We start from the raw sequence: 56256 nt of genomic DNA, 5'->3' as shown, positions 1-56256 counted from the left end.
TTCGTCGATCAGGCGCTCGATGCTGTAGGTCGGGTCCAGGGAGCCGTAGGGGTCCTGGAACACGGGCTGCACCTTGCGGCGGAGCGCCCGGCGCTGGGCGCCGCGCGTGGTCGTGAGGGACTCGCCGTCGATCAGGGCCTGCCCCGACGACGCCGTCTCCAGCCCGAGGATGATGCGCGCCACCGTCGTCTTGCCGGAGCCGGACTCCCCCACGACCGCCGTCGTCGTGCCCCGTGCCACCGCGAAGGAGACGTCGTTCACCGCGCGCACCGTGCTGCCGCGCTGGCCGCGGAGCGCGAACTCCTTGACGAGGTTCTCGACCACGAGGATCGCCGGCGCGGGCACCTCCCCGTCGCCCGGGCCCGCCGGCGGTTGCGTGTCGAGCACCGCCGCCACGGACGGGGCGGCGGCGACGAGCCGCCGGGTGTACTCCTCCTGCGGGTCGAGCAGGATCTGCCGGGGTGTCCCGACCTCGACGATGCGGCCCTCCGACATCACGATGATGCGGTCCGTCCGGTCGGCGGCGAGCCCGAGATCGTGCGTGATGAACAGCAGCGAGGTGCCGCGGGCGTCCACGAGCGACTGCAGGTGGTTGAGGATCTGCCGCTGGACGGTGACGTCCAGCGCGGAGGTCGGCTCGTCCGCGATGAGCAGCTCGGGCTCCCCCGCGAGGGCGATGGCGATGAGGACGCGCTGCCGCATGCCGCCCGAGAACTCGTGGGGGTACTGCCCGTAGCGGCGGTCGGCGTCGGGGATGCCCGCCTCGGACAGGAGGGCGACGGCCCGCCGGCGCACCTCGGCGCGGTCGGGCTTCGCTCCACCGACGACGGTGCGCAGGCTCGCCAGGATCGCGTCGGCGACCTGCGGGCCGATCTTCATGGCCGGGTTCAGGTTGGACATCGGGTCCTGCGGGACCAGCGCCACGCGCTGCCCGCGGATGGTCCGCAGCACGGGCTCGGACGCCGTGGCGAGGTCCTCGACGTCGCCCCGCGTCCGCCCGGCGCCGAGCACGATGGACCCGTGCGCGATGCGTCCGCTGCCGGGCAGCAGGCGCAGGATCGCCCCGATCGCCGTCGACTTGCCGGAGCCCGACTGCCCCACGATGGCCACCCGCTCGCCGCGCCGCATCGAGAAACCGATCCGGTGCAGGACGGGCGTCCCCCCGAACGTCACCTCCAGGTCGGTGACCTCCAGGATGTTCTCAGCGTCCTGCAGCATAGCCCTGTGCTCCTCGCGGGTTGGCGGCGGCCGACAGCACGCCGGTCTCGTGGTCCTTGGAGACGGACGAGAGGCGCCCGAGGGACCAGTCCCCCGCCCGCGTCACGGAGTGGCCCCGGCGTTCGAGGTCCGTGATGACGTCCTCGCCCAGCCGGTCCTCGACGACGGCGCCGCCCGGTTCCCAGGTGCGCGGCCAGAAGGATCCGGGGATGGACGTGGTGTGCAGGGACGGCGCGTCGATCGCCTGCTGCGGCGTGTACCCGCCGACGATCGTGCGGAGGATGTAGAGCAGCTGCCACTGGTCCTGCTGGTCGCCGCCGGGCGAGCCGAGGGCGACGACGGGCTTCCCGTCCCGGAGGATCAGCGTGGGGGTGAGGGTGGTGCGGGGCCGCTTGCCGGGCTGCAGCGTGGACGGCGCGCCCTCCTCCAGCCACGTCATCTGGAGCCGGGAGCCGAGGCAGAAGCCCAGTTCGGGGATGGTCGGCGAGGACTGCAGCCAGCCCCCGCTCGGCGTCGCGGAGACCATGTTGCCGGCCGCGTCGACGACGTCGATGTGGCACGTGTCGCCGCGCGTCTCGCCGCTGCGGGACACCGTGGGTTCTCCCACCCCGGCGAAGCCGCCGGAGCCGACCAGGGCGGGCGGCGTGTAGTCGGTGCGCAGCGGCGGGATGAAGGGTTCCACGCCGGGGACCGTCCCGGGCCGGAACTCGCGTGACGCGTCGGCGGTGATCAGGGCGCGGCGCTCCGCGGCGTACTCCGCGGAGAGCAGGTACTCCAGGGGTACGTCGGCGTCGCCGTAGTAGGCCTCCCGGTCGGCGATGGCGAGCTTCTGCGCCTCGAGGATGGTGTGCGCGCCGAGGGCGGTGGACGGGTCGAGCCGGTCGTCGTCGAACCCGTCGAGGATGGCGAGGGTCTGCAGCAGGGCGGGGCCCTGCCCCCACGGTCCGGTCTTGGCGATGGTGTGGCCGCGGAACTCGAGGGTGGCGGCCTCCTCGTAGCCGGCCTGGAACCCGGCGAAGTCCTCGACGGTGATCACGCCGGCGTGGTCCAGGCCGGAGGAATGCCGGTGCGGCGTCGCCGCGAACGCGGCGGAGGCCTGCGCGACGAGCCCCGTGCGCCACTCGAGCCGTGCGGCGTCGATCCGCTCGGCGCGGGTCCCGCCGTCGCCGGCAGCGCCGACCAGGGCGCCGAGGACGCGCGCGTAGGCCTCGTTCCGGATCACCTCGCCCTCGCGTGGCGGCCTGCCCTCGGGCATCCAGAGGGCCGCGGACGTGGGCCAGTGCTCGGTGAACAGGTCAGCGACGGCCGCGATGGTCGCCCCCACGCGCCCGACGATCGGGTGCCCGTCCCGCGCGTACCCGATCGCGAACGCCAGGACGTCCTCGAGCTCCCAGGTGCCGTGGTCGCGCAGCAGGAGCAGCCAGGCGTCGACGGCGGCGGGGACGGCCGCAGCGAGAGCACCCGCGCCCGGGACGAGCTCGAGGCCCTCGGCGAGGTAGTGCTCCCGCGTCGCGGCGGCCGGGGCGGGGCCCTGTCCCATGAGCACCACCGGCCGGCCCGGCTCCTCCGCCGTGGCGAAGACGCCGGTCATGTCGCCGCCTGGCCCGTTGAGGTGCGGTTCGACGACGTGCAGGACGAACGCCCCGGCGACGGCGGCGTCGAAGGCGTTGCCGCCGCGCTCCAGGACGGCCTGCGCGGAGGCGGTGGCCAGCCAGTGCGTCGAGGCGCTCATGCCGAAGGTGCCCTGGAGGGTGGGGCGCGTGGTGAAGGAGGGAGGGGGTGTGTACGTCATCGTGGTCACTTCCGGCTGGTGTTCGTCGGGTCGAAGGCGTCGCGCAGGGCGTCCCCGAACAGGTTGAAGGCGAGGCAGATCAGGGCGATCGCGATGCCCGGGAAGATGGCCGCGCTGGGTGCGCGGAAGAGGTACTGCTGGGCGTCGGAGAGCATGATGCCGAGGCTCGGCGTGGGTGGCTGGATGCCGAGCCCGAGGAAGGACAGCAGCGCCTCGCCGATCACCGCGACGGGCATGATCACCGTAGCCTGCACGATGATGGCCGACGTGGCGTTCGGCAGGACGTGCCGCAGCATGATCCACGTCGGCGAGGCGTCCATGGTGCGGGCGCCGAGCACGAAGTCGCTCTCCTTGATGCGCAGCGTCTCACCGCGCACCACCCGGATCATGGTGGGGATCTGCGCGATGCCGAGCGCGATCGCCGCATTGCCGAGGCTCGGGCCGCTGATCGCGGCGAGGCCGACGGCGATGATCAGGAACGGGAACGCGAGCGTGACGTCGGTGAGGCGGGAGATGACGGCGTCGAACCCGCGGGAGTAGCCCGCAAGCAGGCCGAGCGGCGTCCCGATGACGACGGCGAGCAGCACGGAGAGCACGCCGACCTGCAGCGAGGTCTGGATGCCGAACAGCAGGCGCGAGAGGATGTCCCGCCCGAGGTCGTCGGTGCCGAGCGGGAAGCCCTCCGTGAGGGGCCGCTGGAACGGGGTGTCGAAGTGCACCTCCGTGGGCGGATAGGGTGCGAGGACCGGCGCGAGGAGAGCCGCCAGCACGACGACGACGAGCATGATGCCGCCGGTGATGCCGAGCGGGTTCGAGCGCAGGGAGGACAGGATGCGCCCGCGGCCGGAGCCGAGGCCCGACCCGCCCGCTCCCGGGGTCAGTGTTTCGACGGCCATCAGTTGGCTCCTCCGACGCGGATCTTGGGATTGACCACCGAGTACAGGACGTCCACGGCGAGGTTGATGAGGATGTAGCTGACGGTGATGATCAGCACCACCGCCTGGATGACGGGGTAGTCACGCGTGAAGACGGCGTCGAGGGTGAGCTTCCCGAACCCCGGCAGCGCGAAGATGCGCTCCGTCACCACGGCTCCCGAGATGAGCCCGCCGAGCTGCAGGCCCACGATGGTCACGACGACGATCAGCGAGTTCCGCAGCCCGTACCGCATCAGCACGCGGCCGCGGCCGAGGCCCTTCGCGCGGGCCGTCCGGACGTAGTCGGTGCTCATGGTCTCGATCATCGACGCCCGGGTCTGGCGCATGATGACGGCGGCGAGCCCGGTGCCGAGGATCAGGGCCGGCAGCGTGAGGTAGTAGAGGCCCCGGAGCGGATCGGAGAGCACGTCGACGTACCCGGAGGCGGGGAACCACCCGAGGCTGACGGCCAGGTACAGGATCGCGAGGATGCCGAGCCAGAAGTTGGGCACCGAGAGACCGATGAGGGCGAAGGCGTTCGCGACCCACTCGGGCCAGCGTCCCCGGAAACGTTCGGCGATCACGCCGAACAGGATCCCGACGACGATCGCCACCACGATCGCGTACGCGGAGAGCCAGAGCGTGACCGGCAGGGTGGTCGCGATCAGTTCCGTGACCGGGGTGCCCGTCCGGGTGGACTCGCCGAAGTCGCCGCGGAACATGTTGCGCACGAAGGCGAAGTACTGGGCCACGAGAGGCTGGTCGAGGCCCATCTCGGCACGCACGGCGGCGAGCTGTTCGGGGGTCGCCTCCTCCCCCGCCATGGCGAGCGCGGGGTCGCCGGGCAGCTGGCGCACCCCGACGAAGACCACGACGGACGCGAGGATCAGCGTGACGGCCGACTGCCAGAGCTTGGTGAGGAGATAGCGGCCCATGTCAGTTCTCGCTCTCGGAGGACGGCTCGATGAAGGCGGCGTTGCTGAGGTGCACGACACCGTCGGCGAAGGTCTCCACGCCGGCGATGTCCGTGCTGTAGGCGGTGAGGCTCCGCTGCCGGTACAGGTAGATGAGCGGGTTGTCCTGCTGCACGAGCTCCACGGCCCGGCCGTACAGGGCCGCGCGTTCGCCGACGTCATTGATCTGCGCGGCGCCGGTCAGCAGCTCGTCCACCGCGGGGTTGCTGTAGCCGGAGTAGTTGTTGCCGCCGCCGGTCGAGAGGAAGTTGAACATGTTGCCGTGCGGGTCGATCCGCCCGGACCAGCCGAGCTGGAGTGCCTCGAAGTCGCCCTGGGACTGGACGTCGAGGAGGGTCGAGTACTCGACCGGCACCACGGTGAGGTCGAAGCCGCCGTCGGCGACGGCCGCCTGCAGCGCCTGCCCGTAGCGGAGGGTGTCCGGGGTGTTGGTGACCTGCATCCGGACGGGGTACGGCGTCTCGACGCCGGCGTCGGCGAGCAGCTTCTTCGCCCCCTCCGGGTCGTACGGCGGGCAGGCCTCGCTCAGGGCGGAGGAGTACGGGCTGTCGGGTGGGATGGGCGAGCACGCGGGTTCGAACCAGCTGTTGAACACGGTGTTCACGAGGGCCTCGCGGTCGATGGACATGGACAGGGCCATGCGGATCGCCCTCTCCTGCGCGAGCGGCGTGTCGATGGTGCCCGGCGGCTCCCCGACGCCGGCGGTGTTGCCCACGTTCACGGTGAGCCCCTGGTAGCCGAGCGAGCCGACCTGCAGCACACCGACGCCGTCCTCCTGGAGCAGGGCGTCGATGTCCTGCGGCGAGATGGTGTCGGCCACCTGCACGTCCCCGGAGCGGAGGTTCGCGGCCCGGATGTTCGCGTCCGTGATGATCCGGTAGGTGATGGTGTCGAGGTGCACGTCGTCGGCGTCGTAGTAGAGCGGGTCGCGCTCGACCGTGATGGACGTCTGCGGTACGCGGTCCACGAACTTGAACGGCCCCACGCACACCGGGCTGCTGCCGAAGTCGGCACCCTGCTCCGCGATGGCCCTGGGCGAGAGCATCATGCCGGCGCGGTCGGCGAGGGCCGCGGCGAGGGGCGCGAACGGCTTCTCGTAGCTGATCTGCACCCGGTCGGCACCCACCGCGCGGATGTCGCTGATGGGCCCGAGCTCGCTCTTGCGGGTGGAGCCCTCGAGGGTGAGGTGGCGCTCGAGGGTCGCGCGGACCGCCTCCGCGTCGAAGGGCTCGCCGTCCGCGAACACCGCGTCGGTGCGCACGGGGATGGTGACGGTCAGGCCGTCCTCCGAGATCTCCGGCAGGGCCGTGGCCAGCTGCGGGACGAGCCCGCCCTCGGCGTCGATGTCGTAGAGCTTCTGGCACATGGTCTGCATGACGTAGCGCGTGTAGAGGGACGACGACGTCGTCGGGTCGAGGCGGTCCGGCTCGGCGGAGAGCGCCATGACGAGGTCCCCTCCGTCCCGGACGGCCGCGCCCGTCAGGGGCACGCTCGTCACGTCGTCGCGGACCGGCGCGGCCGGCAGCGGCTGGACGGGCTGGCATGCGGTCAGGGCCGTCAGGGCGACGGCGGCGGCGAGCAGGCCCGCCCTGCCGTGCCGGCGGCGGTGCACGGACCTCTGCTGGGGATGCTGCGCGGAGTGCTGCGGGTGGTGCTGCATGGGGTTCCTCACGAACGGGACGGAACTGCTTCTGCATCGCGGTCTGCATTCGATCCGGCATTGAATACAATCACCGATACGACGATAAGCTTCGTATACATTCGTTTCAAGGTTGTTACCGAAGGAAAACATGGTGAAGAAGAATCGGGTGGCCACGGACCGCCTCCATCTGTGGCTCATGCTCGTCCTCACGTTCTCCACGGGCGTGATCGACGCCGTGGGCTATCTCGGCCTCGACCGCGTCTTCACGGGCAACATGACCGGCAACGTGGTCCTCCTCGGCATGGCCTTCGCCGGCGGCGCCGAACTACCCATCCTCCGGCCGGCCCTCGCCCTCGTCTTCTTCATGGTGGGTGCGGCCCTCGCGGGCCGGGTGCTGCGGAAGGGACCCGAGGGATGGTCCGGCCGCACCTCGAGCACCCTCCTCGCGGTGACCGTCGGCCTGACGGCGCTCGCGGTGTACGTCGCGCTGGTCGACGTCCGTGCCGAGGAGGTCCTCGGCAGCATCACGACGTCGGTGCTCGCGACGGTGATGGGCGTCCAGGCCGCGACGGCGAAGCGCCTCAAGGTCGCGGAGATCACGACCGTCGTCGTGACCTCGACGATCACCGGGCTCGCCTCCGACTCCCGCCTCGCCGGCGGCAAGAGCCCGTTCTGGGCACGCCGCGCCTCGGCGATCGTCCTGATCCTGGCCGGCGCCGTGGTGGGGGCCCTGGCCCTCTCCGTGGGCCTCTGGCTCGGCGTGGCGGTCTCCGCGCTGCTCTCCGCCGTCGTCACCCTCCTCGGGCACCTGCGCCACCGCCAGGACCGCGCCGGAAGCGTCGCAGAGAGTACCAAGGAATCCGCACTACGGTAGACCCATGCAACAGGTCGACCCACAGTACGAGTTCCATCGGCTGGCCCTCTCCTGGCCACGGCACCGCTGGTGGAAACCGCTCCTCACGGCGCTGCTCGGTTTCGTGTTCTACGTCGTCTTCATCCTCGTGGTGGTCGTGGGTGGCCTGGGCCTCGCCACCCTCTCGCCCACCGGCGTCGACCCGTACCTGGACGCCCTGACGGTACTGGACCTGAGCAACCCGGTGATGTTCGCCTTCACGCTGGTGTCGCTGATCCTGATGATCCCCGCGCTCGCCCTCGCGGCGCTGATCACGGGGCCGAGGCCCCTCGGCCTGCTCTCCTCCGTGGCCGGCCGGATCCGCTGGACCTGGCTCGCGGTCTGCACGGCCGCCGCCCTGGGCGTCTTCCTCGTGAGCCTCGCGGTCTCGACGGGCATCGGGTTCTTCTTCCCCGAGGACGCCGTCGCCGCGCCCGCGCAGCAGGACACCTCGATCCTCGTCATCATGCTGGCCCTGTCCCTCCTCGCCGTCCCGTTCCAGGCCGCGGCCGAGGAGTACGTCTTCCGGGGCTTCCTCATGCAGGCCATCGGCAGCTGGCTGAAGCACCCGGCCTTCGCGATCCTCCTCCCCGTGCCCCTGTTCGTGCTCGGCCACGGCTACGACCCGCTCGGCCAGGCCGACGTCGCGCTCTTCGCCGTCTTCGCCGGCTGGATCACCTGGCGCACGGGCGGGCTGGAGGCCGCGATCGCGGTCCACGCGATCAACAACATGACCATCTTCGTCCTCGGCGCCTTCGGGCTGGTGGACGTCAACTCCACCGAGGGATCGGTGAGCGGGCTGGTGGTCTCGGCCCTCACCATGGCGGTCACCGCCGTCGTCATCGTGCGCCTCGCGGACCGTCGGGGCATCGCGCGCACGCGCACCGTGCCTCCCCCGCCGGTCTTCCTGCCGGCCGCCGCGTTCCCCGGGCAGCCCTCCGCCGACGGGTACGCCTACCGCCCTCGCGGCGCCCACTCCGCACTCCCTCCGACGGACCCCGCCGTGCCGCCGTGGACGCGGACGCGCACGCGGAAGTCCGAGCCGGTGCAGGACCAGCCCGTCCAGCCTCTCCGCCCTCCCGCGACTCCTCCCGCCGCAGGTCCCGGTCGGCAGCCGGCGGGCCCCGTGGCTCCCGGCGGTCCTGCCGCCGCGTCCACCGCCGCTCCCACTGCTGCCTCCCCTGCTGCCGATCGGGACTACAGCGGCGACCGCCACCCCGCCGGTCCAGCCCACCCCGATGGTCCCGGCCATCCCCCGGGCGTGCCGCATCCCGCGGGGCCGGGCTATCCGGGGGCCGGGACGCCGCGCGAGCCCTGACGGGCCGCTCCCGACCGGGGTCAGCCCTCGACGCGCAGGCCCATGCTGTCGGCGAGGAAGGGCGCCAGCAGCTGCAGCTGGTACTCGTCGATGGTGGCGCCGCGCAGCCCGTCGAGCCCCTGCAGGCCGCGGAAGCTGCTGGTGCGGAGGTCCGTGTCGCGGAGCTGCGCGCCGTCGAGCGTGAGCGTCCCGATGGTGCAGTCCGCCAGGGCGAGCCGTGTCGCCCTGGCCCCCGTGAGGTCCAGCTCACCGATGATGCAGCCGCTGACGAGGACGTCCGTCAGCCGCGCGCTGCGGAGGTTCACGTAGTCGAGCTTCCCGCCGTCCAGGTGGACGCCGTCGAGCCGGCTGTCGTAGAGCTCCGCCGATCCCCACCGCGTGCTGCGCAGCGACGTCTCCCGCCAGCTGCTGCGCGGGGCGCGGAACACCGGGGCGAAGAGGCCCTCGAAGGCGCACTCGATGACGCGTGCGCCGCGCAGGTCGGTGCCGTCGAGCGAGACCCCCTCGAACAGGCACTCCTGCAGCGTGATGCCGGCGAGCTCCGCGCCGTCGAGGTCCAGCCGCTCGTAGTGCTCGCCCTCGCGGTGGTCGCCGTCGAGCAGGTGCGGCGCCTCTACCCGGGCGCCGCGCGGGGCCCGGAGGGACAGGCGTGGGGCGCTCGTCCCGGTGCGCGTGGGTGTGCGTGGCATCGCTGCGTCCGATCGTCGTTCGTGCCGTGGTGCCCTGCGGCCGGACCTCCATTGCATCATGCTGTCCGGAGGCGGCACCGTGCTTTACTAGGGAGCATTCGTCCGTCCAGGGGGAGGAAACCGATGAGCAGCGAGCGCATGCAGTCCACCTACGACCCGCGCTACGAGGGGATCTACCAGCGCGGCGGCGCCACCGAGGCGGTCCCCCGCATGGAGTCCCCCGCACCGCCGGCCCCTGCCCTGCCGCCCGAGCCGGAGCCGTCCGTCGAATCGTCGGCGATCCGCGAGGTGGCACCCGGGGCCCCTCCCCGGCAGGACGAAGCGGCGCCCCGCAACCCGTACGACCGGTGGCTGTGGATCCTCGCGGGAGCCCTCGTGGCGTTCGGGGTGTTCTTCCTGGCGGCGCCGATGCTCTACGAGCAGCAGTACCTGGAGGCCATGACCTCGTCGCAGCCGGGCGCGGGCTACATCAACCCCTGGTACAACCACACGGCGGTGGTGGCGCCCGTGCTCCTGCTGACCGGCGTCGCGACCGCCGTCGCCCAGCTCTTCGTGCTGTCCGTCCGGCACACGCTCGCGACGCGCTGACACCCGACCGCGCACCGACCCCCGACCCCCGACCGCGCGCCGACCACGCGCCGACCACGCGCCCTCGGCCGTCGGACGGGCGCTCCCTGCCCCGTAGGGTGGAGAGCATGGAATCACCGATCGAGAGCTACCTGCGGACCATCCACCGGGAGATCTCGGATCTGCGCGACGGCAAGCCGTACAGCACCATCCCCGCTATGGCGAACGTGGACCCGGACAACTTCGGCATCTGCCTGACCACCGTGGACGGGTACATGTACGAGGTGGGCGACACGCGCGAGGAGTTCACCATCCAGTCCATCTCCAAGCCGTTCACCTACGGCCTGGCGCTCTCGGACCTCGGCATGGACGCCGTCGACGCCAAGGTGGACGTGGAACCGTCGGGTGACTCGTTCAACGAGATCTCCCTCGCACCGGGTACCGGCCGCCCCTCGAACGCGATGATCAACGCCGGCGCGCTGACGGCCACCTCCCTCGTCCAGTCGCGCGGCGGGAACCGGCGCTTCAAGCGCATCCTCAGCACCTACTCGCACTTCGCCGGACGCCAGCTCGGCGTCGACGAGGAGATCTTCAGGTCCGAGCTGGACCACGGCCACCGCAACCGCGCGCTGGCCCACCTGCTGCGGTCGTTCGGCATCATCGAGGACGATCCCACGCCCGTCATCGAGGACTACTTCCGGCAGTGCTCCGTGATGGTCAACTGCATGGACCTCTCCGTCATGGCGGCCACGCTCGCGAACTCGGGACGCAACCCGCTGACCGGGGTCGAGGCCATGGACCTCCTGGCCGTCGAGCGGGTCCTGTCCGTGATGACCACGTGCGGGATGTACGACGACGCCGGATCGTGGATCAGCACCGTGGGCATGCCGGCCAAGAGCGGTGTGGGCGGCGGCACCATCGCCGTCCTGCCCGGACAGGTGGGACTCGCGGTCTACTCGCCCCCGCTCGACGAGCACGGCAGCAGCGTGCGCGGCATGGCCACGAGCCAGCGCATGTCCCGTGACATGGAGCTGCACTTCGTCCGCGCGGCGCGGGCCGGCCGGTCCGCCATCCGCGCCACCTACGACATCCTCGCCGCGCCGTCGGGCATCCGGCGCACGGACGAGGCGATGGACGTGCTGCGCGAGCACGGGAACCAGGCCATGGTGATCGAGCTCAACGGCGACCTCCTGTTCGCGGGCACCGAGTCCATGGTGCGTGAGCTGAGCGGACTCGACGACGACGTCGACTTCGTGATCCTAGACCTGCGCCGCGTGGACGAGGTCGCCGACGTCTCCCTCCGCCTGCTCGGCGAGGTGCGGGAGAACCTCACGAAGGTGGATTGCGACCTCGTGCTGATCGACGGCGAGGGCACCCTCGCCGAGACGTTCCGGGACGTCGACCGGCCCGTCCCCACCTTCGACACCCGCACCGCCGCCGTCGAATGGTGCGAGAACGAGCTCATCACCCGGTACGGCGGGGACCTCCTGCTCCCCTCGGAGGTGGACGTGGCCCAGTGCCCAGCGCTCAACCCGCTCTCCGACGAGGACGTCGAGGCCCTCACCGCGCATATGGAGGACCGCACCTACGAGAAGGGCCACGTGGTGCGGCGCGTCGGCCAGACGTTCGGCGGCGTGTTCTTCATCCTCTCGGGCAAGATCGCCACGTCGGTCCCGGGACCCACCGGCGGGCGCCTCAAGCTGACCACCCTGAGCGCCGGGATGACGTTCGGCGAGCTCGCCCTGGGCAGCGACGACCGCCAGGAGACGACGGTCAAGGCGCTGGAGGACGTGCACGTCAAGGTGCTCACCGCCCAGGCCATCAGGACCGTGGAGAAGGAGGACCCGCGGCTCGCCGTCGAACTCTGGAAGGCCCTGACGCGGGACGCCTACACGCGGGTGGACCTGTACCTGCGGGAGACGGCCGTGCGGATCCGGGACTAGCGGTCCCGCCCGGACGGTCCGGCCTCGGCCGCCGCCTTGAGGTTGCGCAGCGTGCGCCGGATGTTCCCGCGCTGGAACGCCGCGAAGGTGGTCCCGCCGGTCGCGACGAAGTCGAACGCCTGCGCGGCGGCGTCGTGCCAGGGACGGTCGTCGGTCCACGTCTCGGTGACGAGGGTCCCGCCGTCGAGCTCCTCGAAGGTGTACCGCCAGGACGCGATGCGGGCGGGGACCCGTCGCTTCGCGCCGCCGATGGCGTGCACGCGGAAGGCGAACTCCCGGCCGGGCGACCACCGTGCTGTCCGAGACCGAGATGACCCGTCCCATGCGTCCCCCTCGCTGTCGGTCCGGCGCCCGGGCTGCCGGGCGCACCGCGGGCCAGTCTACGTCCGGGACCTGGGCGGACGCCGTCGAGAGGGCAGCGATGCCCGCCCGAACCGCCGATCGGTGGTAGTTTCTGTCCTTTCGACGACGACCGGGAGGAAGAACCCGCCATGACGGTGCTGATAGCGGGCTGCGGGGACCTCGGGACCGAGGTGGGCCTGCGGCTCACCGCCCGCGGCGAGCGGGTGGTCGGCTGGCGCCGGTCCCCCGACCGACTCCCCGCGGGCATCGAGGGCGTGGCCGCGGACCTGACCCGGCACCTGCCGCCGGTCCCGCAGGACACCGACGTCGTCGTCATCGCCACGGCCGCCGGCGAGCGCAGCCATGCCGCCTACCGCAGCGCCTACGTGGACGCCACGGGCAACGTGCTGGACGCCCTCGAACGCGACGGCGTCGCCCCCCGGCGCATCGTCTTCGTGTCCTCCACCGCGGTGTACGGGGATGCCGACGGCGGCCGGGTCACCGAGGAGTCACCGGCGGAGGCCACCGCTCCGACGGCGCGGCTGGTGCGCGAGGCCGAGCAGGTGCTGCTCGGGCGGTCGGACCGCGGGACCGTCCTCCGGCTCTCCGGGATCTACGGGCCGGGCCGCACACGCCTCATCGACCAGGTGAGGGGCGGGGCGGCCGTCCTGCCGGCGGCACCGCAGTGGACCAACCGGATCCACCGCGACGACGCCGCGGCGGCGATCGTGCACCTGGTCACGGCGGTCGCGGATCCCGCCCCGATCTACCTGGGCAGCGACGAGCTGCCCGTGGACCTCGGGGAGGTGCTCCAGTTCCTGGCCGCCGAGCTCGGCCTGCCGGAACCGCCCCGCGGCGAGGTGGCCGCGACCCGCGGCGGCGCGCGCCGGGTGGACAGCGGCCTGCTCCGGTCCACCGGGTTCTCCTTCACCTATCCGACGTACCGCGAGGGCTATCGGGCCGTCCTCGCAGGGCGGGGCGTCAGGCACCCGTAGCCGCGGGGACGCGGGCGCGAGCCGCCAGGCGTCCGAGCCGCACGAGCGACCACACGAAGATGCTGACCACCAGCAGGTTCCTGAGCGTGAGCAGGACGGCGACGGCGGGGTTGAGCTCGTAGCGCAGGGCGTCGTAGAACACGGGGTACACGAGCGTGGTGAGGCCCGCCGTCGCCAGCATCGCGAGGGCCGGGTAACGCCATTCGGCCGCCCGGTCGAGCACGAGCCCGGCGGCGACGACGGCCGCGATCCAGAGCATGAACTGCGGGGAGCCCACCTTGTTGAACACCACGAGGGTGCTCACGAGCGCCAGCGACCCCGCGGCGAGCAGCGGCCCCGTCCCGGCGCCGCGATGCAGCGCGATCGCGAGGAACGCCGCGACCAGGACGACCGTCAGGACGAGCAGCGGTGTCATGAGGTCCCCGACGAGGCCGCTCAGCGCCCCCCGGACCTCCATGGTGTTGATGACCTCGTCCTCGAAGAAGTACGCGCCCGAGGTCCCCGTGATCGCCTGCCACACCCCGGGCGTGCTGAGCGGCGCCTCGAGCTGCATGCCGCGGGCGCCCTGCGCCGTGAGGAAGCCGGTGAGGTTGCGGACGTCCCCGGCCACGGCGACGACGGCGGCGATGCCGGCGGTGAGGGCGATGCCGGCACCGAGGATGCGCAGCCTGCCCGTGCGCACGACGACGAGGGCCGCAAGGACGACGGCGGCCGGCCACACCTTCATCCATGTGGCGGCACTGAGCACGAGGGCCGCGACGAACGGCCGCGCGGCGACCAGGAGCAGCGCGGTGATGACCAGGGGCGCCGTCAGGCCGTCGATCCTGCCGACGGCGACCGGGCCGAGCAGCGCCGTCGCCGTCAGCCACCAGTAGGCGGCGGTCGACGACGCCGCTCCGTGCCGGAGGAGCGCCGCCGTGCCGAGGGCGTTGAGTCCGGCGAAGAGCAGGAACCAGGTCAACTGGTAGAGGTAGGGGCCGAACACCGTGGCGGCCACCATGGGTGCCAGGGCCCCGACGGGATACACCCACGCCGTGTCGATGCCCTGCCACGTCCCGTCGTCCAGGGCGAGGTAGGCCCACTCGCGGTAGAAGCGGATGTCGCTGAGCACTCCCCCGCCGAGGATGAAGGGCAGCAGCCGGGCGAGGAAGCCGAGGTGGATGAGGGCGAAGAACAGCCAGACCGAGCGGGCGCTGTTGCGGGTCTCCGGTCGGGGGAGGCGGATGCGCAAGGAGGGCTCCTGGTCGGCTGGGGTGGCGGCAGCCGCCATCGTCTCACCCGCCGTGTGGCCCGCGCCAATCCCCGACGACCTCGCGGGCGTGGGCGAGATCCTCCGCGAGCGCGTCCCCCTCGGCCGCACCGACGAGGGACTGCGCCCGCGCGAGGGCGGCACGGGCGGGCTCGGGATCCCCCAGCCGGATCAGCAGCTCCACGCGGTACAGCTCGGCCCGCGCCCTGTCTCCGGCGGGGGCGTCGGGATGGCGGGCGAGGCCGCGGTCGAGGACGTCCAGGGCGACGGCGTGGTCCCCGCGCGCGTCCCCCTGGCGTGCGGCGACCTCCAGCACGCGGGCCAGGCCCGTGGCGCGGTCGGGCCCGTCCTCCTCGGTGTCCCCGGCCCGCGAGATGCGCAGCCAGTTGCCGCCGACGTCCACCACGCTGAATCCGCTGGTGGTCCCCTGCTTCCGGCGGGGCCGCAGCAGGCGCGGGATGCCGGCGGACGGGATGCGGCCGCGCGTCCGGCGGAGCCCGTCCGCGAACGTCCGGTACAGGGCATCGGCGTCAGGGACCGTGATGATGACGCTGCCCAGCGAGGCCGCCGGGTCGAACCCGGGTACCGCGGAGAGGTGGATGCCCATGTCCTCGAGCTCGACGACGGCGTGCGGGTTCGGGCGCACCTGCCGGTAGGTGCGCCGGAAGCCGAGGTCCTCGTAGAAGGCGACGGCCTCGTCGAGGTCCGGGACCGTCAGGATCGGGTACATGCGTTCGCCGGCCACGGTTCCATGCTCCACCGTGGCGCGCGCGGCGTCCATCGGTCCGCGCGTGGCGTCCACCGGTGCGGCCCTGTGCCGGCGGCGGACGCGGGCACAGCCGGACTACGCGGTCGAGGGCACGTAGCCGAGCGCCTTGTCGACGACGCCGGGCAGCGGCCGTCCGTCCAGCCACAGCAGGAGGTTCCGCTCGAACTGCGCCGCCAGGTCGTCGAGCCAGCTGTCGGCGTTGCTCGCCATGTGCGGGGTGACGAGCACCGACGGCAGCGACCACAGCGGATGCTCCGGCGGCAGGGGCTCGACGGCGAACGTGTCGAGCACCGCCCCGGCGAGCGTCCCCGCCCGCAGCCGGGCGACGAGGGCGTCCTCGTCGACGAGCCTGCCCCGCCCGGCGTTGATCAGGACAGCGGAGGGCTTCAGCGCGGCGACGACCGCCGCGCTGACGAGGTCCTCCGTGGCGGGCGTCAGCGGCGCCAGGAGGATCACGTAGTCGAACGCGCCGACCACGGCCGCGAGGTCCTCCGCGGCATGCACGCGCCCGAAGTCGTCGTCGTGCTCCCGGGCGGTCCGTCCCGCACCCTCGACGCGCACCCCGACCGCGCGCAGGAGCCGCGCCGTCCGGCGGCCGATGCTGCCCGTCCCCACGACGAGCGCCCTGCTGCCGCCGATGTTGCGGCCCTCGCGCCACGCCCAGCGCGCCTCCCGCTGGGCGTCGCGCGACGGGCCGAAGCCCTTCGCCGCGTGCAGCATGGCACCCAGCACGTACTCCGCCATGGGCTGGTCGAAGATGCCGTGCGCGTTGGTCACGACGACGTCGGAGGCCACGAGGTCCTGGAACAGCAGCTTGTCGACGCCGGCCGCCGCCACGTGCAGCCAGCGCAGGGAGCCCGCGGCATGCCATGCGGCGGGCAGGGCGCCGGAGAAGTAGTCCCACAGGTACAGCACGTCGGCGCCGGCGAGCGCACGGTCGAGGCCTGCCGCCCGGGTGACGCGCACGTCGGCCAGCCCGGCGACGCGCTCGAGCCCCCGGACGGGCCGGTCGCCCTCGAGCACGGCGATGACGGGGCGCCTAGTCACCGGGCTGCTCCGCGCGGTGCCCGACGGGTCCGGTCCCGGGGGGCGTGTCGGCCCCGGTCCCGTCGGCTCCCGTGCCGTGCGCGATGCCGGCCGGCACGGCGTCGGGGTTCCCCGAGGCCACCCCCGTCTCCGGGCGGTTCTCGATCGAGAGGTCGCGCAGGTAGCGGAGGACCACGATCGCCACGGCCGTGGTGGGGACGGCGAGGAAGGCGCCGATGATGCCGAAGAGCGTGCCGCCCGCCGTGACGGACGCCAGGACGACGGCGGGGTGGATCTCGAGGGTGCGGCCCACGAGCAGGGGCTGGATGAAGTTGCTCTCGAGCTGCTGGACGAGGACCACGAGCCCGAGCACGATCAGCGCCGTCACCCAGCCGTACGCGAGGAACGCGACGAGCGTCGCCACGAGCCCGGACACGATCGCGCCGATCACGGGGACGAAGGCGGAGAAGAACACGAGGACGGCCAGCGGGATGGCGAGCGGGATGTCCAGCAGGACGAGCCCCAGCCCGATGAACACGGAGTCGACCAGCGCGACGGTGGCCTGCGCGAGGATGTAGGAGGAGAGCGCCTTCCAGGTCCCGCCGGCGATCATCGAGGCGTGCCCGTAGGCCGCGGAGTTGGTCCAGCGGGACGTCCACGGCATGAAGCGGTCGCCGTCCTTGAGGCAGAAGAACGTGAAGACCAGCGCCAGCAGCACGACGACGGTGCCCGAGGTCACCTCGCCCAGCCCCGCGGTGATGCCCGAGACGATGTTGCCGACGTTCGACTGCACCTGGGCCAGGGCGGTGTCCACGATGCCGTCGAGGTTCGCCGCGTCGAGGTTGAACGGCTCCCGCGCGACGAAGGCGGCGAGGTCGGCGACGTTGTCGCGGGCCAGGCCGGAGAGGTCCGCGATCCCGCCGGCGATGGCGGGGACGGTCATCGCGCCGATGCCGACGACGACGCCGATGAAGCCGAGCAGGGTCACGAGGGCGGCGAGGACCTTGGGGAGGCCCTTCCGCAGGAACCTGTTGACGGGCCAGAGGACCGAGGCGAGGAGCAGGGCGAACAGGGCGGGCAGGACGATCGACCACAGCGCCCGGGTGATGTACCAGAGGATGACGAGGCCTGCGAGGACGATGATGCTCCGGGCCGTCCAGGCCGCGCTCACCCGCAGCCCGTCGGCGAAGGCGTGCGGGCGGAACCGCCGTGCCACCGAGGAGCCGTGGGGTTCCGCGGCCGGGGCCGTCCGGGCGGGCCGTCTCCCGGGTCGGCGCGGGGCTGCTGTCTGGTCGTCCGGGCTTCCGGCTCCTGCGCGTGTCACGTAGCCATCCTGCCCTAGTCTTCAGGGCATGACGCAAGCATTCCGATCCGGCGGAACCTGATGGTGCAGCAGGAGCGCGCGCGGTCCACGCGCGCCGCGATCATCGGCGCCGCCGCGTGCGTCTTCGAGGAGCACGGGTACGGCGGGACCGCCCTCGCGGCCGTCGCGACGCGGGCCGGGGTCACCAAGGGTGCGCTGTACTTCCACTTCCCGTCGAAGGAGGACCTCGCCGTCGCCGTCATCGAGGAGCAGCATGCGATCGCCTCCGCGGACGGCGCGCGCGTGCAGGCCCTGGGACGGCCGGCCCTCGAGACGATGATCCTCGTCTGCCGCGGGTTCGCGGTGCAGCTCGTCCGGCACTCGGTCATGCGGGCCGGCATCCGGCTGACCTTCGAGGCATCGGCCTTCGGGCACGACGTCCGGCAGCCCTACCTCGACTGGGCCGCGCGGTTCGCGGACCTCGCGCGTTCCGCCCGGGACGCCGGTGACCTGCGCCCGGAGGTCGACCCGGAGGCGTTCGCCCTCCTGGTCGTGGGCTCCTACACGGGCGTGCAGATGGTGTCCAACATCCTGACGGGCCGGGAGGACGTGCTCGAGCGCCTCGCCGACCTGTGGCGGATGCTGCTGCCAGGCGTCGTGGCCACCGACCGGCAGGAGCGCGCGCCGTTCCTCGTGGACCTCTTCCTCCACGGCACGCCCTAAACCGGTCGAACGGTTTGTTTTTTCCCGGAGCGCGACTACTGTTGCTCCTGGCATGGTAGGGGCTCCGTGGGGGAACCCCCTGCCCGATCCGCGAGGATCCCGCCCGCGGGCGCCCACGGCAGCGAACGGCTTCGCTGGGCGCCCGCTCCCCCTCCCCGATGTCCTCACAGAAGGCCCTTCGGCGCGGGCACTCCTAGAGTGGGACCCATGCGCTACGTGAAACTCGGCTCCACAGGCCTCGACATCTCCCCCCTCGCCCTCGGCTGCATGAGCTACGGCACCCCGGACCGGGGGAACCACGCATGGACGCTCCCCGAGGAGGAGAGCCGGCCCCTGATCAGGGCCGCCGTCGACGCCGGGATCAACTTCTTCGACACCGCCAACGTCTACTCGGACGGCTCGAGCGAGGAGATCGTGGGGCGCGCCCTGGCCGACTTCACGCGACGCGAGGACACCGTGATCGCCACGAAGGTCCACGGGCGCATGCACGAGGGCCCCAACGGCGCCGGCCTCTCCCGCAAGGCGATCCTCGCCGAACTGGACGCCAGCCTCCGGCGGCTCGGCACGGACTACGTGGACCTGTACCAGATCCACCGCTTCGACCCCGCGACTCCCCTGGAGGAGACGCTCGAGGCGCTGCACGACGTCGTGAAGGCGGGCAAGGTCCGCTATCTCGGCGCGTCCTCCATGTATGCGTGGCAGTTCTCGAAGGCGCTCCACCTCCAGCGCATGAACGGGTGGGCGAGGTTCGTCACCATGCAGGACCACTACAACCTCATCAATCGCGAGGAGGAGCGCGAGATGTACGGCCTGTGTGCCGACCAGGGCATCGGAGTGCTGCCGTGGAGCCCCCTCGCGCGAGGCAAGCTCACCCGGCCGTGGGACGAGACGACGTCGCGCTCCGAGTCCGACCGGTTCGGGAAGACCCTGTACGGCACGGTCGATGCGGACCGCCGCGTCTCCGACGCCGTCGGCGAGGTGGCCGGAGCCCGCGGCGTGGCCCGGGCACAGGTGGCCCTCGCCTGGGTGTCCCGCAATCCCGTGGTGTCCGCGCCGATCGTCGGCGTCGGCAGGCCGCACCACCTCGAGGACGCCCTCGCCTCGCTGGAGCTCGAACTGACCGGGGACGAGGTCGCCGCCCTGGAGGAGCACTACGTGCCGCACGCCGTCGTCGGTTTCTGACGCCGGGGTCCCGCCCTAGCGCCCCGGCCGCCGGGGAGCAAGGGCGTAGGCACTGTCGGTGGTGTGCTGTACGTTGTGAGCACCCTGACCCGGAAGGCACAACGATGACCATTTCCAGACGGCAGATTCTCGGCGGCGCAGGTTTCCTCGCAGCGGCGGCAGCCCTCAACGGCTGCGCCGGATTCTCGGGCGGCGGCAACAGCAGCGACGGCGGTGGCGGCGGCGGGGACGAGAACACCCTCACCTTCACCACGTGGGGCAGCGCGGCCGAGGAGGAGGGCTTCCGGAGCGGCATCGCCGCCTTCGAGGCCGCGAACTCCGGCACGAAGGTGGAGCTCAACCTCGTCCCGTACGAGCAGATCTTCACCAACATCGACGCGCAGCTGCAGGCCGGGACCGCACCCGACCTCTTCCGGGTGGACTACGGGACCCTCGGCGCCTACAGCAGCCAGGACCAGCTCCTCGACCTCAGCAGCTATTTCGACACCGCGGCCGCCGAGGAGTTCCTCCCGGCGATGTGGCAGGCGGTCCAGTTCGACGGGAAGCCCTTCGGCGTCCCGCACCAGACGGACACCTCGGCGCTGGTGTACCGCACCGACCTGTTCGAGCAGGCCGGCATCACCAGCGTGCCGGACAGCCTCGACTCCGCCTGGACCTGGGACGAGTTCCGGCAGGTGGCCGAGCAGCTGCGCGGCTCCATCCCCGACGACCTCTACCCCTTCGTGTACAACTGGCAGCTCGGCGGCTCCACCCGGTGGCTGAGCTGGCTGTTCCAGGCGGGCGGACGCCTCTTCAACGACGACCTCACGGGGTCCGGCATCGAATCGGACGCCGGGCGGAAGGCGCTCGAGTTCACGCAGGGCTTCTTCACCGACAACCTCGTGCCACCGAGCAGCTCCGTGAAGTCCTCGACCTACGCCGACGACGCCTTCTCCGCGGGCACGACGGCGATGGCCTTCGTCGGCAACTTCGTGCTGCCCGGCCTCGAGGAGAACATCAAGGACTTCGAGTGGAGCGCCACCTATCTCCCGCGGGACGAGCGCGGTGCATGCGACCTCGGCGGCAACGCCCTCGTCGCCACCAAGAACGCGCGGAACCCCGAGCTCGCGGCCGAGTTCCTGAAGTTCATGACCCAGCCCGACCAGATGTCCGACTTCTGTGCCCGGGCCATGGAGCTGCCCACGCTGAACATCCTCGTCGGCACCGAGCTGGACTACCAGACGCGGCCCGACATCGCCGGCATCTTCGTGGAGCAGGCCACCACACTGGAGCCGAGCGACGTCGAGCAGCTCACCGCACCGGCCATGGCCACCATCAATCCGAAGCTCCGGGACGAGCTCGAGCTCGCCTTCACGCAGGGCCAGCCGGTCGAGCAGACGCTCGCGAACATCGCCGCTGCCGTCGACGAGGCAGTCGGCTGATGTCCGCCGACACCTCGGCCCGCGAGGAGTCGACCGACAGTACCGATCCGCCGGCTCTGCCGGCCTCGACCTACACCGCCGGGAGGGCCTCGCGGCAGCAGCGCTCCACCGGCGCCGCCGCTGGGTTCCTCGGTCCCAACCTGATCCTGCTCGGCATCTTCCTGTTCCTCCCGCTGGGCTGGGCGTTCCTCATCAGCTTCCAGGAGTCCAACGGCTTCGGAGCCAGCGGGTGGGTCGGCCTCGACAACTACCGGCGCCTCGCCACGGACCCGACGTTCTGGCAGTCGGCGCTCAACACGGCCGTGTTCACGCTGGTCACCGTGCCGCTGAGCCTCGCCCTCGGGCTCGGCCTCGCGGTGCTCATGAACTCCGTGCTGCCCGGCCGGAAGCTGTTCCGCACCCTGATCTACCTGCCCATGGTCATCTCGGGCATCGCGACCGCCCTCATGGGCGTCCTGCTGTTCGACGAGGCGACGGGCATCGTCAACAAGCTGCTGCGGGAGGGCGGGCTCGGTACCGTCCCGTGGCAGTCGCAGGGCTCGGCGGCCTTCGCCTCGATCATCCTGGTGACCCTGTGGATCCGCGTCGGGTTCAACATGGTGATCTACCTCGCCGGGCTGCAGGGCATCTCCCCCGAACTGTACGAGGCGGCGCGGCTGGAGGGGGCGAGTTCGTGGCAGCAGTTCCGCTACCTCACGGTGCCGCTCGTCGGCCCGTCCACGTTCTTCCTCCTGATCATGGACGTCATCTACTCGTTCCAGGTCTTCGACACCATCTTCGTGATGACCGGTGGAGGACCGGGCCGGTCCACCTCGGTGCTGGTGACGTACGCGTACGAGAACGGCTTCGTCACCCGCGACCAGAGCTACGCGGCGGCCATCGGCATCGTGATCTTCGTGGTCACCCTCGTCTTCACGGCCGTCCAGTGGCGCGGCAACCGTTCCCGCGACACCGCCGGATAGGCGCACCGGCACCACCCTCGGCACTCCCCGACCGGCAGAGAAGGACTCCCATGGCTCACCCCCTGACAACCCGGGACGGCGCGGCATCCCGTGCCGGCGGCGGTACCACCGATCCGGGACTCGTGCCGCGCGTGAAGAAGGTCTCGCCGGCGGAGCGCACCTCCGCCATCGCCCGACTGGTGACCGCCGTCGTCGTGGGCCTCGTCATGATGTTCCCGCTGTACTGGATGATCACCATCGCCTTCTCGCCGAGCTCAGACGTCGTCAGCCGTGAGCTGCATGTCTGGCCGTCGGAGTGGACCCTCGACAACTTCCGGACCATCTTCGGCAACTTCCCCACCGTCACCTGGTTCGGCAACTCCGTCGTCATCACGGCGATCGTCACGGTCCTCACGGTCTCGGTGAACCTGCTCGCCGGTTACGCCTTCGCGAAGCTGGACTTCCGCGGCAAGGGCTTCGTCTTCCTGCTGGTGCTGAGCACCATGATGGTGCCCGTCCAGGTGCTGATGGTGGCGCAGTTCCGCCTCGTCACCCAACTCGGGATCTACGGCACCTTCTGGGCCGTCATCTTCCCGTCGGCGGCGTCGGCCTTCGGGATCTTCCTCGCCCGCCAGTTCATCATCGCCATCCCGGACGAACTGATGGAGGCGGCCAAGATGGACGGCGCGGGGACCCTCCGCATCTTCCTGCAGATCATCCTGCCCCTCTGCAAACCGCTCATCGCGGTGCTGGTCCTGCTCACGGTGATGTACCAGTGGAACGACTTCGCGTGGCCGCTGATCGCCCTGAAGGACGCCCAGCTGTTCACCCTGCCCATCGGACTGCTCTACCTGCAGGGCCAGTACGGGGCCGACTACGGTGCCATCATGGCGCTGGCCCTGCTCTCGATCACGCCGATCGTCATCATGTTCCTCGCGTTCCAGAAGTACTTCGTGCAGGGCCTCGCCCGCAGCGGCATCCGCTAGGTCCCCGGCCACGGCGCTAGCCCCAGCGCCGGAAGCCGCCCTCGGTGCTCAGCACCTGGCCCACCATCCAGCGGCCCTCGTCACCCAGCAGCCAGGCGATGAGGCGTGCGGGGTCGTCGGGTTCCCCGAAGCGCCCCGACGGGCAGTGCGCGAGGACGTCCTGCAGGGTGTCGAGCGGCCGGTCCGCCGTGGCGTCGTCGAGGTAGCCCGTGTTGACGGGGCCCGGGTTGACGGTGTTGAGGAGGATGCGCCGGTCCACGAGGTGGTCGGCGACGGAGGCCGTCAGCCCGGCGAGGGCCGCCTTCGACGCCGCATACGCGATCTCGCCCGTCATCGGGCCGGCCACCTGCCCGGACGTCATCCAGATCACGCGCCCGCCTTCCCTGCCGTCGTGCTGCGCGGCGAAGTGCTGCGTGGCGAGGATCGTGGAGCGCGTGTTCACCTGCCAGTGCGCGTCGAGGTCCTCCCAGGAGATCTCGTCGAGCCGCCCGTCACCCCCGCTCCTCGCGTGGTTGCAGACGAGTCCGTCGAGGTGGCCGAGCGCGGAGCGGGCCTGGGAGATGAGCTGCTCGCCGCCGTCGGGCCGTGCGAGGTCGATCTCCGCGTCGGCGAGCGTGGCGCCCTCGCGCAGCCGCTCCCGGAGGGAGGCGACGACGTCGTCCACCCGGTCCGCACCCCAGGGCTGCCCGGCGTCGTGCGGAGCGTAGTGGTGCAGGAAGAGGTTGGCGCCGAGGCCGGCGAGGCGGGCGGCGACGGCGTAACCGATGCCCCTGCGCCGGCTGACGCCGGTGACCACGAACGTGCGGCCCGCGAGGGAGGTGGAGTCCATGGCCCCACCCTAGGATGCCGGGCTTCGCTAGGCTGGGATCCCCACCGTCACCGCCCGCGAGGAGCTCCATGCGCCGCCTGCCGTCCCGTCTCGTGTCGGCCGCCTGGTGCGGCACGGCAGCGCTCGCACTCACGGGGTGCGCCGGTCCCGTGCTCGTCGTGCTGGACACGGAGCAGGCGGAGCAGGACGTCCTGACCATCCGGTCCGACCTCGACGGCATCGACCTCGCCAGCACGCGTTTCCTGGCCGAGCGCGACGGCGTCGAGTACTTCGCCGCGACACCGGTGGACGGGACGGGCGCCGAGGGCACCGTGTGCCTCCTCGCCGAGGAGGGCATCGGGGTGGGGCTGGAGTGCGCGCCCCTCGAACCCGGGAGGACCGGCGCGACGATGCGCGACAGCAGGGCCACCGTGGTGCTGCTGCCGGACGCGTTCGACAGGGACTCGCTGGCCGGGGAGCGTTTCGAACTGCTGCACCCCAATCTCGCACTGCGCCCGGCCGGGGACGGCGCCTAGCATGGGAGACGCAGGAGGACCGAGGAGGAGCCATGGCCATTGCAGAGGATGACGGCGGCGAGCTGATCGTCGGCGACGTGACGAGGACCGGGGGCCGGGCCCTCGCCGTCGGGCTGTCCCACACCGAGGACGGGCAGGGACGCGCCATGGTCAGCATCGGCTGGGTGGAACAGGACCAGCACCTCGAGATCACGGTCGACGAGGCGCAAGCGCTGCGCGACGAGCTGTCCCGCATCATCGAGGACGCCGGCAGCTCCGACGCGTGAGCCCCGGGTGCGCTAGGCCGAGACCTGCGTCTGGCCGACGGTGACCCGGTGGTTCTGCTCGCACTGGAAGACGGCGATCGTGCCGGCGGGGACGGGCCCCTCGGCCGGCCACTGGTCCTCGGTCACTTCGATCAGGGCCGACCCGCAGCTGGGGCATCCGGTGTCCATTCCGTACTTCCTCTCCTCAGGGATCTCCTCGCGGTGCGGGTGCTGGATCCCGCTCCCTCCAGTACACACCGCTCCGGGACGGCCGACCACCCGCCGCCGCCGGCCTTCGGCACTGGACTCGCCGGCGGGCCGCGTTCCGGCCCCGACGCGGCCGCGGGCACTAGTCCGCCTGGCGCTAGTCCGCAAGGCGGGCCCTCCGTCGCACCCCGACGACGACGAGTCCGGCCGCCGCTGAACACACGATCACGGTCCCCCACGGGACGGACGGCTTGCCGGCGACCCGCGTGGAGGGGTCCTCGCCGGACCGCATGACGGGCAGCAGTTCGACGGCGTGCGAGGCCGCTGCGAGCGCCGAGCCGACCCGGTGCAGGGCGGGCACCGCGCCGGCGGGAGCACCGAGGAGGCCACGGTCCACGGCGTCGCGGCACCGGTCGAGGACGGAGAGCGGCAGGGCAGCAACGACGTTGCCGGGCGGCCGGCGCGCGACCACCGGGTGGGCCCGCGTGGGGGCGATGCGGCGCACGAGCTCCCAGAGGACGCCGAGCACCTGCAGCTGGCGGCGCGTGACGCGGGCCTGGAGCCGCGGGAACAGCGCGTCCTCCTCGTCGCGGACGTCGTCGTCGAGCACCTCGGTGAGGCGTGCGAGCAGCTCGGCCCGCTCGGGGGACCCGTCGTCGAGGCCCTCGAGCTTCGTCACGAGCTCGTTGACCTCCTGGTGCTCGCGCTCCACCTCGAGGGTCAGTTCCTCGCCGTCCGGCAGGACCCGGCGCATCACGGGCCACAGCACTGACTCCTCGGCGAACGCGTGCGGGAACACGAGCCGGTAGATGTCGAGCAGGACGGCTGCCTGGTCCTCGCCGGAGGACCCCTCCAGGCACTCCATCAGCCCGGAGAGCCGAACGTGGTCCCGCTTCTGCCGGACGAGGACGCTCAGCGGTCCGCCGAGCTGGTCGGTGGTCTGGTCTGCAACCGAGGTGTACACGGGATCTCCTGGACTGGCGCGGGACGACGGAGGGGCCCTTCCATCTCTACCGGCGCGCCGCCGTCCTCCGACGGCGGGACTTCCGCTGGTACGTCCCGCCCCGGATGCCTATAATCGGGCGTGCTCACAGCCGGAGTGGATCTCGCAGCGGAATCGAAGGGCACGGCCCTCGCGGTACTCGACTGGACCGGTCCCTCCGTGCGGATGGACGTCGGCACGGCAGTGGCCGACGCCGACATCGCCGCCGTCGCGCCGGTGGTCGCCCGCCTGGGCATCGACTGCGCCTTCGGCTGGCCCGACGACTTCGTCTCCTTCCTCACCCGGCACGCGTCGGGCGGGCGCGTGGAGGCGGGCGACGACCGGGGCATGGCGTGGCGGCGCCGCCTGTCCTATCGGGCGACCGACCGCGTCACGCGGGAGCTCACGGGGCGGTGGCCGCTGAGCGTCGCGACCGACCGGCTGGGAGTGACGGCGATGCACTGCGCCGTCCTGCTGGACGCGGTCGGGGATGCACTGGGCGCCCCGGTGGACCGCTCGGGGGGCGGGACCGTCGTCGAGGTCTATCCCGCCGCGGCCCTGCGCGGCTGGGGCTTCGACACCCGCGGGTACAAGAACGACGCCTCGGTGCGCGGTGCCCTCCTGTCCCGTCTCCTCGACCGTGCGCCCTGGCTGGGAGTCGGCGCAGCGGATCGACGGCTCCTCACGGACTCCGACGACGCGTTCGACGCCGTGGTCGCCGCCCTCGCCGCCCGCGCCCACGCGCTCGGCGGCACCCACCCCGTCCCGCCGCAGTACCGGGACCAGGCGCGCCGGGAGGGCTGGATCGCGCTGCCCGTGGGACGGTTGGAGGACCTCGCTCCCCGGTGACGGACCGTGGCGCGGCATCACGGAAGGACACAGCACCCATGGATCTGGTGGAACGGGCCGAGACCCTGTACGCGCTGCCGCTCGACCGGTTCACCGACGCGCGGAACGCCGCCGCGAAGGAGGCCTCGCAGGCGGGCGACAAGGACCTCGCCGCCGCGCTGCGCAAACTGCCGAAGCCGGCCGCGGCGGCCTGGCTCGTCGATCTCCTGGTCACGCGTCGCCGGGACGAGGTGCGGCAGGTCCTGGAACTCGGCGCCTCACTCAGGGAGGCGCAGGACGGTCTCGACCGGGCGCAGCTCCATGCGCTCGGCCAGCAGCGCCAGCGGCTCCTCGCCGCCGTCGCCCGGCAGTCCCTCGAGGCTGCCGCGGAGGCGGGCTACGACGTCGGCCCCGCTGCCCTGCCCGGCGTCGAACAGACCCTCCGCGCCGCCCTCGCCGACCCGGCAGCCGCGGCCGCCGTGCTGACCGGGCGGCTGGTCAGGACCCTCGAGGCGTCCGGCTGGGATCCGGTGGATCTCGAGGGCGCCGTCGGCGGCCCCTTCACCTCCCCCGCGTCGGGTGGCGGGACCGACCGGGACGACGACGCCGCCGGGGACCGACGGGCTCGGAAACCGTCGGCACGGGAACGCAGGGACGCCGAGTCGCGACTCGCCGCGGCACGCGAGGCACACGCGGCCGCCGAGGACGCGGCCACCGCCCTGCAGCGGAGATCACAGCGCCTCGCGGTGCGGCGCGAGGGGGTCGCCGCCTCCATCGAGGATCTCGAGGAACGGCTCGCCGCGCTGCGCCGGGAGCAGTCGGACCTCGACGCGGAGACGGCGGACCTCGAGCGGGCCGCGGGAGAGGCGTACGACTCCCTCGCTGCAGCGCGGGACGCCCTGGAGCACGCCGCGGCGGACCTCGCAACCCTCGGGAACTGAACGGGGGCACGTAGGCCCGGCGTAGACTGCGGAGCGCCATGCCGGGCAGGTCGAGGGACGAGATGTGAACGAGCACCAGGAACTGAGCAGTGTCAGCGACGAGCTGTTCGCCCTGCTGACCGAGACGGACGACATCCAGAAATTCCTCGACGACTTCGCCGTCATGGCCGCGCGCAGGCTGTCGACGACGATCGACGTCTCATGTGCCATCACCCTCGTACGTCACCGGAAGGCGGGCACGCTGGCTGCCAGCGACGAGGTCGCCCGCACCGCCGACGAGTTCCAGAACCGCTTCGGCGACGGCCCGTGCCTGGACGCCGCCGCGACGGGCACATCGGTCTACTGCCCCGACACGGCGGGGGACCCGCGCTGGCCGACCTACCTGCGGCGTCTCGACACCGGGCGGGTCCGGTCGATCCTCGGTGTCCCCATCGCACTCGAAGGCGGCGGGCAGGCAGCACTGAACCTGTACTCCGCCCGGCCCGACGCCTTCACCCCGGCAGGCATCGAGGCGGCCGAGGCGCTCGCCGGGACCGCATCCTCCTCCCTGAGGCTCGCGGTGCTGGCGGCGGCCATGGACGACCAGCAGAAGGACCTGGAGGCCGCCCTGGCGTCCAGGCGGGTCATCAACACGGCCGTCGGCATCATCATGTTCCAGAACACGTGCTCGCAGGCGGAGGCCCTCGCGATCCTGCAGCGGGCGTCCAGCAGCCGGAACGTGAAGCTGAGGCTCGTGGCGGAACGCGTGGTGGCGTCCGCCAACCGGCAGTCCTGACGCAGGAGCTCCGGGGGCGTCCCGTCCTGCCCAGGCGCTTCCGGCGCTCCACGAAAAACAATTTGCCCCCCGTGAGGAGGGCCGCTAGCGTGGAACGGGTCCAGTAGTGGGCGGATACTACTGTCGGCTGTGCCGACTCCTGGATCTTGAAGGCAGAACGTGAACTCCGAGCCCACTCTCAACGACCTCGCCACGGCTTTCGGCCGCGTACGCGGGTTCCTTCTCACCGAGGAGACCGTGCAGCACGCGGTGAACCTCCTCGCCGAAGCGGCGAGGGACCTTATTCCCGGCGCAACCGGAGCAGGCGTCTCCCTCATCGAGCACGGACGACGCACGAGCAGCGGCGCGACCGACCGATCGGTCCTGCGGGCCGATGAACTCCAGTACGAGCTGTCCGAAGGGCCCTGCCTCGACGCCTGGGCCACGAGTACCCCCACACGGACCGACGACACCGCCGCCCCCGGACAGCGCTGGCCTCGCTGGGCCGCGGCCGCCGCCGAGATGTCGGTCCGTTCCTGCCAGAGCGTGCCCCTGATCCAGGGGCAGACCACGATCGGTGCCATGAAGGTCTACTCGACGGAGGCTGGTGCCTTCGACGAGACGACGGAGCGCGCCCTGACGCGCTTCGCGGCCTCCGCGGCAGCCCTGCTCGGCCACGTGCAGACCACGGAGACGCCGAGGCGCATCCAGACCGAACTCTCCACCGCCCTGCAGATGCGCGACCGCATCGGGATGGCCAAGGGGATCCTGATGGCGCAGCGCGGGATCGACGACCGCGAGGCCTTCCGCGTGCTCGTCGCCCGGGCACAGGACGGTCGGCGCACGGTGGCCGACGTCGCCCTGGAACTGACCGGCGGAGCGGGCTCCGCCAAGGCCTAGGTCCCCTGCGCGGTCAGCGCAGGCCGGCCGCGGGGCCCACGAGGTTCACGATGTTCCCGAGCAGCGCGGCATTGAACTCGACGCCGAGCTGGTTGGGGATCGTCACCAGCAGCGTGTCGGCGGCCTGCACGGCGGCGTCGGCCGCGAGCTGCTCGGCGATGACGTCTGGCGGGCCGATGTAGCTGCGGCCGAAGCGGGACCGTGCGCCGTCGAGGATCCCCACCTGATCGGTCGACTCCCGCTGCGCGCGGACACCGAAGTAGTACTCGTCCGTCCTGCTGACGATCGGCAGGATGCTGCGGCTGACCGAGACCCTCGCGGCCCCCTCGTGCCCCGCCTGGGCCCATGCCTTGCGGAAGATGTCGATCTGCTCGGCCTGCAGCTCGTCGAACGGCACGCCGGTGTCCTCGGTCAGCAGCGTAGAACTCATGAGGTTCATGCCCTGCTCCCCCGCCCAGCGCGCCGTCGCCCTCGTACCGGACCCCCACCAGATGCGCTCGGACAACCCGGGCGAGAGCGGGTCGACGGGCAGGGTCCCCGTACTCCCCGTCATCCGCGGATTGGCTTCCGCGATGCCGTGTCCGGCGATCGCCCTGCGGAACAGGTCCGTCTTCGCGCGCGCCATGTCGGCGTCGCTGGAGCCCTCGGCCGGCGGATAGCCGAAGCTGCGGTAGCCGTCGAGGGCCGTCTCGGGTGATCCGCGGCTGATGCCGAGCTGCAGCCGCCCGTTGCTGATGAGGTCTGTCACGGCAGCTTCCTCGGCCATGTAGAGCGGGTTCTCGTAGCGCATGTCGATCACGCCGGTGCCGAGCTCGATGGTCCTCGTCCGCGCGGCCATGGCGGCCAGCAGCGGGAAGGGCGCCGAGTACTGCGGCGCGAAGTGGTGGACGCGCGCGTACGCGCCGTCGACGCCGAGCTCCTCGGCGGCGACGGCGAGCTCCGCGGCCTGGACGAGGGCCTCGCGGGCCGTGGGGACGAGCGAGCCGCGCACGTCCTGGTAATGGCCGAAGGACAGGAATCCGATCTTCTTCATGTCCGGTGCAGCGTCCGGGAGCGTATCCCCATTCCCGGCGGGAGGATACGTCCCCGAGCGCCCTCATCACTTCGGTCCGGTCAGCGCCAGTCCTGGTGCGGATCCTCTGCATCACCCTGCGGAGCGGACAGGCATGCAAGACTGCGGCCATGACGATCCCCATCAAGTCCTATGCCCACGTCCGCCTCACGGTCACCGACATCGAGGCCTCCCGCGCGTTCTACGATGCCGTCTTCGGGCTGCCCGTCGCCTTCGAGGTGCCCGAGGGTGCCGACGAAGCGACGCGCGAACAGCTCGGCTTCCTGTTCGGCGGTGTCATCTACCAGCTCGGGGACGGCCTGCTGGGACTGCGGCCCGTGGCCGACGACGTCTTCAGCGAGAACCGGGTGGGCCTCGACCACCTCTCCTTCACCGTCGAGGATCGCGAGGTGCTCGACGACGCCGCGAAGCAGCTCGACGCCCGCGGCATCCCGCACCCCGGGGTGAAGGACATCGGCGCGGGCTACATCCTGGAGTTCCGCGACCCGGACAACATCGCGCTCGAGCTCTTCGCGCCGAAGGCGTAGGACCCGGCTTCCGGCGGCGCCGGGCCGAGGGCGGTGTCGTTCACCTCGAGCTCGGCTTCGTCCGCCAGCCGGCGGAGTTGCAGGAGACCCGGGCCGTCGAGGTCCCGCGGCCGCGTGTCCAGGATGCACAGGCTGCCGACGAACCAGCCACCGGGACCGCGCAGCGGGACGCCGGCGTAGAAGCGGATGAAGGGGGCCCCCACCACGAGCGGGTTGCGCTGGAAGCGCTCGTCGGCCCGGAGGTCGGACACCACCAGCGGGTCCTCGCCCTGGAGGGTGACGTTGCAGAAGGCGGTGTCCCGCTGGATGGTCCGCGGGAACGACCCCACGAAGGACTTGAGGTACTGCCGGTCCGCGCCGATGAGGGAGATGACCGCCGTCGTCACCCCGAAGTGGGCCTGTGCCCGGCGCGTCAGGCGGTCGAACCGCTCCTCGTCTCCGGAGTCCAGAAGACCCAGCCGATCGAGGGATCGCAGCCGCTGACGCTCGGCTTCGCGGGCTGCGGGCGACCCCTGCAGGTCGGACGGGGCAGCTGCGGCGAAGGAGGATGGGGTAGGCAGGGAAGGAGTCCGCTCGAGTCGTGGTGGGAGACCATCCGTTCGCCGGGGCAACGGATGTCTCCATGATGCCAGTCCTGGCTCAAGTCGCCGGGCAGGAACGGCGGGACAAGACGAAAGCTTCAGCGAAGTTTCCCCTGCACGCCATGTTCCGACGGGCGCACTCCGCCTGGGCGGCATCGGGCGGGTCGGCGGGGGAACCGCGGAATTCGCCCTTGTGTTCTATTTCACAAGTAGTAGAATAGGACACATGTTCGACGACGGCATCGGAACTCCGGAAGGGCATCCGCTCGGGCCGGGCGTGGATGCCTCCGTGATCCGCAGCTGGATCACGCACCTTGCCCCTCGGACGTCGACGGGTCGTCCTTCCGCTTCACCCGGCGCACCGGGTTCACCCGGTGCGCCGGGTTCGCCCGGTGCGCCTCCTGAGGGCCTCGAAGAGGCGTTGGTGTCGACGATGCGGGTGCTCGAGGATCTGAAGTGCGCTGCGACGGCGGCCCAGGCCCGCGCCGCCATGGCCCTGGATACGGCTCGACGACGAGCGGAGGCGGCCGCAGGTGTCCCGGCCGGGCAACGCGGGCGGGGCGTCGGAGCCGAGGTCGCCCTGGCGCGGCGGGAGTCGCCCCATCAGGGCTCGCGGCTGCTGGGCCTGGCCCGGCTGCTCACGACGGACATGCCTCACACCCTCGGAGCCCTGGAGTCCGGTGCGCTCAACGAGTGGCGTGCCACCCTGATCGCGCGCGAGACCATCTGCCTGAGCGCCGAGAACCGTCAGGCCGTCGACGCCGGACTGGCAGCCGATACCGGCGCCCTCGAGGGCGTCGGCACACAGGGACTGAAGAACCGGGCGCGAAAGATCGCCTATCGGCTCGAACCGGGGGCCGCCGTCGCAAGGGCGCGCAGGGCCGTCGGGGAACGCTACGTGAGCTGTCGGCCCGCCCCCGACACCATGGCCTACCTCACTGCACTGCTCCCCGCGGGCGAAGCCATCAGCGCCTATTCCGCGCTCTCCCGCCAGGCCGACACGCAGATCAGCACCGGGGACGGCCACGGGCGCGGGCGTGGCCAGTTGATGGCCGACGCCCTCGTCGAGCGCCTCACCGGCACGGCTCCCGGAACGGTCCGGGCCGAGGTGCAACTGATCATGACGGACCGGACGCTCCTCCGGGGTGACAGTGAGCCGGCCTTCCTTCCCGGCTACGGTTCCGTCCCGGCCCAGACGGCCCGTGACCTCCTCCGGGCCCGTCCCCGTACCCGGAATCACGGCGGACCGGACGGCAACCTGCTCGCCGGCGGCGGTCCCGCTGCGACCGACGATGCCGCCGCGCGGTTCTGGCTGCGCCGGCTCTACACCGCCCCCGACACCGGCCGGCTGGTGGCGATGGATTCACGCGCCCGGCTCTTCCCGCCCGGACTGCGCCGCCTGATCGCCGCCAGGGACGCGACCTGCCGCACCCCGTACTGTGACGCGCCGATCCGGCACGCGGACCACATCGTCCCCTGGCGGATCACCGGTACGACGGACGCGGACGGCGGGCAGGGGCTGTGCGAGAAGTGCAACTACGTCAAGGAAGCGGACGGCTGGGTGTCCAGACCCCTGCCGGGATCGGGACATGCGATCGAGCGGCGCACCCCCACGGGACATACGTACGTCTCGGCGGCGCCGCCACTACCCGGCGCACGCGTGCCCGACCCGCCCTGGTCCCGGCAGCAGCCCGGGGCGGCCCCACCCGGCAGCCCTCCTCACGACGGAGCTTCACCCGGCAACCCTTCACCCGGCAACCCTTCACCCGACGGCCCGTTGCCCGACAGGACGCGACGGCTGGCGCACTCGGTGATCGACTTCGTCCTTCATCCCGCCGCAGCCTGATTCACCCCGTGGGGCAGGCAGAAACCCGGCAGTCGGCACGACTGCCGGGTTTCCGCGCCAACACCGGGCGATCACGGCGATCACACAGTCAGGGCAGTTTGACCGCCAGGACGTTGCAGGGCGCCGAGAGCAGGATCGTCTGCGCGGTCGAGCCCATGATGAGCTTGCCCACGGGCGTCCGGTGACGCAGTCCGATCACGATCAGCTCCGCATCCAGCTCCTCCGCGGTGTCGACGACTTCCTCGGCCGCCGTCGCCTCGGAGATGCTGTGGCGGATCGAATAGGGCACGCCGGTGGCGCTGAGCATGCCCTCCAGTTTCGAGACGTCCTCGGAATCGGCATACGCCGGGTTGACGAGGCGGTCCGCCCGCGTGGTGTTGATGACCACCAGCTGGGCGCCCCGCCGTCGTGCCTCCTCCACCGCCTCGGTGACGGCGGCCTCCCCCAGGGCGTTGGGCACGTAGCCCACGACGATGGCGCTCATCGGTCGGTGTCCTTCCGGTCGGTGGTGGGCGACGACGTCGTCGGAGCCGACGTCGTAGCCGTGGTCGTCGAGTCGGCCGGGGCCACGGAGCCACGGACGACGTCGGACGCGTCGGCGTTGGCGGCGACCATCGCCTCGAACTGGCGCTGGCGGCGCTTGAGCAGGAACGACAGCGCGAAGATGACGATCAGGACCACGTAGATGGTCGCGGCGACCGGCGACTGGACGAGCGCCATCGGATCGCCCTGGGAGATCGCGAGCGACCGGCGGAGCTGGCTCTCGAAGATCGGTCCCAGGATCAGGCCCACCACCATCGGCGCGATCGGGTAGCCGAAGCGCCGCATGAAGAACCCGAGGATGCCGACCACCAGGAGGATGATCACGTCGATCGGCGTGAAGTTCACCGAGAACGCGCCCAGGACGGCGAACACCAGGATGCCCGCGTACAGGTACGGGCGCGGGATCTGCAGGATCTTGACCCAGATCCCCACGAGCGGCAGGTTCAGCACGAGCAGCATCAGGTTGCCGACGTAGAGGCTCGCGATGAGCGCCCAGACGAGAGCGCTGTTGGACTCGAAGAGCTGCGGGCCCACGGGGATCTGGTACCGCTGGAAGGCCACGAGCATCATCGCCGCCGTCGCCGTCGTCGGGATGCCGAGCGTCAGCAGGGGCACGAGGACGCCGGCGGCGGCCGCGTTGTTCGCGGCCTCCGGACCGGCCACACCCTCGATGGCGCCCTTGCCGAACTGCTTCTTGTTCTCGCCCTTGGCGAGCTTGCGTTCCGTGGCGTAGGACAGGAACGTCGCGACGTCCGCGCCGCCTGCCGGGATGGTGCCGACGGGGAAGCCGATGAACGTCCCGCGGAGCCAGGGCTTCCAGGACCTGCGGAGGTCCTCCTTGCGGAGCCAGCTCGTCCAGCCGCCCGTCACCGGGATGACCTTGATGGGTCCGTGCCGGAGCCGGGATGCCACGTACAGTGCCTCGCCGACGGCGAAGAGCGCCACGGCCACGAGGACGACGTCGATCCCGTCCGCCAGGAAGGGGCTGCCGAAGGTGTACCGCTGCTGGGCGGTCAGGGAGTCGAATCCGACGAGTGCGATGAACAGGCCGAGACCGAGGGACGCGAGGCCGCGCAGCACCGACGAACCGAGGAGCGCGCCGACCGTCAGGAAGGCCACCACCATGAGCGCCACGTACTCCACGGGGCCGATCTGCACCGCGAAGGCGGCGACGAACGGTGCGAGGAAGCTCAGCAGGACCGTCGCGATGGTGCCGGCGACGAACGAGCCGACGGCCGCCGTGGCCAGCGCGGCCGCTCCCCTGCCGGCCTTCGCCATCTTGTTGCCCTCGAGCGCCGTGACGATCGACGACGACTCGCCGGGCGTGTTCAGGAGGATCGACGTGGTGGACCCGCCGTACATGCCGCCGTAGTAGATACCGGCGAAGACGATGATCGCCGCCGTCGGTTCGAGGCTGTAGGTGATGGGCATGAGCAGCGCGACCGTCATGGCCGGGCCGATGCCGGGCAGCACGCCGACAGCGGTGCCGACGAGCACCCCGCCGAGCGCGAAGAGCAGGTAGATGGGCTGCATCGCCGTGGCGAAGCCCTCCATCAGCAGGAAGAAACTATCCACCGAAGACACCCAGCCCTTCGAGGAAGCCCGGAGGCAGCGAGACGCCGAGCAGGCCGCCGAACACGAACTGCAGCACCAGGGCGAGGATGACCGCGGTCACCAGGTTGCGCCACCAGGGGCGCGCTCCGAGGGACCAGGCCGCGCCGAAGAACAGGATCGCCGCGGCGACGGGCCAGCCGAGCGGCACGATCAGGAACGCGTGCAGCAGGACGAACCCGGCGAGCTTCCCGACGGTCAGCCAGTCGGTCTTCGCCTCGAGGTCCACGTCCTCGCCCTCGTCGGCGGAACCGCGGTGGCCGCGGAGCACCTGGATGACGAGGCCCGTCCCGACGGCGACGAGCAGGGCGGAGACGGCGAAGGGGAAGGCGCGGGGCCCGATGTCACTCGCCGAGGACGGGGTCTGGATCCCGGCCCCCGCGACGAACCCGACAATCCCGATGCTGACGATGAGGAGTGCGAAGATCAGCTCCCCGATCGGCCTGCCGGGAGCGGCGGTCGTGCCGCTCCCGGGGCTGTTCTGGATGGAGGTGCTCATGGGCTACAGCAGTCCGATGTCGGTGAGGGTCGTCTTGACGCTGGTGATGTCCTCGTCCAGGAACGTCTGGAACTCCTCGCCGGTCAGGAACGCGTCCGACCAGTTGTTCTCCTCGAGCGTGGCCTTCCACGTGTCGGTCGCGTGCAGGTCGGTGACGAGCTGCGTGAGCTTCTCCGCCTGCGCGTCGTCGATGTTCCCGGGGGCGACGACGCCGCGCCAGTTGGTGAGCACGAGCTCCACGCCCTCCTCGGTGAGGGTCGGGGTCTCGGGCAGCTGCGGGGCTGCTTCCTCGCCGGACACCGCGAGCGCACGGAGCTTGCCGGCCTCGACCTGCTCCGCGTACTCGCCGACGCCGGAGATGCCGGCGTTCACCTTGTTGCCGAGCAGCGCGGCGAGTGATTCGCCGCCGCCCGAGTAGGGGATGTAGTTGAGGCTGTCCGGGGCGATGCCGGCCTCCTTCAGCATGGAGCCGGCCAGGATGTGGTCGGCGCCTCCTGCCGAACCGCCGGTGATGGAGATGCCCTTGCCCTTGGCCTCGATGTCGTCGAGCAGGTCCTGGATGGTCTCGTACGGTGAGTCGGCGGGGACCACGACCACGAGGGGTTCCTCGGTGAGCCGGGCGATCGGCGTCGTGTCCTCGATGCGGGTGGCGGCGTTGTTCGTCTCGACGGCGCCGACCATGACGTAGCCCATGACCATGAGCGTGTTGGGGTCCGTCTCGGTGGCGAGCTGGGCCAGGCCGTTGGTGCCGCCCGCCCCGCCGACGTTGACCACCGAGGCGTTGCCCACGAGGTCGTTCTCCTTGAGGTCCGATTCCATGGCCCGGCCGGTCTGGTCCCAGCCTCCGCCCGGATCGGCGGGGACCACGATGTTGAGCTTCTCGATGGTCCCTTCCGCGTCTCCCGCGGTGGTGCTCTCCGTCATCGAGCTGCAGGCCGAGAGGGCGAGCGCCGAGACGAGGGCGAGGGATACGAGGGTCGAGCGGCGCGTCGTCGTGCGATCGATCGTCATGGGGTTCTCTTCCTTGAGATGTGATGCGGGTCACCACTGCTGTTCTCAGGCTAGGAACGCTTTCGATCGGCGGTAAAGCATGCGGTCGTAGTGCTCGTATTGGTCTTTGTGGTCACGGGAGCCGGCGGACCAGCCCCGGACCAGCCCCGGGCCGGCCCGGGCCGACCGGGAGCGGACGGCGGCCCGGTGTGACGCGCCCGGGCGTGTCACACTAGGGGGATGATCAGGTCGATGTCGCTTCGATCACAGCTGTTCTTCCTGCAGCTGGCCATCGTGCTCGTGATCGTCGCCGTCGCAGGCTCCACCGCCGTCGCCATGCAGCGCCTGCAGATCCGGGAGCAGTACGAGGACCGCATGGTCGGCGTCGCGCAGTCGGTGGCGCAGCTGCCCTCCGTGGTCGACGCCTTCGGCGAGGCGGATCCGAGCGCGACGATCCAGCCCATCGCCGACCTCATCCGCCAGTCCACCGGCGTGACCTACGTCGTCGTCACCGACGAGCTCGGCGTCCGCTACTCCCACCCGAACCCGGAGCTCATCGGCGAGGTCGTCTCCACCGATCCGTCCGTGCCCCTCTCCGGGAAGACGTTCGTGGGCACCCAGACCGGCACACTCGGAAAGTCGTGGCGCGTGAAGGTGCCCATCTTCGGCGGCGACGGCGAGATCATCGGCACTGCGTCGGTCGGCACGCTGGAATCCGAGCTCGACGCCGACCTCTACGAGGACCTCCCCCGCCTCCTGGCCTGGCTGATCGTGGCCGCACTCGTCGGATCGGCGGGCGCCATCTGGATCTCCCGACTCGTGTGGCGGCGCATCTACCGCCTCGAGCCGGAGCAGATCGCCTCCCTCCTCGAGACCCGCGACGCCATGATCCACGGCATCAGCGAGGGCATGGTCGCCGTCGACGAGGACCACCGGATCGCCCTCCTCAACGACGAGGCGAAGAGGCTGCTGGGGCTCGACGACGGCGCCACCGGCCGACCGGCGGCGGAGGTCATGGAACCGTCCCTCGCGCAGCTCCTCACCGACCCCGCCGACACCGACCAGACGGTCCTGTCCGGCGAGCGGGTGCTGCTCGCGCGCACCTCCGACGCCCTCGTCGACGGCAAGCGCGTGGGCCGCGTCATGATCCTCCGCGACCGCACCGAGCTGTACCAGCTGCTGACCGACCTCGACGGCGAACGCGACGCGACGCAGGCGCTGCGGGCCCAGGCGCACGAGTTCGCCAACCGGATGCACACGATCTCCGGGCTGCTCGAGCTCGGCCGCACGGAGCAGGCCGTCGACTTCATCTCCCGCTCGGGGCACGGCGGCTCGCTCGTGTCCGGGAGCATCGCCCCCGGCATCCAGGATCCGGACGCCGCGAGCCTGCTGATGACCAAGAGCACCATCGCCGCGGAGAAGGGCATCACCCTGACCATCGATGACACCTCGGTGCTCGAGGCCGACGGGACCACAGACGTCGTCACCGTGCTCGGCATCCTCATCGACAACGCGATGGAGGCCGTGACCGCCAGCGGCCGGCACGACGGGCAGGTCACCGTGCACCTCGCCGCCGAGGACTCGGTCCGGATCACCGTCTCCGACAACGGCCCCGGCGTCGCGGCGGACGACGTCGACGGCATCTTCTCGTCCGGCTACTCCACTAAGGACGGCGGGCACACCGGCACGCGCGGGTTCGGCCTCGCACTCGTGGACCGGATCGCACGCCGTCGTTCCGGGCAGGTCGTCGTCGACGAGTCGGAGCTCGGCGGCGCCGAGTTCACCGTCTGGCTCGCGCCGTCGCTCGTTCCCGTCCCCCGCCCTCCCCTGCAGGTGCCATGACCGCCGTCGCGCCCGCCCTGATCCCCACGCTGGTGGTGGACGACGACCACGAGGTGGCGGGGATCCACACCGGGTTCCTGCTCGCGCACGGCGCGTTCGACGTCGTCGGCGCCGCGCACACCGGCACACGTGCACTGGAGCTCGCCGACGCACTGCGGCCGCGCCTGGTGCTGCTGGACATCCACCTGCCCGACATGACCGGCATCGACGTGCTGCGCGCGCTGCGGAACCGGCCCGGCGAGCCGCTCGACGTCATCGCGATCACGGCGGCCCGCGAGCTCGACACCGTGCGCGCGGCCGTCGCCGGCGGGGTGCTGCACTACCTCGTGAAGCCGTTCGGCGCCGCGGTGCTGAACCAGCGCCTCGACCACTACGTGGCGTACCGCCGCGACCTCGACGCCCAGGCCGAGGACGGCTCCGCGGCGCTCGACCAGCGGCGCATCGACCAGCTGCTGCGGACGACGACGGGAACCGCCGCGGGCAGCTCCCCCGCGGCCACCGCCACCATCACGACGCCGAAGGGCCTCTCGGCGCCGACGCTCGACGCCGTCATGCTGGACCTGCGCAGCCAGGGCCGCGGGACGTCCGCGTCCGACGTCGCCGAGCGGCTCGGCATGGCACGCGTGAGCGCCCGGCGGTACCTCGAGTTCCTCGTCTCGCGGGGACAGGCGCGGATCGTCCCGCAGTACGGCTCGGCCGGACGCCCCGAGAAGTTCTACGTGTGGACGGAATGACGGGCGCCGCGGCCGGGTCCTCCTGACGCGGAGGCCGCGCAGAATAGACCCGCCTCCGAGCGGCGCGCGGACCCTCGCCGTGTGCTCGGGTACGTTGGATCCATGCTGGTCCCCCGGGGACCCGGTGAGAGTCTCAGTGCCGCCGCCCGGCGCGCAGGTCACCGGAGCCGCGCTCTCGCGCGCGGGCAGGAAGTGGAGAGTGCTGGAGCGTGGGGACCGGAACACAGAACGACGCCGTCGCGGAGCAGCGACACCCGCGCGATGCGCAGTCCACAGGACGTACCCTGCTGATCCGCGCGATCGTGCTGGTCACCGCCGTCCTCGGCCTCAACTACATCGTGTGGCGCTGGCTCTACTCCATCAACTGGGATGCGTGGTGGATCGCGATCCCCCTCGTCCTGGCCGAGACCTACTCGCTCGTCGACTCCCTCCTCTTCGGTTTCACGGTCTGGAGGCTGAGGAGGCGTGAACCCCCGGAAGCCCCGGCCGGACTCACCGTCGACGTCTTCATCACCACCTACAACGAGCCCCTCGACCTGGTCCTCACCACGGCGCGGGCGGCGAAGGCCATCCGCTACCCCCACAAGACGTGGATCCTCGACGACGGCAACAGGGCCGAGGTCCGCGAGGCCGCGGAGGCCGAGGGCATCGGGTGGATCACGCGGTCCGCGGACTGGAAGGACATGCCCCGGCACGCGAAGGCGGGGAACCTCAACAACGCCCTGATGACCACGGACGGCGAGTTCCTGGTCATCCTGGACGCCGACCAGATCCCCGACCCGCTCCTCCTGCACAGGACGCTCGGGTACTTCACGAACGAGAAGATGGCACTCGTCCAGACCCCGCAGGTCTTCATCAACGTGCCCGACTCCGACCCCCTGGGAAGCCAGGCGCCCCTCTTCTACGGGCCCATCCAGCAGGGGAAGGACGGGTGGAACGCCGCCTTCTTCTGCGGCTCGAACGCCATCATCCGCCGGGAGGCGCTGATGCAGCTCGGCGTCACCCGCTACGTGAGCGAGCTCGAGCTCGCCCTGCACAAGGCCCTGAGGACGTCGGGCAAGGTGATCGCGAAGGCCAAGAAGAATCTCCCCCCGGACAACGAGCGGGTGGACGCCGCGCTCGACCTCGTCGCCAAGGACCTGCGCCGGGTACGCCGCCGGCTGCAGAAGGGGGACGGGATCTCCGAGGTCACCTACGAGTTCCAGCAGCGCGTCACGGCGGTCACCCGCACGCTGGTCGCCGCGGACATCGCCGCCTTCCGCGAGGACCTCGCCTCCCTGGCGGACCTCGGGATCGCAGGCCTCGACGCCGACCTCGAGGGAGCGTCGGACGGCGCCCCCAGCCTCGCCGTCGTCGACGACGGAGCCCTCGACCAGCTGGCACAGCGGTCCTGGTCCCCCCTCGCCGCGATCGACACCGTCCGCGTCCTCATCGAATCCGTCAACGCGGACCGCGGCGGTGAGGCGCAGGCGGTCATGCCGATGGCCACGATCTCGGTCACCGAGGACATGGCCACCTGCATGCGGCTGCACTCCCTCGGCTGGGAATCGGCGTACCACCACGAGAAGCTGGCGGACGGCCTCGCGCCCGAGGACCTGAACTCGATGCTCACCCAGCGGCTCCGGTGGGCCCAGGGGACCATCCAGGTGATGTTCCGGGAGAACCCCTTCGCGCAGAAGGGCCTGACGATCGCGCAGAAGCTCATGTACGGGGCGACCATGTGGAGCTACCTCTCGGGATTCGCGGCCGTCGTCTACATCGCGGCCCCGATCATCTACCTGATCTTCGGCATCCTGCCGGTCGATTCGATCAGCACCGAGTTCTTCCTGCGCCTGATCCCGTTCCTGCTCGTCAACCAGCTCCTGTTCGCCGTCGTGGGCAAGGGCGTGAAGACGTGGCGCGGACAGCAGTACTCGCTCGCCCTGTTCCCCGTCTGGATCCGCTCCATCACCTCGGCGTTCGGCAACGTGTACCTCGGCCGGAGCCTCGACTTCGCGGTGACGCCCAAGACGCTGCAGCAGGACGCCCAGCTGCGGTGGGACCTCGTGAAGCCGCAGCTCTGGGCCATGGGCCTGCTGGTCGGTGCCGTGATCGTCGGCCTCATCCGTATGCTCACCGGCCAGGCGGACATCCTCGGCACCTCCGTCAACATCGTCTGGGTCATCTTCGACCTCGTGATCTTCAGCGTGATCATCGAGGCCGTCCGCTACCGGGGCTACGAGCACTACCAGGCCGATATCGCGAAGGCGAAGGCTCGGCAGGAAGCGAAGGGATGACTCCCGTCCACCCGAGGCGGACGCACTGGTGGACGGGCTGCCTGATCCTGACGGCGCTGCTGCTGGGACTCCTGGCCGGTGCTGCGCCGGCCCAGGCGGCCCCCCGCAGCCTCCCGGTCGAGGATCCGACGGCGCTTGCCGAGGGCCGGTACTTCGGCCCCGAACTCGACTGGGCGTCCGACAGCGCCCGCGCCTACGCGGACCGCACGGGTGTCACGCCGTCGTTCTTCAGCCGGCCCGTCACCTACCCGCTCGACGCCGCGGCGGAGCGGAGCCTCGACGACCTCGCCCGCCAGGAGGCACCGCTCGGGGCCCTCGCCGTCGTGACCCTCGAACCGTCGGTGCCGCTCGGCGAGCTCACGGCCGACGACGCCGCCCGCCTCGGCGACACGCTGCGCGCCGTCACCGACGAGTTCGACACCGCGTTCTTCGTCCGCTTCGCGCCCGAGATGAACGGCACCTGGTTCGGGTGGGGCCAGCAGCCCGCCGCCTATACCGACGCCTTCCGCACGGTCGCCGACGCCGTGCACCGGAAGGTGCCGGACGCCGCGATGGTCTGGGCGCCGTCGTACGCCGCCGGCTACCCCTTCACCGAGGCCTACGGGGCCGTCGAGGGCCTCGCGTCGGGCGCCGTCACGGCGCTCGACACCAATGGCAACGGCCTGATCGACGGGGGCGACGACCCCTACGCGCCCTACTACCCCGGCGACGACGCCGTGGACTGGGTGGGCCTGAGCCTCTACCACTTCGGCAGCTACGAGCAGGGCGGGACCAGGAGCGCGGACGGCACCCGCGAGTACTCGGGCGCGATCACCACGTCCGTGGTGCCCGAGCGGGACAAGTTCGCCGACCAGCTCGCCGGGACCTACGGCGCGGCCCCCGGGGCCCCGCGGATCGACTTCGCGAAGGACTACGCCGCGGCGAAGGGCAAGAGGCTCTTCGTCCAGACGGCCGCCCTCCATGATCCCGAGGACGCCGAGAGCGTCCCGGGAGCCGAGATCAAACGCGCGTGGCTGGACCAGCTGTTCGACCCGGCCGTCGCCGAACGGTACCCGGAGATCGGGATGATCGCCTGGCTCGAGGCGTCGCGCCCGGAGCCCGAGGCCCAGGGCCACACGGTCGACTGGGGCCTGAGCGCGGACGAGGCGACGACGGCGACCCTCCGGGACGCGCTCGCTGCGTCCCCTACGGTGCGGCTCGGGCCGGTCACGGAGGTCGTCGACGCGGAGGACGCGAACGGATCGACGCGGCAGGTGTGGCAGTCCGGCGCACCGGCCGGCACGGTGATGGGCTGGCTGGTCCTGTGCGTCGTCGGGCTCTTCGCGCTGGTCCTCCTGGCAGGACTGGCCAGGCGCGTGGTGCCGCACTGGCGCTATCCGGACGAGCACGCGCCGCGGGATGCCCGGATCGACCTGCTGCGTGGCTGGATCATCACCTCGGTGATCGTCACCCACATCGAGGTCGCCGGGCCCTGGTCCTTCATCTCACGCACCCTCATCGGGACGATCACCGGCGCCGAGCTGTTCGTCCTGCTGTCCGGCGTCGTACTGGGGATGGTGCACCCCATGGCGGTCAAGCGACGCGGAGCCGTGGAGGCCGCGAAGGGGACCACCCGGAGGGCGGTCAAGCTCTACGTCACGGCCCTCGTCGTCGTCCTCACGGTGTACCTGCTGTCCCTCGTACCGTTCATCGACGCGTCCGTGCTGACCACCTTCACGGACCGCGGGACGGGCGGCGACGGGTCCGGCGCCGCGGGCCGTGTCTACGACCTCTACCCGAACGTCGAACGCCTCTTCGACTACCCGCCGGCGGGGTACGCCCTCCGGGACCTCCTGCTCCTCGCGATGGGCCCGTGGGCGTTCAACATCATGGGGCTGTACGTGGTGCTGACGCTGACGGTCCCGCTGCTGGTCCTGATGCTCCGGAAGCGACTGTGGTGGCTCCTGCTCATCATCAGCTGGACGCTCTACGCCGTCGACGCCCTCTTCTCGCTGCGGGTCCTACCCTCCCAGTTCCAGGACGTCTTCCCGCTGCTGACCTGGCAGGTGATCTTCGTCCACGGTGTCGTCCTCGGCTACCACCGCCGGGCCGTCATCGATGCCCTCAGCACGCCTCGGGGGAAGGTCCTCGCGGGCGCCGCCGCCGGGCTGTACGCGCTCGCGCTCGGGACCCTGTGGCTCGACCAGGCCCTGGGGCTCGGACTCCCGTTCATCCCTTCCGGCTTCTACGGGACCCTCTACGACTCGGCGTACGTTCGGGTGTTCCTCCAGCCCGGGAGGCTCATCGACCTGGCGTTCTTCATCCTCGCCGCCCACGTGGTCCTGACCTCGTTCTGGCGACCGATCAGCAGACTCACGGGCTGGCTGTACATCCCGCTCGGGCGGGCGAGCCTGTACGTGTTCATCGTCCACGTGTTCTTCGTGCTCGTGGTCGCCAACATCCCCCGGCTGGATCCCGCCAGCGTGTGGCAGGGGCTCGTCATCCACGCGGCGGTGACCCTGCTCATCTGGGTCATGGTGAAGAAGAGGTTCCTGTTCTCGGTGATCCCGAACTAGGTCGGGCCGGGAACAGGTCCTGCCGCGGTCAGCTCCTGCCGCGCCAGATACGTCGCCAGAAGGAGGGCCTCGGCCGCCCGGGCGGCTCTGCCGCTTCGGCCGCGAGGCGGGATGCCGCCCGGCGTTCGCGCCAGCGCTCCACCTCGGCGTCGACGTCGCGGAGCTTCGTGATGACGGGCGGGCCGCCCTGGAGCTGGCGCCTCGCGTCGACGACGCGGTAGTTGAAGTCGTCGAGGACCTCCCGGACCTGCTTCTCCGTGTACTGGCGGTCGAGCCGGTCGTCGAGTTCGGCGTCCTCCGACCGCAGCAGGATCGCCCGGGGGCCGAGGCCCGTGATGTTCTCCCGCTGGATCAGGCCCTTGACCCACCAGTCGGGATCGTGGCTGTCGCCCAGCCCCGGGATCGGCTTGCCCGCGAGGCTCAGGTTGTCGAAGTCGCCCCGAGCCACCGCACGGTCCACGATGAGGCGTGCCCGCTTGGTCTCGTCCTCACCCTGGCGCAGGGGCGCCATCTCGCCGTTCGCCGCGTCGTCGTTCTGCCGGTCGACCTCGGCCAGGGCGTCGGCCGCATCTCCCGCGCCTCCCCGGGCAGCACGGTACTGGGCCGCCTTGCGCAGCCTCTCCTGGTTCTCCTGGGACCCGCTGATGCCGCTACCCTCCGCCCGTTCCTGCCGGTGCTCCCAGTATTCCGAGGTCCCGGCGGGGCCCGCAACCGATTCTCCTGCAGACGAACAGCGCCGGCCGGCACCGTCGGGCAGTGCCGGCGGACAGTGCCATCGGACAGTGCCGGCGCACAGCCCTGGCCCGCACCCGGCGCGGCTGCCCAGACCCGGTGCACATTCGCCACGGGTCTGGGCACCCGGCGCGGCGGCCCTACCAGCGGCGCACGCCGCGGGAAGAGATCCCGGACGACGACGGCGGGCCACCCCAGAAGGGAGTGGCCCGCCGCCGGACACCGAACTGTTAGACGAGCCAGGCCGTCGTGTCGCCCGGCAGCCTGCCGTCCTTGAGCGGGGAGCTGCTCAGCAGCACCGTCCCCTCCGGCAGGTCGACCGGGGTGGGACCGAAGTTGGTGATGCTGTGCCACCCGCTCGGGCGGGTGAAGTGCAGGACGTCGGAGGAGGGCTCGTCGACCCACTCGAAGTCCTCCTCCCCCTGCAGCTCGCGCCGCAGCTCCAGCGCGCGACGGTAGAAGCTGAGGTTCGAGGAGGCGTCGGCCTCCTGCACCTCGACGGCGTACTCACCGAACCATGCGGGCTGCGGCAGGTGCGCGCCGCCGAAGCCGAAACCGAAGGACTCGCCGTCGCGCGTCCACGGCAGCGGCACGCGGCAGCCGTCGCGGCCCACGTCGACGCCCTTGTTGCGGAAGAACGTAGGGTCCTGGCGATCCTCGTCGGCGATGTCGGCGACCTCGTGCAGGCCGAGCTCCTCACCCTGGTACAGGTAGGCGGAGCCGGGCAGGGCGAGCATGAGCTGCGACACGGCACGCGCCCGGCGTTCGCCCAGTGCGCGGTCGAGCTCGGGTTCGGTGCCGCCGCTCATGAGCCAGGCCCCGCCGTCCTGGCCGTCCTCGCTGTCGGGGGCCGCAGGGGGCAGCCCGTAGCGCGTGGCGTGCCGGACGACGTCGTGGTTGGAGAACACCCAGGTCGACGACGCGCCGGAGGACGTCGCCTCGACGAGGTTCTTCGTGATGATCTCGCGGAACTGGCCGGGGTTCCAGTCGGCCTTGAGGAGGTCGAAGTTGAAGGCCTGGCCGAGTCCGTCGGGGCTGGCGTAGCGTGCCCGGCGTTCGGCGTGGACCCATGCCTCGGCGACGGCGGTGCGCGGCGGGCTGTACTCGTCGAACACCTTGCGCCACTCGGCGAAGACCTCGTGGACCTCGTCGCGGTCCCAGAACGGGTGCTTCCCGCGGTTGTTGCCGCCCTCGGGGCCGAGCTCCGCCCTGGACGGCAGCGGCTCGGACATGTCCTTGGTGAGGGCGTGCGCCACGTCCACGCGGAACCCGTCCACGCCGCGGTCCGACCAGAAGCGGAGGGTCGTCAGGAAGTCGTCGCGGACCTCGCGGTTGTCCCAGTTCAGGTCGGGCTGCTCGCGGGCGAAGATGTGCATGTACCACTGGCCGTCCTCGGTACGCTCCCAGGCCGGGCCGCCGAACACCGATTCCCAGTCGGAGGGCGGCTCGGCCCCGTCGGGGCCGAGACCGTCGCGGAAGATGTAGCGGTTGCGGGCGGCCGACCCCCTGGGCGCGGCCAGCGCCTCCTGGAACCACTCGTGCAGGTTCGAGGTGTGGTTGGGCACGATGTCCGCGACGAGCTTGATGCCGGCCGCATGCAGGGCGGCGATCATCTCGTCGAAGTCCTCGAGCGTGCCGAGCTTGGGGTCCACCTCGCGGTAGTGGTCGACGTCGTACCCACCGTCGGCGAGCGCCGACGGGTAGAACGGGCTGAGCCAGACGGCGTCCACGCCGAGGGACTTCAGGTACGGAATCCGCGACGTGATGCCCTTCAGGTCACCGATGCCGTCCCCGTTGGAGTCGGCGAAGCTCCGCGGGTAGATCTGGTAGACGGCGGCCTGCCGCCACCAGTTCGGGTCCTGCATGCGCTCGGCGAGGGCGTCGGCGGAGAGCTCCGCGGGGTGGACCGCTGAGTCGACGTCGGGGTTGACGATGGAAGTCACGAAGGTGATGCCTTTCGGTGGGGTTCGGGGGTTATTTGGAGGATCCGCGCATCACGCCCGAGATCACCCAGCGCTGTGCGAACAGGTACACGATCAACAACGGTGCCATCGCCATGAGGTAGGACGCGAATGCCACCGGGTAGTTGGTGTTGAATTGCCCCTGGAAGATGAACTGTGCCAGCGGGAGCGTCTGGGCCGAGGGATCCGAGAGGATCACCAGCGGCAGCATGAAGTCGTTCCACGCCCAGAGGCAGGTGAGGATGCCCACGGTCGCGTTCATGGGGCCCAGCAGCGGGAAGATGATCCGCCAGAAGACCGTCCAGGTGGAGGCGCCGTCGGTCAGCGCGGCCTCCTCGAGTTCCAGCGGTATCGACCTGATGAAGGCCACGTACACGAAGATGTTGAACGAGAGCCCGTACACCGTGTACAGCAGGATCAGGCCGAGCTGGTTGTCGAGGCCGAGGATGGCGGTCTGCTTCACCACCGGCAGCATGATGATCGGGAACGGCACGAACAGGGCGGCGATGAAGTAGAAGTACAGCCCCTTGAAGAACCTGCGATGCAGGTTCCGCGCGATCGCGTACGCGACCATCGAGTTGGTGAGCAGGGTCAGCAGCACCGTGCCCACGGTGACGAGGCCGGTGTTGAGCAGTGCCCGCGGGAAGCTCGTGAGCGTCCACGCCTCGGCGAAATTCTCCCAGCGGGCGGACGTAGGCAGGCCGAAGCCCGTACCGCCGAGCTGGTCCGGGGTCTTCAGCGCGGTCACGACGGTGAGGTAGAGCGGGATCAGCACGGTCAGTGCGCACATGGCGACCAGCGCCGTCAGCCACCAGTTCACGCGCCGGCGGTCGGGTCGGAACGCGCGCTCGACGCCGTCGATCACGGGCGGGTCCGCGAGGACGCCGCGGGCGGCGGATTGCGATGTAGCGGTCATCAGAACGAGGCCTCCCTGCGCTGCAGGACGCGCAGCTGGATGAATGAGATGGCGATGATCACGAAGAGGTAGATGACGGCGTTCGCCGTCTGGTAGCCGTACTCCCCGCCCTGGAAACCTCCGCGGTAGATGAGCAGCGAGATCGACTCGGTCGACGTGCCGGGCCCGCCGGCGGTCAGCGAGACGATCTGGTCGAACACCTGCAGGAAGTTCTTGAGGCTGAGCACCATGTTGATGGTGAAGAACGCACCGATCATCGGGAACGTGATGGACGTGAACTGCTTCCAGGGCGAGGCCCCGTCCAGCGCCGCCGCCTCGTAGAGCTCCGTCGGGATGGTCTGCAGCCCGGCGAGGTAGATGATGATGTTGAAGGCCGCCGCCTGCCATACGGACAGGATGACGACGCCGATCCACGCCGTGTCGGGACTGGCCAGGATGCTCGTGGTCAGGGACGTGATGCCGAGGGCGTCGGCGATCGCCGGGACCGAGTTGGAGAACAGGTAGTTGAAGACGTAGCCGACGATGAGGATCGACAGGATGTTCGGGATGAAGAAGATCCCCCGGAATCCCGTCTTGAACCGGATGCGTCCGTTCAGGGCGATCGCGATGGAGAGCGCGATGAGGTTCACCGCCACGGTGGACACGATCGCGAAGAGAAACGTGAACCCGTAGGCGCCGTAGATGCGGTCGTCCCCGAAGAGGTTGACGTAGTTCCGCAGGCCCACGAAGGACCACTCGCCGTATCCGGCGTAGTTGGTCAGGCTGAAGAACATCCCGGTCAGCAGCGGCACCGTGTGGAAGACGGCGAACAGCGCGAGGGCCGGGAGCACCATCAGGTAGAAGACGCGCGGCACGCGCCGCTCCGGGCGCAGCACCTGCGTCGGTTCGCTCAGGTGGGTGCTCATGTCAGTCCTTCTCGTTCGGGATGGTCCGCGCGGCGATCTTGCTCCACTCGCGGTCCATGGTGGCCAGGAAGTCCTCGGTACGCCCTCCGAGCACGAGTTCCTGCAGGTACTGGGGCAGCGGGAGGCTCGCGGGAAGCTGGTGGTCGATGAAGCCGATGATCCGGTTGTCGTCGAAGTACGGCGCGAGGCCGGCCAGGGCGGGGTCCGTCGTCCTCGTCCCCGTCGTGAGCGGTGAGAATGCGCTCTGCTCCTGGGCGTAGCGCTCCACGACCTCGGGGGACATGAGGAATTCGACGAATCTCCTCGCCTCCTCCGGATGCTCCGTGTCGCGCCCGATGGAGACCCCGACGTCGACGCCGGACACGACGACGGTCTTCTCCGGCGAATTGGTGGCCGGATAGGGGAAGGATCCGATGTTCACCTCGGGGTTCACGGCGCGGATCGCGGGGATGGCGTAGCTGCCCTGCATGTACATGGCGGATTCCCCCGCCGCGAAGGCGGCGTTCCCCGCGTTGTAGTCCCGACCGGCGGCGTCGTCCTGGCCGAACGCGTACAGCGTGGTCAGCTTCTCGATGGCTTCCGGGTAGTCCTTCGAGAAGGACACCTCACCGGAGGCCACGTCGGAGCCCTCGGCGCGGAGGCGGTCGAAGAAGTCCTCGGGCTGGAGCGCTCCTCCGAGGTTCACGAATGCCGGGCCCATCGTCCAGGCGTCCTTGATGGTCGTGTAGAAGGGGGTCACACCGGCCGCCTCGAACTCCTGCGCCGCCGCGAGCAGTTCGTCCCACGTGGTGGGCACCTCGACGCCGTGCTCCGCGAAGACGTCCTTGTTGTAGAGGATGCCGCTCGCGTTGCTCGAGAACGGGACGGCGTTGACCTCGCCGTCGCTGCACGAGCCGAGGTCGCTGATGATCTCGCCGACGGCGGGCCGGACCTGCCCGACGACGGGGAGGTCCGAGAGGTCCGCGAAGACGCAGGCCTCGGCGAGTTCGCCGTAGCGCCCGTTGGCGTTGAGTGTCAGGACGTCCGGCGTCTTGTCCTTCACGAGGAGCGTGCGGATGGCGGTATCGGCGTCGGGGACGTGGTTCTGCACCACGCGGATGCCGGGGTTGGCGGCCTCGAACTCGTCGATGATGGCGCCGAAGTTCGCCACCGCCTCGGGCTTGAACTGGAAGAAGTCGAGTGTCACGACGTCGTCGGAGGCCGTGCATCCCGTGAGGACCAGAGCGAGCGCCGCACCTCCTGCCGCGCATCGGAGGCCCCGCCTCGCGGGTCCAGGGGGAAGCTTCACAACAGGCTCTCCTTCGTGCGGTGTGATGGTGTCCCGGCGGCGATCGGTGGTACTCACCGGCAGGCTTTATTTTTACGGCAGAATTAAGGGTGGTGTCAAGCGTCACATTTGCCGCAGGGACGCGTAGATCCGACGTCGTCAGCCCCTGAAAGGTCGTTCATTACCGCTACTCTGAAAATAAGTCCCCTTCTGCGAACGGAACGCCATGGACTCGGTCACCTCGCTCGCCCCCTCCAGCCCGGCCAGGGCCCTCGCGCGCGAAGTCCTCATCCGGGGCCCCATCTCGCGCGGCGAACTCGCGGCCCGCCTCGGGCTCTCGGTCGCCAGCCTCACGCGCCTCAGCAAGCCGCTCCTCGACGCCGGCGTGCTCCGCGAAGCGGTCGGAGCCGCGGGAACCACCGTCGCCTCGATCGGCCGCCCCATCCGCCCGCTGGAGATCAGCCCGGACGCGCACCGCTTCGTGGGCGTGAAGCTCACCGGGGACACCGCTGCGGCGGTCGCCACGAACCTGAAGTCGGACGTCGTCGGTGCGAGCGAGCGGGCCCTGCCGAGCCACGACGTCCAGGACGTGCTCGGGACCATCGTGGACGCCGTCGCGGACCTCGGTCCTCTCGACGGCTTCAGCGGCATCGGCGTCAGCATCGGCGGCAAGGTGGGACCGGACGGCAGGGTACTGCGCGCCCCGTTCCTCGGGTGGCGCGACGTGCCCCTCGCCGACCTCCTGCAGCAGCGGACCGGCCTGCCCGTCGCCGTCGAGAACGACGTCGTCGCCCTCACCGTCGCGGAGCAGTGGTTCGGCGCGGGGCGTGGGGAGAAGGACTTCGCCGTCCTGACCGTGGGTGCGGGCGTGGGCTACGGACTCGTCATCAACGACGCCGTCATCGCACCCCCCGACGCCGGCCTCGGCCTCGTGGGCCACTATCCCCTCGATCCCTCCGGGCCACGATGCCTCGAAGGGCATCGCGGCTGTTCGTCGGCGGTCCTCACCATCCCCGCGATCTGCTCCCAGTTCGCGGCCTCCACCGGGGACCAGCTGTCCTACGCGGCGGTCCTCGACCTCGCGGCGGAGGGCCACCCGGTCGCGGGTGCCGTCGTCGAATCGGCAGGCCGGTCCCTCGGCCTGCTGGTCTCGGCGGTGGCGAACCTGACGATGGTGGACCTCATCATCCTCTCGGGCGAGGGCATGGACCTCGCGGACGTGGCGGCGACCGCCCTCCAGGAGGCGATCGCCTACCATCGCGATCCCGAGGCGTCGCCACTCCGACTGAGCCGCCGGCCCACGGACTTCGCCCAGTGGGCGCGGGGTGCTGCCGCCGTCGTCATCCAGCGCACCATCCTCGGGACGCTGCACTAGGAGGGGGCCCTTTCCGGGTCACGGAATGATTACGGCCCGGATGCTCTTGAACCGGACATGACAACTCTCGCAATCATCGGAGCAGGACGCGGCCTCGGAGCCGCAGTGGCACGGCGTTTCGGAGCCGAAGGATTCTCCGTCGCGCTCATCTCCCGCAACCAGGGCAAGCTCGACGCCCTCGCGGAGGACCTCGGCAAGGAAGGCATCCACGCACGCGGCTTCACGGCCGATGTCCGCGACCCCGAGTCCATCGCCGCCGCCCTGGAGGCGGCGACCGAGACCCTCGGCCCCATCGAGGTGCTGCAGTACAGCCCCCTCCCCCAGAAGGACTTCATGCGGCCCGTCCTCGAGACGACACCCGCCGACCTCCGGGGCCCCATCGAGTTCTCCATCTACGGGCCGGTAGCCGCCGTCCACCAGGTGCTGCCCGGCATGCGGTTCCTCGGCGAGAACCGCGGCACCATCCTCTTCGTCAACGGCGGCTCGGCGGTGAAGCCCGGACGCTCCGTCACCGGCACGTCGGTGGCTTTCGCCGGCCAGGCCGCGTACGCGCAGCTCCTCCATGAGGTCCTGGGCGAGGAGGGCATCCAGGTGTCGCAGCTCATCATCGGCGGCCGGATCATCGAGGGCGACCCGGAGAAGGACCCGAACATCCTCGCCGACATCCTCTGGGGCCTCCACGCCAGGCGGGACACCTTCCGCCACCAGGTCAGCGCCGACTGACGACCGGACGGCCGCCCTCCCAGCTGTCAGGGGCGCAGGAGCAATTCGGGCGTCGTCCCGGGATAATGATCGGGGCCATCAACCAGCAACCGGAGGATTCATGAAGATCGCACTGCTCGGCGTCGGACGCATGGGACACGAACTCGGAGTACACCTCCTGGCTGCCGGCCACGACCTGACGGCCTGGAACCGGACGGCCGCTGCCGTGGGGCCGCTCCGCGACGCGGGCGCCACGCAGGCCGATTCCCCCGAGGACGCCGTGCGGGACGCCGACGTGGTGATGACGGTCCTCTTCGGGCCCGATACCGTGCGGGCCGTGGTGCTCTCCGGGCTGGAGATCCCCGCCGAAGCCGTCTGGCTGGACGTCACGACGGTCTCCCCCGAGGACACCCGCGAGTTCGCCGACTACGCCGCCGCAGCAGGCGTCCGCTACGTGCACGGACCCGTCATCGGCAGCCTCGCCCCGGCGCGGGCGGGCCGGTTGGGCGTTCTGCTGGGCGGTGCGCCGGAGGACGTCGACGTCGTCGAACCGCTCGCCGCCCTGTGGGCCGATCCCGAGCGCCTCCGCCGCGTCGCCACGCCCTCGGACGCGGCGACCGGCAAGCTGCTCGCCAACCTCGCACTCGGCGTCACGCTGCAGGGCCTCGTGGAGGCGCTGCGCCTCGGCCGTGCCAACGGCCTCGACGCCGCAGCCGTGCTGGACCTGCTGAAGGGGACGGGTCTCGGCGTCATCGCCGGCATGAAGGGCCCCGTCATCACCGGCGGGACGTTCGGGGACACGCAGTTCTCCGCCGACCTCCTCGCCAAGGACGCGCGCCTCATGCTCCGCTCCACCCCCGATCCCCTGCCGGCGGTGACCGCCGTCCTGCAGTCCCTCACCGACGCGCAGCGCGCGGGATCCGGTGACGACGACATCGCCGTCATCACGAAGCCCGAACTGGGCTAGGCACGGCTCCAGGAAGCAAAAAACTGCTGTCCGAGGGCGGGGCGGTCTGGGTACGGTACGAAGTATGGCTACACCTGACACCCCCGGTCCCGACACAACCCACCAGCGCCCCCCAGGGGTCACCGACATCACGGTCGAGGCCCTCGGCAAGCTCTCCGAGGCCCTCGAGGTCCTGGAGCACGCCCGCGGCCACCTCTACGGCTTCCACCGCCTCACCGGCACCGCCGACCTGAACCTCTCCGAGGCGGAGGAGCTGTTCCGCAAGGGCGGGCACACCGAGATCGCCGACCGGCTCGCGAGCGAGATCATCGGCCGCAACGTGATCGAGGGGCGGTGGACCTTCCAGATCGTCGAGGACTACGACGACCACTACTACTCCGAGTTCAAGTCCTTCGAGAAGGAGGCCCGCGACACGCTCGTCGAGGGCAAGCGGCACCTCTTCGAAGCGGAGATGAAGGAGGACCGCCGCACCAAGGGCAAGGAGCACCACGAGGCGCTGCCACCCGAGGCCTGAGCTCCGCCGTAGGCTCTACCCATCGGGCTCTTCTCCTGCGTCCGCCGGTACCGCCACGGCGGTCGTCGAAAGGAACGTCCGATCGGAAGTCGTCCTGCGCCCGCGCAGCCCACGGAGTACACCGCAAAACGGCTGGGACGGGCACGCTTCGCGGTCGGCGCGCTGTTCCTGACCAACGGGGCGATGTTCGCGAACATCCTCCCCCACTACCCGGCCATCAAGGACGGGCTGGACCTGAGCAACGCCGCGTTCGGCGTCTCGGTCGCCGCGTTCCCCCTCGGCGCGATCACGGCCGGGCTGGCGTCGGGGTTCCTCGTCCACCGCTTCCGGTCCTCCCGCGTCGCGACGGTGGGCACGTGGCTCATCGGCCTGTCGATCCTCCTGGCGGGCATCGCGCCGTCGTGGGCCGTCCTGACGGCCACCCTGTTCCTCGCAGGAGCCATGGACGCCATCACGGACGTGGCGCAGAACTCCCACGGCCTGCGCGTCCAGAAGCTGTACAAGCGGTCCATCCTCAACTCGTTTCACGCCGTGTGGAGCATCGGCGCGGTGCTGGGCGGCCTGATGGGCGCGACGGCGGCGGGCCTCGCCATCCCGCGCGGACTGCACCTGTCGGTGTCGTTCGTCCTCTTCAGCGCCCTCACCCTCGTGTGCTACCGCTTCCTCCTGCCCGGCCCCGAGCCGACCGAGGCCCCCGACTCCCCGGCGACGGAACACCCGGCCGACGCCGCGCCGCGCAGGACGGCACGGCCGAGGCTGTTCGGCACTGTCGGCATCCTCGCGGCCCTCGTGGTGATCGGCATCGCCGGAGCGCTCGTCGAGGACGCCGGAAGCACCTGGGCGGCCGTGTACCTCACCGGCTCCCTCGACGCGACGCCCACGATCGCGGGCCTCGGCTTCGTCGCCCTCGTCGGCTTCCAGTTCGTGGGGCGCCTGTTCGGGGACCGCCTCGTGGACCGGTTCGGGCAGCGAGCCGTGGCACAGGCCGGCGGCGCCCTGGCGGCGATCGGCATGGGCGTGGCCCTGCTGTTCCCGTCGATCCCCCTGACCATCCTCGGCTTCGGGCTGGCGGGGCTCGGCGTGGCCACGCTCGTACCCGCGGCCATGCACTCCGCGGACGAACTGCCCGGGCTCCGTGCCGGCACGGGCCTCACCGTGATCAGCTGGCTGCTGCGCCTCGGGTTCCTGCTCTCCCCGCCGATCGTCGGTGCCGTCGCCGACGCCTCCTCGCTGCGGGTCGGGCTCATCGTGGTGCCGCTCGCCGGCATCCTGACCCTGCTCGCCTCGCCCGTGCTCCCGAAGCGGGTCCCCGTCCGGCACCTCGGCTGAGCGCCGCTTTCCCCAATGTCCGCGGCATCTGCTAGACAGGAGAGGTCACGCAGCGACCCCGGCAGAGCGGATCGTCGTGGCCGCATCTATGGGGGACGTGAAAGCATGCGATTCGGGGACATGCTGCGCCAGGCGCGCAGTGCCAAGGGACTCACCCAGGCCGAACTGGGCGCCGGGGTGTACTCCGACCATTTCATCTCGCTGCTGGAGCGGGGACTGCGCCAGCCGACACCGGACATGGTGCAGCACTTCGCCACGCAGCTGGGCATGGCCGTGCAGACCCTGAACTGGTGGGTCGAGCCGCCGAGCCCCGAGGACCAGCCCGCCCTCACCACCGCGATGTTCGCCGCCAACTACGCCCGCGACATGCACGACGACGCCCTGGCGGCATCGGAGGCCGAGTACGCGGCCAACATCGCCCTCGAGCAGCGGAACGGGCCCGCTTGGTGGGACATGTCGATGCTCCAGGCGCAGTCGCTGATCACCCTGCGGCGGCTCGACGAGGCCGAGGCGGTCCTGCTGCAGATGGAGAAGCCCTCGCTGATGGTCGTGTCCGCCGAGCTGCGGTCCATCGTCCAGGGGCGTCTCTCCACCATCGCGCGCTCCTCGGGACGCCTCCTCGATGCCCTCGAGCTCGCGCGCCGCTCCGTCGAGTCCGCCGCCGAGCTCCCGGAGCTGTCACCGGCCCGTCTCCAGGCCACGTTCATCCTCATCGCGGCACTGTCCGTCAAGGGGGACCTCGACGAGGCCTGGGAGGTGGCGACGGGTCTCGACGTCGTCGAGGGCGCCCCGTTCGTGCCGTCCCTCCTGATCGCGCGCGGAGCGTGGGCCATCGGCAATGTGGCCTTCCGCCGCGGCGAGGTGGAGGTGGGGCAGGAGCAGCACGCCCTTGCCGCGAAACTGCTGCTGCCGCAGTCGGATCTCGTCACGTGGGCCGAGTTCCACCGCGCGAGTGCCAGCCTCAAGCTGCAGGCCGGCATCGTGGACGAGTCCGTCCGTGAATACCTCGGCAAGGCCGACCTGGGGCTGCGGCTCGTCGGCAGCCCGAGCCACCGCTCCGAGCTCGCGCTCGTGCAGGCCCGCTTCGCGCTGCTGACCGAGGACCTGGGGGAAGCGAAGGTCCTGCTCGACGCCGTCGACGGGCAGCGTGCCCTGCTCGACTTCGAATCGATCACCGAGCTCGAGGACTGCCTCGGCCAGTACCACGCCGCGGCCGGCGTCCCCAAGCTGGCCGCCCGCCACCTCGCCGAAGCCGCACGCCTCCACCTGGACGCCGGCGCGGAGGAGAAGGCCCGTGAGCTGACGGAGCAGCTGCGGGCCCTGACGGGCCGAGGGGCGCCCTAGGTTCCCTTCGCCCCGGACGACGGCAATTTCGCGCCGCCGCCGTGGACACGTCCGAGGGCCGGTCCTACGCTTGAACCGCGC

The 56256-nt window shown here is 71.0% G+C and carries 52 protein-coding genes and 1 pseudogene (1 of these 53 cut by a window edge); 28 read left to right on the top strand and 25 right to left on the bottom strand.

Going from position 1 to position 56256, the window contains the following annotated elements:
- The 5 genes in view from ACX80K_RS11870 to ACX80K_RS11850 are tightly spaced (at most 5 nt apart) and all read right to left on the bottom strand, a layout consistent with a single transcriptional unit that may run on beyond the window.
- A protein-coding gene (locus ACX80K_RS11870) for a dipeptide ABC transporter ATP-binding protein (RefSeq protein WP_459272079.1) crosses the window boundary here: on the bottom strand, positions 1-1218 show its 5' portion. 447 nt of this gene lie to the left of the window's left edge; 1218 of the gene's 1665 nt are visible here — the first part of the coding sequence; it begins with the start codon at positions 1216-1218; the stop codon falls past the left edge of the window.
- Positions 1202-3010 carry a gamma-glutamyltransferase family protein gene (locus tag ACX80K_RS11865; protein ID WP_459272078.1) on the bottom strand — a complete coding sequence of 603 codons (1809 nt, stop codon included), beginning with the start codon at positions 3008-3010 and terminating at the stop codon, positions 1202-1204. The genes ACX80K_RS11870 and ACX80K_RS11865 overlap by 17 nt, the downstream gene beginning before the upstream one ends.
- A 5-nt stretch (positions 3011-3015) precedes the next feature.
- Positions 3016-3906 carry an ABC transporter permease gene (locus ACX80K_RS11860; RefSeq protein ID WP_459272077.1) on the bottom strand — a complete coding sequence of 297 codons (891 nt, stop codon included), beginning with the start codon at positions 3904-3906 and terminating at the stop codon, positions 3016-3018.
- A complete protein-coding gene (locus ACX80K_RS11855) occupies positions 3906-4859 on the bottom strand; it encodes an ABC transporter permease (RefSeq protein ID WP_459272076.1) in 954 nt (317 codons plus the stop codon). The genes ACX80K_RS11860 and ACX80K_RS11855 overlap by 1 nt, the downstream gene beginning before the upstream one ends.
- A gap of 1 nt (position 4860) precedes the next feature.
- Positions 4861-6558 carry an ABC transporter substrate-binding protein gene (locus ACX80K_RS11850; RefSeq protein WP_459272075.1) on the bottom strand — a complete coding sequence of 566 codons (1698 nt, stop codon included), beginning with the start codon at positions 6556-6558 and terminating at the stop codon, positions 4861-4863.
- Positions 6559-6688: 130 nt separating this feature from the next.
- Here ACX80K_RS11850 and ACX80K_RS11845 point away from each other — a divergent pair, with 130 nt between their 5' ends.
- On the top strand, positions 6689-7414 hold the full coding sequence (locus tag ACX80K_RS11845; RefSeq protein WP_459272074.1) for a YoaK family protein: 726 nt from the start codon (positions 6689-6691) through the stop codon (positions 7412-7414).
- A gap of 4 nt (positions 7415-7418) precedes the next feature.
- Entirely contained in the window at positions 7419-8750 is a 1332-nt protein-coding gene (locus ACX80K_RS11840; protein WP_459272073.1) for a CPBP family intramembrane glutamic endopeptidase, read from the top strand.
- Positions 8751-8770: 20 nt separating this feature from the next.
- On the opposite strand, the gene ACX80K_RS11835 is transcribed toward ACX80K_RS11840, so the two are convergent.
- Entirely contained in the window at positions 8771-9439 is a 669-nt protein-coding gene (locus ACX80K_RS11835) for a pentapeptide repeat-containing protein (RefSeq protein ID WP_459272072.1), read from the bottom strand.
- A 123-nt stretch (positions 9440-9562) separates the two neighbouring features.
- Here ACX80K_RS11835 and ACX80K_RS11830 point away from each other — a divergent pair, with 123 nt between their 5' ends.
- Both ACX80K_RS11830 and glsA read left to right on the top strand, forming a co-directional pair.
- Positions 9563-10027, top strand: coding sequence for a hypothetical protein (locus tag ACX80K_RS11830; protein WP_459272071.1), 465 nt, complete (start codon positions 9563-9565; stop codon positions 10025-10027).
- Positions 10028-10134: 107 nt separating this feature from the next.
- Positions 10135-11949, top strand: coding sequence for a glutaminase A (gene glsA, locus ACX80K_RS11825; protein ID WP_459272070.1), 1815 nt, complete (start codon positions 10135-10137; stop codon positions 11947-11949).
- On the opposite strand, the pseudogene ACX80K_RS11820 reads toward glsA, so the two are convergent.
- Positions 11946-12290, bottom strand: a pseudogene (locus ACX80K_RS11820) (SRPBCC family protein); the annotation flags it as partial. The gene glsA and the pseudogene ACX80K_RS11820 sit on opposite strands and share 4 nt — an antisense overlap.
- A gap of 150 nt (positions 12291-12440) precedes the next feature.
- Here ACX80K_RS11820 and ACX80K_RS11815 point away from each other — a divergent pair.
- Positions 12441-13286 carry an SDR family oxidoreductase gene (locus ACX80K_RS11815; RefSeq protein WP_459272069.1) on the top strand — a complete coding sequence of 282 codons (846 nt, stop codon included), beginning with the start codon at positions 12441-12443 and terminating at the stop codon, positions 13284-13286.
- Here ACX80K_RS11815 and ACX80K_RS11810 read toward each other — a convergent pair.
- Genes ACX80K_RS11810 through ACX80K_RS11795 form a run of 4 tightly spaced genes read right to left on the bottom strand, consistent with a single transcriptional unit; the run spans position 13273 to position 17654 of the window.
- Positions 13273-14517 carry a hypothetical protein gene (locus ACX80K_RS11810; RefSeq protein WP_459272068.1) on the bottom strand — a complete coding sequence of 415 codons (1245 nt, stop codon included), beginning with the start codon at positions 14515-14517 and terminating at the stop codon, positions 13273-13275. The genes ACX80K_RS11815 and ACX80K_RS11810 overlap by 14 nt on opposite strands.
- Positions 14518-14560: 43 nt before the next feature.
- A complete protein-coding gene (locus ACX80K_RS11805) occupies positions 14561-15337 on the bottom strand; it encodes a VOC family protein (protein WP_459272067.1) in 777 nt (258 codons plus the stop codon).
- Between the two features lie 42 nt (positions 15338-15379).
- Positions 15380-16351, bottom strand: a complete 972-nt coding sequence (locus ACX80K_RS11800) for a D-2-hydroxyacid dehydrogenase (protein ID WP_459272066.1) — start codon at positions 16349-16351, stop codon at positions 15380-15382.
- Complete coding sequence (locus ACX80K_RS11795) at positions 16344-17654, bottom strand: AI-2E family transporter (protein ID WP_459272065.1); 1311 nt, start codon at positions 17652-17654, stop codon at positions 16344-16346. Before ACX80K_RS11795 ends, ACX80K_RS11800 begins: the two co-directional genes overlap by 8 nt.
- A 60-nt stretch (positions 17655-17714) precedes the next feature.
- Between ACX80K_RS11795 and ACX80K_RS11790 the strand changes: the two genes are divergently transcribed.
- From ACX80K_RS11790 to ACX80K_RS11770, 5 genes are all read left to right on the top strand, one after another.
- Positions 17715-18356 carry a ScbR family autoregulator-binding transcription factor gene (locus ACX80K_RS11790; RefSeq protein WP_459272064.1) on the top strand — a complete coding sequence of 214 codons (642 nt, stop codon included), beginning with the start codon at positions 17715-17717 and terminating at the stop codon, positions 18354-18356.
- A 207-nt stretch (positions 18357-18563) separates the two neighbouring features.
- Complete coding sequence (locus ACX80K_RS11785) at positions 18564-19538, top strand: aldo/keto reductase (protein WP_459272063.1); 975 nt, start codon at positions 18564-18566, stop codon at positions 19536-19538.
- A 104-nt stretch (positions 19539-19642) separates the two neighbouring features.
- Positions 19643-20959 carry an ABC transporter substrate-binding protein gene (locus ACX80K_RS11780; RefSeq protein ID WP_459272062.1) on the top strand — a complete coding sequence of 439 codons (1317 nt, stop codon included), beginning with the start codon at positions 19643-19645 and terminating at the stop codon, positions 20957-20959.
- Entirely contained in the window at positions 20959-21921 is a 963-nt protein-coding gene (locus ACX80K_RS11775; RefSeq protein WP_459272061.1) for a carbohydrate ABC transporter permease, read from the top strand. Before ACX80K_RS11780 ends, ACX80K_RS11775 begins: the two co-directional genes overlap by 1 nt.
- A gap of 50 nt (positions 21922-21971) precedes the next feature.
- Complete coding sequence (locus ACX80K_RS11770; protein WP_459272060.1) at positions 21972-22886, top strand: carbohydrate ABC transporter permease; 915 nt, start codon at positions 21972-21974, stop codon at positions 22884-22886.
- A 16-nt stretch (positions 22887-22902) separates the two neighbouring features.
- Here the strand turns inward: ACX80K_RS11770 and ACX80K_RS11765 are convergent, their stop codons facing one another.
- The gene (locus ACX80K_RS11765) at positions 22903-23715 is read right to left on the bottom strand and encodes an SDR family oxidoreductase (RefSeq protein WP_459272059.1); all 813 of its coding nucleotides are present in this window, start codon (positions 23713-23715) and stop codon (positions 22903-22905) included.
- 68 nt (positions 23716-23783) lie between these two features.
- Between ACX80K_RS11765 and ACX80K_RS11760 the strand changes: the two genes are divergently transcribed.
- Complete coding sequence (locus ACX80K_RS11760; protein ID WP_459272058.1) at positions 23784-24230, top strand: hypothetical protein; 447 nt, start codon at positions 23784-23786, stop codon at positions 24228-24230.
- A 32-nt stretch (positions 24231-24262) separates the two neighbouring features.
- The gene (locus tag ACX80K_RS11755; protein ID WP_459272057.1) at positions 24263-24496 is read left to right on the top strand and encodes a hypothetical protein; all 234 of its coding nucleotides are present in this window, start codon (positions 24263-24265) and stop codon (positions 24494-24496) included.
- 12 nt (positions 24497-24508) lie between these two features.
- Here ACX80K_RS11755 and ACX80K_RS11750 read toward each other — a convergent pair whose 3' ends face one another.
- Together ACX80K_RS11750 and ACX80K_RS11745 are read right to left on the bottom strand one after the other, a co-directional pair.
- Positions 24509-24664 (bottom strand): hypothetical protein, encoded by a 156-nt coding sequence (locus ACX80K_RS11750; protein WP_459272056.1) that lies wholly within the window; start codon positions 24662-24664, stop codon positions 24509-24511.
- 175 nt (positions 24665-24839) lie between these two features.
- On the bottom strand, positions 24840-25646 hold the full coding sequence (locus ACX80K_RS11745; RefSeq protein WP_459272055.1) for a hemerythrin domain-containing protein: 807 nt from the start codon (positions 25644-25646) through the stop codon (positions 24840-24842).
- 120 nt (positions 25647-25766) lie between these two features.
- Here ACX80K_RS11745 and ACX80K_RS11740 point away from each other — a divergent pair, with 120 nt between their 5' ends.
- The 4 genes from ACX80K_RS11740 (at position 25767) to ACX80K_RS11725 (ending at position 29087) form a co-directional block, all read left to right on the top strand.
- A complete protein-coding gene (locus tag ACX80K_RS11740) occupies positions 25767-26513 on the top strand; it encodes a DUF429 domain-containing protein (protein WP_459272054.1) in 747 nt (248 codons plus the stop codon).
- A 38-nt stretch (positions 26514-26551) separates the two neighbouring features.
- Complete coding sequence (locus tag ACX80K_RS11735; protein ID WP_459272053.1) at positions 26552-27433, top strand: transposase; 882 nt, start codon at positions 26552-26554, stop codon at positions 27431-27433.
- Positions 27434-27497: 64 nt separating this feature from the next.
- Positions 27498-28208, top strand: coding sequence for a GAF and ANTAR domain-containing protein (locus ACX80K_RS11730; RefSeq protein ID WP_459272052.1), 711 nt, complete (start codon positions 27498-27500; stop codon positions 28206-28208).
- A 159-nt stretch (positions 28209-28367) separates the two neighbouring features.
- Positions 28368-29087, top strand: a complete 720-nt coding sequence (locus ACX80K_RS11725) for a GAF and ANTAR domain-containing protein (RefSeq protein WP_459272051.1) — start codon at positions 28368-28370, stop codon at positions 29085-29087.
- A gap of 13 nt (positions 29088-29100) precedes the next feature.
- Here the strand turns inward: ACX80K_RS11725 and ACX80K_RS11720 are convergent, their stop codons facing one another.
- Entirely contained in the window at positions 29101-30120 is a 1020-nt protein-coding gene (locus ACX80K_RS11720; protein ID WP_459272050.1) for an LLM class flavin-dependent oxidoreductase, read from the bottom strand.
- 149 nt (positions 30121-30269) lie between these two features.
- On the opposite strand from ACX80K_RS11720, the gene ACX80K_RS11715 reads away from it, so the two are divergent.
- On the top strand, positions 30270-30686 hold the full coding sequence (locus tag ACX80K_RS11715) for a VOC family protein (protein ID WP_459272049.1): 417 nt from the start codon (positions 30270-30272) through the stop codon (positions 30684-30686).
- Here ACX80K_RS11715 and ACX80K_RS11710 read toward each other — a convergent pair.
- Positions 30623-31297 carry a GAF domain-containing protein gene (locus ACX80K_RS11710; protein ID WP_459272048.1) on the bottom strand — a complete coding sequence of 225 codons (675 nt, stop codon included), beginning with the start codon at positions 31295-31297 and terminating at the stop codon, positions 30623-30625. The two genes, ACX80K_RS11715 and ACX80K_RS11710, sit on opposite strands and share 64 nt — an antisense overlap.
- A 403-nt stretch (positions 31298-31700) precedes the next feature.
- Here ACX80K_RS11710 and ACX80K_RS11705 point away from each other — a divergent pair, with 403 nt between their 5' ends.
- A complete protein-coding gene (locus ACX80K_RS11705) occupies positions 31701-33113 on the top strand; it encodes an HNH endonuclease (RefSeq protein WP_459272104.1) in 1413 nt (470 codons plus the stop codon).
- Between the two features lie 88 nt (positions 33114-33201).
- On the opposite strand, the gene ACX80K_RS11700 is transcribed toward ACX80K_RS11705, so the two are convergent.
- From ACX80K_RS11700 to ACX80K_RS11685, 4 genes are read right to left on the bottom strand one after another with little or no spacing between them, the layout of a single operon-like run.
- Positions 33202-33597: a universal stress protein gene (locus ACX80K_RS11700; protein ID WP_459272047.1), complete on the bottom strand. Its 396-nt coding sequence runs from the start codon at positions 33595-33597 to the stop codon at positions 33202-33204.
- Complete coding sequence (locus ACX80K_RS11695) at positions 33594-35231, bottom strand: tripartite tricarboxylate transporter permease (RefSeq protein WP_459272046.1); 1638 nt, start codon at positions 35229-35231, stop codon at positions 33594-33596. The genes ACX80K_RS11700 and ACX80K_RS11695 overlap by 4 nt, the downstream gene beginning before the upstream one ends.
- Positions 35224-35766 carry a tripartite tricarboxylate transporter TctB family protein gene (locus tag ACX80K_RS11690; protein ID WP_459272045.1) on the bottom strand — a complete coding sequence of 181 codons (543 nt, stop codon included), beginning with the start codon at positions 35764-35766 and terminating at the stop codon, positions 35224-35226. Before ACX80K_RS11690 ends, ACX80K_RS11695 begins: the two co-directional genes overlap by 8 nt.
- A 3-nt stretch (positions 35767-35769) precedes the next feature.
- A complete protein-coding gene (locus ACX80K_RS11685) occupies positions 35770-36777 on the bottom strand; it encodes a Bug family tripartite tricarboxylate transporter substrate binding protein (RefSeq protein WP_459272044.1) in 1008 nt (335 codons plus the stop codon).
- Positions 36778-36996: 219 nt separating this feature from the next.
- On the opposite strand from ACX80K_RS11685, the gene ACX80K_RS11680 reads away from it, so the two are divergent.
- The 4 genes from ACX80K_RS11680 to opgC all read left to right on the top strand — a co-directional run bounded on the left by ACX80K_RS11680 (position 36997) and on the right by opgC (position 44163).
- Complete coding sequence (locus tag ACX80K_RS11680) at positions 36997-38598, top strand: ATP-binding protein (RefSeq protein ID WP_459272043.1); 1602 nt, start codon at positions 36997-36999, stop codon at positions 38596-38598.
- Positions 38595-39332, top strand: a complete 738-nt coding sequence (locus tag ACX80K_RS11675) for a response regulator (RefSeq protein ID WP_459272042.1) — start codon at positions 38595-38597, stop codon at positions 39330-39332. Before ACX80K_RS11680 ends, ACX80K_RS11675 begins: the two co-directional genes overlap by 4 nt.
- A gap of 284 nt (positions 39333-39616) precedes the next feature.
- Entirely contained in the window at positions 39617-41608 is a 1992-nt protein-coding gene (locus tag ACX80K_RS11670) for a glycosyltransferase (protein ID WP_459272103.1), read from the top strand.
- Positions 41605-44163 carry an OpgC domain-containing protein gene (gene opgC, locus ACX80K_RS11665; RefSeq protein ID WP_459272041.1) on the top strand — a complete coding sequence of 853 codons (2559 nt, stop codon included), beginning with the start codon at positions 41605-41607 and terminating at the stop codon, positions 44161-44163. Before ACX80K_RS11670 ends, opgC begins: the two co-directional genes overlap by 4 nt.
- A gap of 28 nt (positions 44164-44191) precedes the next feature.
- Here opgC and ACX80K_RS11660 read toward each other — a convergent pair whose 3' ends face one another.
- The 5 genes from ACX80K_RS11660 to ACX80K_RS11640 all read right to left on the bottom strand — a co-directional run bounded on the left by ACX80K_RS11660 (position 44192) and on the right by ACX80K_RS11640 (position 49965).
- A complete protein-coding gene (locus ACX80K_RS11660) occupies positions 44192-44674 on the bottom strand; it encodes a DnaJ family domain-containing protein (protein ID WP_459272040.1) in 483 nt (160 codons plus the stop codon).
- Positions 44675-45125: 451 nt separating this feature from the next.
- A complete protein-coding gene (locus ACX80K_RS11655; RefSeq protein ID WP_459272102.1) occupies positions 45126-46760 on the bottom strand; it encodes a glycoside hydrolase family 13 protein in 1635 nt (544 codons plus the stop codon).
- Between the two features lie 109 nt (positions 46761-46869).
- Positions 46870-47772, bottom strand: coding sequence for a carbohydrate ABC transporter permease (locus ACX80K_RS11650; protein ID WP_459272039.1), 903 nt, complete (start codon positions 47770-47772; stop codon positions 46870-46872).
- Positions 47772-48677: a carbohydrate ABC transporter permease gene (locus ACX80K_RS11645; protein ID WP_459272038.1), complete on the bottom strand. Its 906-nt coding sequence runs from the start codon at positions 48675-48677 to the stop codon at positions 47772-47774. Before ACX80K_RS11645 ends, ACX80K_RS11650 begins: the two co-directional genes overlap by 1 nt.
- 1 nt (position 48678) lies before the next feature.
- A complete protein-coding gene (locus tag ACX80K_RS11640) occupies positions 48679-49965 on the bottom strand; it encodes an ABC transporter substrate-binding protein (protein ID WP_459272037.1) in 1287 nt (428 codons plus the stop codon).
- A 205-nt stretch (positions 49966-50170) separates the two neighbouring features.
- Between ACX80K_RS11640 and ACX80K_RS11635 the strand changes: the two genes are divergently transcribed.
- The 6 genes from ACX80K_RS11635 (at position 50171) to ACX80K_RS11610 (ending at position 56175) form a co-directional block, all read left to right on the top strand.
- Positions 50171-51319 (top strand): ROK family protein, encoded by a 1149-nt coding sequence (locus ACX80K_RS11635; RefSeq protein ID WP_459272036.1) that lies wholly within the window; start codon positions 50171-50173, stop codon positions 51317-51319.
- A 57-nt stretch (positions 51320-51376) separates the two neighbouring features.
- Positions 51377-52042, top strand: coding sequence for an SDR family NAD(P)-dependent oxidoreductase (locus ACX80K_RS11630; protein WP_459272035.1), 666 nt, complete (start codon positions 51377-51379; stop codon positions 52040-52042).
- Positions 52043-52142: 100 nt separating this feature from the next.
- Entirely contained in the window at positions 52143-52988 is an 846-nt protein-coding gene (locus tag ACX80K_RS11625; protein WP_459272034.1) for an NAD(P)-dependent oxidoreductase, read from the top strand.
- A gap of 64 nt (positions 52989-53052) precedes the next feature.
- On the top strand, positions 53053-53502 hold the full coding sequence (locus tag ACX80K_RS11620) for a hypothetical protein (protein ID WP_459272033.1): 450 nt from the start codon (positions 53053-53055) through the stop codon (positions 53500-53502).
- 132 nt (positions 53503-53634) lie between these two features.
- Positions 53635-54831: an MFS transporter gene (locus ACX80K_RS11615; RefSeq protein WP_459272101.1), complete on the top strand. Its 1197-nt coding sequence runs from the start codon at positions 53635-53637 to the stop codon at positions 54829-54831.
- Positions 54832-54936: 105 nt separating this feature from the next.
- Positions 54937-56175, top strand: coding sequence for a helix-turn-helix domain-containing protein (locus ACX80K_RS11610; protein WP_459272032.1), 1239 nt, complete (start codon positions 54937-54939; stop codon positions 56173-56175).
- Positions 56176-56256 lie beyond the last annotated feature (81 nt).

The organism is Arthrobacter sorbitolis, assembly GCF_054510995.1.
Note: the sequence above shows the minus strand (reverse complement) of the source record. Positions and strands in the feature narration are given on the sequence as shown.

What these genes read in the sequence shown, in the direction of transcription:
- ACX80K_RS11865 (WP_459272078.1), bottom strand. Translation starts at nt 3,010, where the DNA reads ATGACGTACACACCCCCTCCCTCCTTCACCACGCGCCCCACCCTCCAG.
- ACX80K_RS11755 (WP_459272057.1), top strand. Translation starts at nt 24,263, where the DNA reads ATGGCCATTGCAGAGGATGACGGCGGCGAGCTGATCGTCGGCGACGTG.
- ACX80K_RS11760 (WP_459272058.1), top strand. Translation starts at nt 23,784, where the DNA reads ATGCGCCGCCTGCCGTCCCGTCTCGTGTCGGCCGCCTGGTGCGGCACG.
- ACX80K_RS11625 (WP_459272034.1), top strand. Translation starts at nt 52,143, where the DNA reads ATGAAGATCGCACTGCTCGGCGTCGGACGCATGGGACACGAACTCGGA.
- ACX80K_RS11655 (WP_459272102.1), bottom strand. Translation starts at nt 46,760, where the DNA reads ATGCAGGACCCGAACTGGTGGCGGCAGGCCGCCGTCTACCAGATCTAC.
- ACX80K_RS11830 (WP_459272071.1), top strand. Translation starts at nt 9,563, where the DNA reads ATGAGCAGCGAGCGCATGCAGTCCACCTACGACCCGCGCTACGAGGGG.
- ACX80K_RS11855 (WP_459272076.1), bottom strand. Translation starts at nt 4,859, where the DNA reads ATGGGCCGCTATCTCCTCACCAAGCTCTGGCAGTCGGCCGTCACGCTG.
- glsA (WP_459272070.1), top strand. Translation starts at nt 10,135, where the DNA reads ATGGAATCACCGATCGAGAGCTACCTGCGGACCATCCACCGGGAGATC.
- ACX80K_RS11705 (WP_459272104.1), top strand. Translation starts at nt 31,701, where the DNA reads ATGCGGGTGCTCGAGGATCTGAAGTGCGCTGCGACGGCGGCCCAGGCC.
- ACX80K_RS11715 (WP_459272049.1), top strand. Translation starts at nt 30,270, where the DNA reads ATGACGATCCCCATCAAGTCCTATGCCCACGTCCGCCTCACGGTCACC.
- ACX80K_RS11770 (WP_459272060.1), top strand. Translation starts at nt 21,972, where the DNA reads ATGGCTCACCCCCTGACAACCCGGGACGGCGCGGCATCCCGTGCCGGC.
- ACX80K_RS11675 (WP_459272042.1), top strand. Translation starts at nt 38,595, where the DNA reads ATGACCGCCGTCGCGCCCGCCCTGATCCCCACGCTGGTGGTGGACGAC.
- ACX80K_RS11840 (WP_459272073.1), top strand. Translation starts at nt 7,419, where the DNA reads ATGCAACAGGTCGACCCACAGTACGAGTTCCATCGGCTGGCCCTCTCC.
- ACX80K_RS11835 (WP_459272072.1), bottom strand. Translation starts at nt 9,439, where the DNA reads ATGCCACGCACACCCACGCGCACCGGGACGAGCGCCCCACGCCTGTCC.
- ACX80K_RS11685 (WP_459272044.1), bottom strand. Translation starts at nt 36,777, where the DNA reads ATGACGATCGATCGCACGACGACGCGCCGCTCGACCCTCGTATCCCTC.
- ACX80K_RS11660 (WP_459272040.1), bottom strand. Translation starts at nt 44,674, where the DNA reads ATGGCGCCCCTGCGCCAGGGTGAGGACGAGACCAAGCGGGCACGCCTC.
- ACX80K_RS11700 (WP_459272047.1), bottom strand. Translation starts at nt 33,597, where the DNA reads ATGAGCGCCATCGTCGTGGGCTACGTGCCCAACGCCCTGGGGGAGGCC.
- ACX80K_RS11720 (WP_459272050.1), bottom strand. Translation starts at nt 30,120, where the DNA reads ATGAAGAAGATCGGATTCCTGTCCTTCGGCCATTACCAGGACGTGCGC.
- ACX80K_RS11775 (WP_459272061.1), top strand. Translation starts at nt 20,959, where the DNA reads ATGTCCGCCGACACCTCGGCCCGCGAGGAGTCGACCGACAGTACCGAT.
- ACX80K_RS11735 (WP_459272053.1), top strand. Translation starts at nt 26,552, where the DNA reads ATGGATCTGGTGGAACGGGCCGAGACCCTGTACGCGCTGCCGCTCGAC.
- ACX80K_RS11635 (WP_459272036.1), top strand. Translation starts at nt 50,171, where the DNA reads ATGGACTCGGTCACCTCGCTCGCCCCCTCCAGCCCGGCCAGGGCCCTC.
- ACX80K_RS11630 (WP_459272035.1), top strand. Translation starts at nt 51,377, where the DNA reads ATGACAACTCTCGCAATCATCGGAGCAGGACGCGGCCTCGGAGCCGCA.
- ACX80K_RS11850 (WP_459272075.1), bottom strand. Translation starts at nt 6,558, where the DNA reads ATGCAGCACCACCCGCAGCACTCCGCGCAGCATCCCCAGCAGAGGTCC.
- ACX80K_RS11750 (WP_459272056.1), bottom strand. Translation starts at nt 24,664, where the DNA reads ATGGACACCGGATGCCCCAGCTGCGGGTCGGCCCTGATCGAAGTGACC.
- ACX80K_RS11860 (WP_459272077.1), bottom strand. Translation starts at nt 3,906, where the DNA reads ATGGCCGTCGAAACACTGACCCCGGGAGCGGGCGGGTCGGGCCTCGGC.
- ACX80K_RS11790 (WP_459272064.1), top strand. Translation starts at nt 17,715, where the DNA reads ATGGTGCAGCAGGAGCGCGCGCGGTCCACGCGCGCCGCGATCATCGGC.
- ACX80K_RS11690 (WP_459272045.1), bottom strand. Translation starts at nt 35,766, where the DNA reads ATGAGCACCTCCATCCAGAACAGCCCCGGGAGCGGCACGACCGCCGCT.
- ACX80K_RS11650 (WP_459272039.1), bottom strand. Translation starts at nt 47,772, where the DNA reads ATGACCGCTACATCGCAATCCGCCGCCCGCGGCGTCCTCGCGGACCCG.
- ACX80K_RS11845 (WP_459272074.1), top strand. Translation starts at nt 6,689, where the DNA reads ATGGTGAAGAAGAATCGGGTGGCCACGGACCGCCTCCATCTGTGGCTC.
- ACX80K_RS11610 (WP_459272032.1), top strand. Translation starts at nt 54,937, where the DNA reads ATGCGATTCGGGGACATGCTGCGCCAGGCGCGCAGTGCCAAGGGACTC.
- opgC (WP_459272041.1), top strand. Translation starts at nt 41,605, where the DNA reads ATGACTCCCGTCCACCCGAGGCGGACGCACTGGTGGACGGGCTGCCTG.
- ACX80K_RS11645 (WP_459272038.1), bottom strand. Translation starts at nt 48,677, where the DNA reads ATGAGCACCCACCTGAGCGAACCGACGCAGGTGCTGCGCCCGGAGCGG.
- ACX80K_RS11780 (WP_459272062.1), top strand. Translation starts at nt 19,643, where the DNA reads ATGACCATTTCCAGACGGCAGATTCTCGGCGGCGCAGGTTTCCTCGCA.
- ACX80K_RS11765 (WP_459272059.1), bottom strand. Translation starts at nt 23,715, where the DNA reads ATGGACTCCACCTCCCTCGCGGGCCGCACGTTCGTGGTCACCGGCGTC.
- ACX80K_RS11680 (WP_459272043.1), top strand. Translation starts at nt 36,997, where the DNA reads ATGATCAGGTCGATGTCGCTTCGATCACAGCTGTTCTTCCTGCAGCTG.
- ACX80K_RS11620 (WP_459272033.1), top strand. Translation starts at nt 53,053, where the DNA reads ATGGCTACACCTGACACCCCCGGTCCCGACACAACCCACCAGCGCCCC.
- ACX80K_RS11785 (WP_459272063.1), top strand. Translation starts at nt 18,564, where the DNA reads ATGCGCTACGTGAAACTCGGCTCCACAGGCCTCGACATCTCCCCCCTC.
- ACX80K_RS11815 (WP_459272069.1), top strand. Translation starts at nt 12,441, where the DNA reads ATGACGGTGCTGATAGCGGGCTGCGGGGACCTCGGGACCGAGGTGGGC.